Here is a 56039-nt window from a genome sequence, read left to right on the forward strand (position 1 = left end):
CGCACGCGTATGCGGCGACGACGCTGGCGTGGGTGGGTGATCCGGCGGCTGAGCAGGTGGCCCGGGATGTGATCACCGAGCTGGAGGAGGAGGGTGCACGTCCTCGGCGGATCGCGTCGGCGAAGCTCGACCTCGGGTTGGCGTTGCTGGCCGCCGAGAAGTCGGAGGAGGCGGCGGCCGAGGCGCGTGCGGCGATGCGGTCGGGGCGGATCGTGCCGTCGAACTGGTGGCGGGTGGTCGAGGTGATCGATGGCGTCGAACGCCAGGGCCTGCCGGAGGCCGGTGAGCTGCGCGAAGAGGCCGAGGCGAGCCACCCGGCGGTAGGCGCCTGATCGCCGTCCGCAGGTTTGCGGACGGCGGCACCGCCTCTGCGGACGGCCATCCACTCCACTTCTCGTGATCGCTCCATGACGATCGGATTAGCGACGGCGGGTGAGGCTGGATCCCGTGAGACGGACCGCTCTGCCCGTTGTCACACTCAGCGCGGCGCGGTGGAATCTGCGCCTCCCGCCGTGCGGTGGAACGCCGCTCCATCTTCGTGCAGGTCGGTGGCCTGCACCAGGTCGGAAGGGCCCCGGATCCCCGCGCCGGCAGCCACCGGAATCCCGTCAGGCCGACCGCACCGCGTCAGGCTGCGCCGAGGTGAGCCCCGCGGGCACCACGCCGGCGGGGACGGACGGTGAGGGCCGGAAGCAGGTCACCATCGGGGTCGACCTCAGGATCTGAGCTGCCAGGGTGACCATTGCACGGCGGCGGCGAAACCGCCGCGGCGGGCGTCGCGGGCGCCGGCTGCGGAGAGCGGACCCTCCTGGTCCGACTTGACGCCGACGCCGATCAGCCGGGTCTCGTAGAAGGATCCGCTCATGCCGCGCCGGACCCGTTCCCACAGGCCGCCCTCGACCAGGGCGGAGGCGTGGGCGCGCAGCATCTCCCCAAGCCGCGCCGGGTCCTCGTCGCAGTCGTCGCACGCGCACGTCGGGAGCGCCTCAGCCCACCAGCGGCCGCAGTGCAGGAGCAGGCCGGTGTCGGTGAACTGGATCGCCAGTGGCGCCGCCGTGGGCGTACGGGGAATGAGCCGGACGGTCCGCGCGAGCGCTTCGTCGAGCCCGAGCGGTTCCTTGGCCTCGCGGCGCTCCACCTGGTAGCGCTCGTTGAGGTCGTCCAGCAGGGTTTCGGCCGCCTCGTGCAGTCGGAGGAAGCGGTCCGGATCGGTGGCGTGCGGATGACCGTCCACCAGTGCAGTATGCCGCGCTCGGCCCGCGACACCCGGTGCTCCGGTGGATACGCCATTGTTCGTCAGGCGAAATCTCCGGCCTTGATCCCAGCGAGGAAACCGTGCCACTGCGCACGGTCGAGGCTGAGTGGCGCTCCGGCCCGGTCCTTGGAATCGCGCATCAGGAACCGGTCCCCGTCCGTTGCGACCTCGACACAGGCGCCGTTGGAGCATCGTTTGCTACGACGCCACTGCGGACCATTCGTCGTTTCGATCATTTTGTGCACCTCCGTCAGGGTTCGTATCCACGGTATGCGAACGAACCGGGCACGGAAGATGCCTCACGTGAGTGAAAGCGAAATGACGCCGCAAATCGCCTGAAAAGCGAGGAATGCGACGTCTGAAAGACCCTTAAATGGTTTATGCGATTATTCTTGACCTGCCCGTCCCGGCGCCTTTGCGGCGTGCGCGGGACGGGCGGTCCTGAGCTTTCACCTGACTGAACTCGGTGAGGCCGGAGGCCGTAGTGGGGGCCGAGCCTCGTATATCAGAGTCGTCAGAAACGGAACTCGCCCGCCGTGACACCCTCGACGAACGCGTCCCACTCGGCCTTCGTGAAGGTCAGAGCGCTGGCGTCCGGGTTCTTGGAGTCGCGGATCAGGTACTGGTCGTCGACCTTGGCAACCTCGACGCAGGTCGACGTACCGCAGCGGCTGCTCTTGCGCCACGCGGGCGTGTTCATGGATTCCATCAGGGACCTTCCATGGGTCGCCGGGCCCCTCGTTGGGCGCGGCCATTTGGCTATGCGTATGTGCTCGGAACAGTTGCGTGGTGGCCACGTTCCGAGGTTTGGGAAGCGCTGCCGCAGGCAAGCCGATCATGTCGTTCTCGAGTGCGGTGTGGTGCAGTCGTCGGGTCAGCAACAACTTGCCACCTCGCAGATTGCCTACCGGCTACCAGCGAGGTCGCGGATATCCTAGTACTGTCCTATCAGAACGACGGCGTCGAGGTGCCGATTTGGGTGACAAGCCCGGGTCACTCGTTAGGGAGGCGGTCATCACCGCTGGTCAGGCGGCTGCCAGGCCGTATCCCCACGCGGTTGGTCGACCGTCTTCCATGGCCCGGCGGAGCGCTCGGCCGACCTGGTTGAAGACCCGTACATCGGAGGAGGAATAGAGCACCACGGCGGTTCCGTGATACTGCGCGTGGAGCTCCCAGCGCCGGGGTTGCCGCCAGACGACCGCCACGGCGGGGCTGGCGACGGCGAGGAAGCCGAATACGTAGAGCGTCGGGTCGGCGAGCAGGGTCCAGGCCGCGGCCGAGGTGAACAGGATTCCGGCGGCGAGGTGCGGCGCGAACGATCGAACGCGCGCGGGGGTCTGGACCACACCGACATTGCGCAGATGCTGCACGGCGAAGTTCAGCGCGACGGGCGTCGTACGCCAAACGAACTGGTCATCGGTCACCACAGCGTCGGGGCCCTGGTAGTAGGTGCGTGTGCGCATGCGAACTCCCCTTCGCGGTTGCTTGCGAGGTGGGGGAGGCTGGGCCACCATTGGCGAAGAGACACTTCCCGCCTCGCGGTCGCGCTGACGCAGTGCAGTAACTGAGTGGCAGTAACTGAGTGGCAGTAACTGACGCGGTGCAGTAGAGGACGCAGTGCAGTAGAGGTGGACAACGGCACCCGTTTGCCGCCGGGTGCCGTTGTTTGGTCTCTCCCTCCAACTCCGCCCTTGTTGCTCTACAGCCAGTGAAGCACGCCACCATCCTGACCGCTACTCGTCAATTTGCCATGTAGCAGATGACGGAAACCTCGGGCCGGGCCCCGGGTGTGTCGGGGAGCATGGAGGGTGGCGTTTCGTCGCCGGAGACGCCGGGTAGGCCAACCGAGGATTCCGCGATGAACCTGCGCGATCGACGCAGGTGGGAGGGCGAAACCCGATGGAGAGCCGATTGAGCGTCGCCGGCCAGGCGGTGCAGCCCATCCTCGTGATGTTCCCGCTCGGGCTGTTCGCGATGGCCGTTTTATTCGATATCGCCGATTTGCTGGGTGGGCCTACCATCCTCGGCGCGTTGGCCTACTGGAACATCGTGGCGGGCCTGGTGACGGGTATCCTCGCGACCCTGGCCGGCGCGGTGGACGCGGCGATCGTGCGCCGCCCGCAGGACCGCCGGCTCGGCGTGCTCCGCACCCTGATCAACATGGGCGTGCTGGTGGTGTTCGCGGTGATCCTGATGGTCCGGGTGCGCGCTCAGGACCGGGTGGCCGGCGGCGGACTGTTCCTGGTCGAGCTGCTCGCCCTCGCTCTCGCGGGGTACGGATCGTGGTTCGCCGGCCGGCTGGCGAACGGCCACGCCCCCGCCTTCGCGCGCGCGGTCGCCGGCCAGCGCAACCTCTGAGCGGCTGGGAGATTCGGCCGGCGCACCTGCTGAACGGGCTCCCTGAAGATCCGGCCGGCGCAACCTCTGAGCGGCCCCGTGCGGGTTCAGCGCCGGCGGCCGGTGTTCCCGGTCTCCAGCGTGCGGATCTGGTCGCTGATGAAGTCGAGGGTCTCCTCCTCGGTGGCCGCCTCGTGCCACACCTTCTCGTACCGGGCGCGGTGCTTGGCGGCGGTGTCCCGGTCCTCGATCATCTCGTCGTTCAGGCCGGTCTCGCGGTACAGCACCTCGCCCTCGCCGAGCACCAGCAGGTCGAAGCTGGCGTTGTTGGTGAGCGAGGCGTCGAGCGAGAAGGGCACCATCCGGACCATGATGAGGTGCTCCTCGGCGAGCCGCCGGATCTCGCGCAGCTGCTCGGCGAAGACCGTTGGGCCGCCGATGCTCCGGCGCAGCACGCCCTCGTCGAACATGACGTAGACGCGGACCCGGTCGGCCTTGGTCCGGGTCAGCAGTGCCTCGCGGCGCCGGCGCCGGGCCTCGATGCGGAGCTCGCGCTGGCTCTCGTTGAGCTCGTCCTCGAAGCGGGTCATCAGCGCCTGCGAGTAGGCCGGCGTCTGGAGGGGGCCGGGGACGTAATAGATCGTGTACGACCGGATCTGCGTGGCCTCGTTCTCGTACTCGGTCAGCTTCCGGAGGGAGTCGGTCAGGTTCTCCCGGAACTCGGGAGTCTGGTACCAGGCGGTCTGCCGGGTCCGGGCGAGTCGCGCGTCGGCGATCAGCGACGTGGTCATCGCCTTGTCGCGGACGCCGAGGTAGTTCAGCAGGGGCCGCAGGTCGTTCGGAGAGATGCTGACGTCGCCGTTCTCAATCCGAATGACCTTGCTGAGCGACCACTCCATCTCCTCGGCGACCTGGGCCTGAGTGAGGTCTGCCAACTCGCGCGCCTCGCGGACTGCAAGCCGCACGCGTCGGCGCGCGACCGTGGGCGAGTCACCCTCAGCCATGTCTTTTCACCATCAGATCGTTGCTCGTACCTCGACGGACGGTGACCGCGAGGTTTCGGACATCCTATTACTGTCCTATCAGAACAGCCGCCGCAAGCACTAAGTCATGACAGCCGCACTGAGAGTGTGTCTGCGGCCGCGCCGGTGTGGAGTGTGGCGTCGGGAGGGGCGGAGTGAAATGGGGGTCGGACAACAAACGGCGCCCGGTTGCCGCCGGACGCCGTCACTGCTCCCCGCTACGCAAAAATCCGCCCGCGTAGCACTGGAACCAAGCTAAGCACGCTATCCGGCGATCCGCCACCAGACAGAGTGCCACGTTGCACCCTGCCTACCGGCGCGATGGCCGAACTGCCGTCGCGCCGGACCCAATTGTAACGGGCAAACTCGTTTCGGTTCTTTCCCGCGAGCCTTTCGGCCAGGGCGTACGCCCGCACGGTCAATAGTTCGCACCATGGCTGGAAAGCGGCATCACGCCGGTCGCAGACTTCCTCTACGAGGTTGTCGATCACGTCGGGGACCTCGGCGCCGGTCGACGTCTACAAGGGCCGGACGGCGCCCGCCGACCTTTCTGGGGGCAGCGACGGCCCCGGACCCTCCCCCGGTCCGGGGCCGTCGCGTTTCCGCAGTCTCGGCCGGCACGGTCTCGGCCGGCACGGTCCCGGCTGGTGCTCAGGGGCGCCTGACGCGGAGCGGGGGCACCCCTGAACGCCGGCCGGGACCGTCAGCGGGCGGCAGCGGAGGCGGCCCACTCCTCGTCGGCGGCCTTCTTCAACGCCATGCCGTGCTCGCCGTCGTAGGAGACCAGCTTGGGCAGGAGCGCGCCGAGCACGGCACAGCCCGCCACGCAGAAGACGCCACCCATCCAGATCGCGCCGGGAACGCCGAGCGAGGTCCGCGCCATCAGGCCGGAGCGGAGCTGACCGGTGAGCGGACCCGTCGTGTACGAGAGCATCTCGATGCCCGCGAGCCGGCCGCGCAGGTGATCGGGGATGGTCTGGTTCCAGAGGGTCATGCGGAAGATGCCCGAGATCATGTCCGCGGCGCCGGCGAACGCCAGGCAGAACAGGGTGAACCAGAGCGTGTGGGAGAGGCCCACACCGGTGATGCCGACACCCCAGAACGCCGCGGCGACCAGCACCATCAGGCCGTGCCGGTGTACCCGGGCGGTCCAGCCGGAGCCGAGGGTGGCCAGCAGGGAGCCGACGGCGGGTGCCGCGTAGAGCAGGCCGAGCACGCCGGCGCCGCCGAGGCGTTCGGCGAGGAACGGGTAGAGCGCGGAGGGCATGCCGAAGAACATCGCGTTGATGTCGACCAGGTACGTGCCGAGCAGTTCGGGGCGGGACTTGGCGTACCGGAGGCCGGTGACCACGCTGCTCAGCGAGGGCCGGTCGGCGGCCGGGGGCGGCGGGACCGCCTTGACCAGGGTGAGGCAGATCAGCGAGACGACGAAGGTGCCGAGGTCGATCGCGTACACCCAGGCGAGGTCGACGCTGGCGAGCAGGATGCCGGCCAGTGGCATGCCGAAGAGCTGGGCGAACTGGGCGCCGAGCGACTGCAGGGCCATGGTGGCCGGCAACTGCTCCGGCGTCACCAGGCGCGGGACCATCGCCTCCAGGGCCGGACGCTGCAGCCCGGCGATCGCCGCGGTGAGGAACGCGGCGATGTAGAGCAGCCAGAGGTGCGGCTCGGCGGAGAGCGAGTTGATCAGCAGCAGCCCGCAGACCAGGGCGAGCGCCAGCTCGCTGCCCCGGACCAGCAGCCGCCGGTCCAGGTAGTCGGCGAGCGCGCCACCGACGAACGCCATGATCAGCAGCGGGGCGAGCTCGCAGACGCCGAGCAGGCCGACCATGAGCGGGTCGTCGGTGAGCTTCGCGACCTGGTAGGGGATGGTGACGTAACTGATGAACGAACCGAAGCTGGTTACCACCCCGCCGGTGAAGACGAGCCGGAAGTCCCGGGACGTGCGCAGCGGGGTCAGGTCCAGGCTCAGGCGCTTGCGGGATGTCACAACGGGCCATCCTGCCGGATGTGAGCGGTTTCTCGCATCGCGATATGCGCCATGACCGGGCTACTTCATGACGAGCCTGCCGGTCTCCTGGAACGTCGCGAGATCGGCCAGCGCCTCCTCGATCACCAGCGAGCGGTCGCCGGGCATGGCGTCCAGCGCGAAGAAGCCGGCGTCCACGCTCTCGTCGGTCTGCCGGAGCAGCTCACCCTCCCAGGTGTGCACGATGAAGGACATCAGTACCTGCTGGTACGTGTGGCCGTACTGGTTGGTGTAGGTGATCGCGGTGTAGAACGCGTACGGCGTGAGCGAGGTGGCCGTGAGACCGGTCTCCTCCCAGAGCTCGCGTTTCGCGCACTCCTCCATGCTCTCGCCCAGCTCCATCGCGCCCGCCGGGATCGCCCAGCGGTGGTTGTCCGAGCGCTGGATCAGCAGGAGTCGCCGATCCTCGTCGAAGACCAGCGTCCGGGCGCCGACGAAGAAGATCGTGTCGACGTCGCCGATGCTCGCGCGCACCTTCCCCAGGTACGACTCCGCCCACGTCAGCCCCACCGGACCACCCCACCGCGAAGATCAGATTCATAGCCCATGGGCCGAGCGTAGTCACGCGGACTTCTTGGCGGCCTTCGCGGCGGTGACCTTCTTGGCCGGTGCCTTCTTCGCGGGAGCCTTCTTCGCGGGAGTCTTCGTGGCAGGGGCGGCGCGTGCGGTCTTCGCCGGGGCGGCCGCCTTTTGAGCGGGTGGGGGCTCGGACGGCGTACTGGAGGAATCTCGTGCTGAGCGTGCGCGTTCGACGGAGGCCTTGAGCGCCGCCATGAGATCGATGGCCGCGGGAGCGGCCTCCTCCGCCTCCTCGGGCTGGACCACCTCGCGACCCTCGACCTTGGCGTCGATGACCTCCTGGAGGGCGGCGCGGTAGTCGTCGGTGAAGTCGGCGGGCCGGAAGTCGGCGGCCATCGAGTCGATCAGGGAGCCGGCCATCGCGAGCTCGGCGGGGCGGGTCTCGATGTCGTCGTCGAGGAAACCGAATTCCGGGGTACGCACCTCGTCGGGCCAGAGCATGGTGTTGAGGACCAGCACGTCGTCGCGGACCCGTAGGGTGGCGAGCTGCTCACGCTGACGGATCGCGATCTTGACGACGGCCACCCGGTCGGCGTCCCGCAGGGCGTCGCGCAGCAGGATGTAGGGCTTCGCGGCCTGTCCCTCCGGTTCGAGGTAATAGGCCTTCGCGAAGAGGATCGGGTCGATTTGATCGGCCGGAACGAATTCGAGTACGTCGATCGCGCGTGAGGTGCTCAACGGCAGTTCCGCGAAATCCTCGTCCGTCAAGATCACCATTTCCCCGCCGCCGATGTCGTAGCCCTTGGCGATGTCGTCATAACTGACCACCTCGCCGTCGACGGCACAGGTGCGCTGATATTTGATCCGGCCGCCGTCGGTGCGATGCACCTGGTGGAAACGGATGTCCTTCTCCTCGGTGGCGGAATACAGCTTGACGGCGATCGACACCAGGCCGAACGAGACCGCGCCTTTCCAGATCGCACGCATGAAGATCCTTCATCCCGACGTCAGAGCCATCCTGATCAGGATGGCATCACTGAGACACCTGCGTAAGGTGAACGCTTTTGCCTATGGTGATCGAGTGCCGGGTGCACCCCTCTCCCCGATGCTCGCAACCGCGGGCGGGTTGCCGCTGGGCCCGGACTGGAGCTATGAGTTCAAGTGGGATGGCGTTCGGGTGCTGGCCCTTTTCGGTCCCTCGCCGGAGCTCTTCGCGCGCTCGGGTGCCGTGGTGACCGCCGCGTACCCGGAGATCGCCGACCTGCACCTGCCCGAGGGGACGCTGCTCGACGGCGAGATGGTGGTCTTCGACGCGGCCGGCCGGCCGTCGTTCACCGCGCTCGCCGAGCGCATGCATGTCCGCGATCGAACACGGGCCGCGCGACTCGCCGCGACGCTGCCCGCCACCTACCTGATCTTCGACCTGCTCTACCTCGACGGGATGGACTACACCGGGCTGCCCTATCTGGCCCGCCGGGAGCGACTGGAGGAGCTGGACCTGGCCGGGGAGCGCTGGATGGTGCCGCCCTCGTTCGGCGACGGTCCGGCGACCGCGGCCGCCGCCCGGGAGAACCGGCTCGAGGGCGTGATGGCGAAGCGCTCCGACTCGGTCTACCTGGCCGGGCGCCGCTCGCCGGACTGGGTCAAGATCAAGTTCGACCGGACCGGGGACTACGTGATCGGCGGCTGGCGTCCCGGTGCGCGCAAGCTGGGTGGGCTGCTGGTGGGCGTACCCACGCCCGAGGGGCTGGCCTTCCGCGGGCGGGTGGGTGGCGGGATCGGCGCCGTGACCGAGAAGGATCTGCTCTCGCGGCTGGCGCCGCTCGCCAGCGACGTCTCGCCGTTCGCGCCCGGAGCGGTGCCGCGCGAGGATTCCCGGGGAGCTTTCTGGGTACGCCCGGAACTGGTCGCCGAGATCAAATACGGAAACGAGACGCCGGACCGGAGACTGCGGTTCCCCCGATTCCTCCGGCTCCGCGACGACAAGCTGCCCTCGGAGTGCGCCGATGAAGCCGCTGCTGGTCACGATTGACGGCCGGGAGGTCCAGCTCTCCAATCTGGACAAAATGATGTTTCCGGACTTCTCCAAGGGCGAAATGATCGACTACTACACCCGGATCGCCCCGGTGTTGTTGCCTCATCTGCGCGACCGGGCGGTGACCCGGATCCGGTACCCCGACGGCGTCGACGGCGCGCACTTCTTCGAGAAGAACAGGCCCGGCGGAACCCCGTCCTGGGTACGCCTCGAGACGCTCCCGGTGCCGGGCTCCACGAGGAGCCGGGAGACCATCGACTTCGTGGTCGTCGACGAGCTGCCCACCCTGGTCTGGCTCGCGAACCTGGCTGCGATCGAGCTGCACACCCCGCAGTGGCGGATCGGCGCCGACCCGGACCTGCTGGTGGTGGACCTGGACCCGGGCGCGCCGGCTGGGCTGCGGGAGTGCTGCGCGGTGGCGGTGCTGATCCGGGAGCGCCTGGCGGCGGACGGCATCACCGCGTTCCCGAAGACCTCCGGGCGCAAGGGCATGCAGCTCTGCTGCCCGATCTCGGGCACCCAGGACGCCGAGGTGGTCTCCGGGTACGCCAAGCGGGTCGCCGAGGACCTGGCCACGATGGTGCCCGGCTCGATCACCGCGAAGATGGCGAAGCAGCTGCGCCCCGGCCGGGTCTTCATCGACTGGAGCCAGAACAGCGCCGCGAAGACGACGGTGACGCCGTACTCGCTGCGCGCCGGCCCGGTCCCGGCCGTGTCGACCCCGCTGACCTGGGACGAGACCGCGGCGATCGCGGTGGGGGAGGCGGAAGCGCGACAATTCGGTCCGGCGGAGGTGCTGGCGCGGGTGGCGGCCTCCGGCGATCTACTTTCTCACCTCATTTCCTCTGGACCGCCCGTTCCATGATCGATTAGCGTCCCGACGTGCGCTTCTCACGGGGGATCGTCACGGCGGTCCTGATTCCCTCGCTCCTGCTCGCTCCCGGCACCCCGGCCCTCGCCGACGACGCCGCCCTCCTCTCCACCACCGGCCTGACCGACGGTCAGCTGATCAGTTACCAGACGCTGTTCCATCCGGTCATCGCCGATGACGTCACGGCGGTGTGGACGATGATCGACGGTCATACGCGCAAGTACACCGGTGCGATCGCCCGATCGACCGGGGTTCAGATCATGTCGCTCGGGGTGCCGACCGACACCGACTTCGACGTCACCGTCCGGGCCTACGACGAGGCCGGGAACTACAGCGAGCTGAGCACTCCGGTGCACACCGACTTCATCTCACCCACCGCGACGGTCTCACCCGCGAGCAACGCGCTGGTGCACGGCGTCACCACGATCACCGCCTCGGACCTGCCGGACGATGTCGCCGCGGTGATCCTCCGTGACGGCGATACGGAGATCAGCCGGGCGACCTCGGCGCCCTGGGAGCTGAGCTGGGACACCGCCGTGGCGGCGACCGACGGCCGGGTGACGATCGATGTCGTCGACCGGGCCGGCCTCGACACCGCCTACAGCCGCTACTACGAGATCGACAATGCGGGTCCGGTGGTCTCCTTCCCCAACTGGAGAGACTCCTACGTCTTCTCGGACGGGACGCACGGGCTGTCCCGGCCGTCCTATCAGGATCAGTCGGGAGTGGACCACGTCGAGTGGTGGGTCGACGGCGCGTTGGTCTCCACCGACCGGACCGGCGGTTTCTCCTACGACTGGGGTGCGAAGAGCCGTACCGCGAACCTGGAGTTCCGCGGCTGGGACATCAACGGGTACGCCTCGACGCAGGACTTCACGGTGACGGTGGACGCCGACGCGCCGACGGTGACATCGTTGACGCCGGCGTCCGGCGCCCTGGTCCGTGGCGCCACCGTCAAGAGCCGCTTGACCGCCACGGACGTATCCTCCGTCCTCTCCATCGTCCCGCGTGGCACGGACAACTACGAGCTGGTGAGCCCGACCGCCACCGCCTGGTTCCCCGCGGGCGGTGACGGAAAGCTCACCATGACCTGGGACGTCTACGACGTCTTCATGCATCACGCGGTCGTGCGGCGCACGGTCGTGGTCGACAACACCAAGCCCAAGCTGACGACGACGGCATCGCGCCACGGGTCGAAGATCAAGGTGACGGCGTCGGCGAGCGACCGGAACGGCGTCGCCAAGGTGCAGCTGCTGGTCAACGGCAAGGTAGTCGCCACCGACACGAAGGCGGCCTACGCCTTCACCGTGAACGCCAAGAAGTACGGCAAGAAGTTCACGGTCAAGCTCCGCGCCTACGACAGGGCGGGCAACGTAACCACCTCGAAGGCGCGCACCTGGCGCCGCTGATCGTGGAAGGGATCATGGCCGAGGTGGCGGGCGCAGGGCTCGCATAGAGCGCTGCATGCTCGCCGCCCTGATCAGCTGGATGAACGTGCTCGGTGACAGGACGCGGCTGTGATCGCCCAGCCTGCCGTCCCGGTAGGCGGTGAGAAAGCCCTTGTCCCGTGTCACGCAGTAGACGTTCGCCAGCAGATCCGTCTGGCCGAGGTGCCGACAGGCGCCATAGACCTTTTCCATCTTCGTGGTCGAGGGGCGGATTGCCGTCCGGGAACGGGTTTCCCAGATCGCCGCCGGAGGACTGCCTGGTCAGATCGATGATCAAGTCATCGACAAGGGCTTGGGCGTGTTCGGCCGACCATCCCAGGCCGCGATATCCGGTGGCCGGATCCGGCGTTGTGGACTCCTGTGCCTTTCTTCGGACCACACTGTTGACGTGGGCACATGTCCATACCTCCAGCAGTTGGTCACCGGCGAAACGGCCGGACGTGCAGATGCCGATGGCGCGGAGAGAGTCGTGGGCCGGGTCCGTGGGATGCGGTACCGGGTCCCGTGCGAGCCGTGCGATTCGTGAGCGTAGAGCGTCCCAGGTGAACGGGGCGCCGAGAAGCTCGGCGGCATCGAGGTAGATGTTGCAATCGAAGAGAACGAGATGCCGCTGGGCCTCGGCCTTCTCCATCGCTCAGGCGTCCACGCGGGTCGCGTGCTCGCCGGGATCGAGGTTGGCGCCGCCCCAGCGCTCGTCGCCGACGTCTGCGGAATCGTCGTCGAGTGAGCGGAGGATCGCGTCGATGTCGACCGGGCCGGACGATGTCGGCTGGTGAAGGTGAACACCGACGGTGGCGAGGTCGGTCGCCGTCCGGCCGCCGAGGCGGCGATGTGCGCGGTAGAACCGCGCCATCGAGTCGGGGCTGATGACGTTGCTGCAGCCGGCCTCGGGTGGCAGGTCGCCTCGGGCCTCCTGCCAGGGCCGTTCCACGTGGGTCAGCACGCTCAGCTCCTCGCCGGACATCGACCCGTAGACGCTCAGGACGAGGTCGATCAGGTCCGAAGCGAGATCGTCGAGGTCGACTTCATCGACGTTCTGTGCGGCCGCGCGGCGGGTTGCCTGGCTCTTGCGGGTGCTCCACACGTCGTAGACGACCGGGCCGTCTCGCCACGCCTGGATCTCCTCCTCGAACAGGGGCTCGTCGGTGATGGCCAGATGCCAGGCCTGCACGTAGTAGAGGAGCTTCTGGAGGCTCATGGCATCGATCCAGGGCCCGGACCGCGCGATGATCACAGACGCGAGCTCGTCAGCCGTCACCACGTGATCACCCCTAACTCGTCCAGTGGTGCATATCCAGCATCCCACAGGATATGCGACCGCTTTCGAGAGCCATTCTAGTCGAACAAAAGTTCTAATTCACCGTTCGCGGGCTGTTTGGCATCCATGCCTCGACCTACCTTGCGGCGCAAGGTACTCTGCTTCGCATGGCAGATGTCGCGCATTTGGCCTCCGGCCTGAGACGCGGGACGCTCGAGTTCTGTGTGCTCGCCATGGTCGAGCGGGAGGACCGGTACGGCACCGAGATCGTGAGGCGGCTCGGGGAGGAGCGGAGTCTCGCGGCCTCCGAGGGCACCATCTATCCGCTGCTGTCGCGGTTGCGGCGGGGCGGTCTACTGGACAGCAAATGGGCCGAGTCGCCCAGCGGGCCGCCCCGGCGGTACTACAGCCTCACGCCGGACGGGCGGGCAGCGCTGGAGCAGTTCCGCACCGAGTGGGTCTCGTTTCGAGGGACCGTCGACCGCCTTGTGGGAACGGGTGAGGACGCATGAAGGCGAACCAGACCGACGTCGTCGGTGAGTACCTGCACGAGGTTGACCTGCGCCTGAGCGGGCTCCCTCTGCTGCAGAGGCGGGAGCTGCTCGCCGACCTGGCGGCGCACATCGCCTCCGAGCGGACCGAGCGCAACGTGCAGTCCGAAGGGGAGCTGCTGGAGATCCTGGAGCGGCTCGGCAGCCCCGAGGTGGTGGCCGCGGCGGCGTACGACGAGGCCGGCACCCGGCCACCGAGGCCGGCGCCGAAGCCGTCGCGCCGGACGACCTGGATCGTGGCCGCGGCGGCCGGCGGTGCGGTGCTGGTCGTCCTGATGTTCTGCGCGTTCTTCGCCTTCGCCGGCGGCAGCGAGACGCGGCCGGTGCCGGCCGAGGTCGCGACGGCGCCGGCCGAGGTGGGGTCGGCACCGGCCGAGGTGGCGCCGGTGCCGACCGTGACCGGCTAGTCGACCTGCGGGAGCGGCGGGCCGAGCACGTCGTCCGCGTCCACGATGGTGTACGCGTACCCCTGCTCGGCCAGGAACCGCTGCCGGTGCGCGGCGTACTCGGTGTCGATGGTGTCCCGGGAGACCACGGTGTAGAAGTGCGCCTGCCGTCCGTCGCCCTTGGGACGCAGCACCCGGCCGAGTCGCTGCGCCTCCTCCTGGCGGGAGCCGAAGGTGCCGGAGACCTGGATCGCCACCGCGGCCTCGGGCAGGTCGATGGAGAAGTTGCCGACCTTCGACAGCACCAGGGTGCGCAGCTCACCGGAGCGGAACGCGTCGAAGAGCCGCTCCCGCTCCTTGTTGGTGGTCGAGCCCTCGACGATCGGGGCGTCCAGGTATTCGCCCAGCGTGTGCAGCTGGTCGAGGAAGCCGCCGATCACCAGCACCTGCTCCTGCGGGTGCTTCTCGACCAGGGCCTTCACCACCGGGAGTTTGGTACGCGCGGTCGCCGCCATCCGGTACCGCTCCTCGGCCTCGGCGACCGCGTACGACATCCGCTCCGCCTCGGTGAGCGTGACCCGGACCTCGACGCACTCGGCCGGGGCGATCCAGCCCTGTGCCTCGATGTCCTTCCACGGGGCGTCGTACCGCTTCGGGCCGATCAGCGAGAAGACGTCGCCCTCGCGGCCGTCCTCGCGGACCAGCGTCGCGGTGAGGCCGAGCCGGCGCCGGGCCTGCAGGTCCGCGGTGAACCGGAAGATCGGGGCGGGAAGCAGGTGCACCTCGTCGTAGACGACCAGGCCCCAGTCGCGGGCGCCGAAGAGGTCGAGGTGGGTGAAGGCGCCGCCGCGCCGGGAGGTGAGCACCTGGTACGTCGCGATGGTGACCGGCCGGATCTCCTTGCGCTCGCCGCTGTACTCGCCGATCTCCTCCTCGGTCAGCGTCGTGCGGGCCAGCAGCTCCCGCTTCCACTGGCGCCCGGCCACCGTGTTGGTCACCAGGATCAGCGTGGTCGCCTTGGCGGTCGCCATCGCGGCCGCGCCGACCAGCGTCTTGCCCGCGCCGCAGGGGAGCACGACGACACCGGAGCCACCGGCCCAGAAGCCGTCGACCGCCTCCTGCTGGTACGACCGCAGCGTCCAGCCGTCCTCGGCCAGCGAGATCTCGTGTGCCTCGCCGTCGACGTAGCCGGCCAGGTCCTCGGCGGGCCAGCCGAGCTTGAGCAGGGCCTGCTTGAGACGTCCGCGCTCGGAGCCGTGCACCGCGATCGTCTCGTCGTCGATCTTCGCGCCGAGCATCCCGGCCAGCTTCTTCGACTTGGCGACCTCGATCAGCACGATCCGGTCGAGGCCGCGCAGGACCAGGCCGTGCACCGGGTCGTTCAGCAGCTGGAGACGGCCGTACCGGTCCATCGTCTCGGCGACGTCGACCAGCAGCGCGTGCGGGACCGGATAGCGCGAATACTTGATCAGGGAGTCGACCACGCTCTCCGCGTCGTGGCCGGCGGCCCGCGAGTTCCACAGGCCGAGTGGGGTCAGGCGGTACGTGTGCACGTGCTCGGGCGAGCGCTCCAGCTCCGCGAAGGGCGCGATCGCCATCCGGCAGGCCTTCGCGTCCGGGTGATCCACCTCCAGCAGGAGGGTCTTGTCCGATTGAACGATCAGTGGTCCGTTGCTCACCCGTTGTCCGCCCCTCACCCAGCAAAAGCCAACCATTCAGTTTGCCACGGATCCGCGTGCAACATTCCGGACGGCTTGCGCGTGTGTAGGTAGGGGTCGCGGCTCAACGGGGGGCAGCGACCCCATGATCATTCCTCGGTGACCGCCGCGGTGATCCGGTGCAGCGCGAAGGTGTGCAGGCTCTCGCCGCGCTCGTCCTCGGCTCGCAGGTATCCGGCGCTCAGCGAGACGGGGCGGACCAGCCGGGAGAGCGTGGCGCCGTGCGAGTCGACGTACCCCACCCAGACCCGCGTCTTGTCCCGGACCGCCTGCTGCAGCACCGCCATCGCCTGGCTGTGCTGCTGCACCGCGGTGAGCCCGGGCACCGCCTGGCCCTGCGCGGCGCGGACGGTGACCGGCGCCCGACGGGCCGCGCGGGTGGCGAGATCGCCGCGCCGCAGCTGCTCCACCACGCCGGCCAGGCGCGGGCCGAAGAGCTGCGGCGGCCCGGACGGCTCGGCGATCCGCGGTGTCCGGCTCGGCGCCCGGCGGGCCTTCGGCCTGCTCAGCACGGCCGCGCCGCCCGCGTCCTCGGCCACCGGGGCGAAGCCCGCCTCGCGCAGCGCGCCGAGCAGCCGGGCCACTGGCCGCGGGCTGACCAGCACGGTCGGCGCGATCCGGCGCAGTTCCAGGGTGCTCAGCCGCTTGTCCGCGACCACCTCGGCGAGCAGCGCCTCGTCGTCGCTGCGCAGGTAGGAGCCGGCCGATCCGCTGCGCAGACCGCCGTGCCGCCGTGCCGCGTCGTCGATCAGGTAGGTCAGGGTCTGCGGGACCGGCGTACGGGACCGGCGGCGGAAGAGGGTGTGCAGATCGTCGGCGCGATAGCCGACGTCCAGCGCGCGCCGCACGCTCGCCGGGGTGACCCGGAACACGCTCGCGCCGCCTGCCGACTCCGGCTCGGCGATCACGTCGAGTTCCGCGCCGAGCTCCGGCTCGGGTGGCCCGGGGACCACCACCGTCAGGTCGGCCTGCACCAGCACGTGGTCGACCGGCGCGGGCAGGAGGTGGTCCAGCGCGCGCACGGCGTCCGCCGGCGCGTCCTCCGGGTGCAGGCCGAGCGGGTCGCTGTCGTTCTCCGCGGGATCGTTCAAGAGCAGGTTCGCGTACGACGTCAGCGCGCTCAGCCCGGTGACCCCCAGCAGCGCGGCACCCGTGAAGGCGTCCCGGTGTACGGCCTCCCGGCCACGCGCGCGCCGGGGCGCCTGCCAGGCCAGCAGCCCGAGCAGGTCGTCGACGGCGGGCGCCGAGCCGGGCGGCAGACCGGTCAGCGCGTCCAGGGCCTCCCGGCGGGCCTGCGGCGCACCGGCCCGCTCGGCGTCGGGGGAGAGCGCGTTGATCGGGCGGTCCCGCTCGTCCCGGGCACCGACCAGTCCGGGCTGGCGGGTCATGGTCAGCCAGGTACGGGCCAGGGTCGCCCAGCGGCGGGCCACGCCGGTCGCCCGCCACAGGTCGTACGCGCCGGTGGGGAGGAACACGTCCTGGGCGCCGCCGGCGGTGCGGGCGGCGTTCACCTCGGACTCGCCGAGCAGGCCGGCCGCGTACGCGACCTCGACCAGCAGCGCGGCGCCCGGCTCGTCGAGGCCGGCGGCCCGGGAGAGGCGCTTGAGGTCACGGACGCCCAGACCGCCGGTACGCAGCACCGGAGCCGGCTCGGCCGCCAGCGCCTCGAGGATCGCCTCGGTGGCCCGGACCGCCTCCATGGTCTGCCCGGCACCGGCCGAGTCGATCGCCTTGACGTCCCGGACCGCCGCGTCGGGCCGCGGCGGGAACGGGCGCAGCACACCCAGCGGCCCGCTCTCCCGGCGCAGCAGCAGGCCCACCTCGCGGGGCAGTTCGACCAGCTCGCCGTCGGCGCGCGGCGCCCGGCCGGCCTCCGAGATCGGCACCAGGATGTGCTGCTCGACCAGCCAGCGGATCGGCTCGGCGGTCGGTGCCTCCGACCGGCCGGACCCCGCGGCCGGGTCTCGTGGGGCCGTCGCCGGGTCACGCTGGAGGGCGGGCCGGCGCAGCGAGCCGACCGGCGGGCCGGCGGCGAGGCGGTCCAGCACGGCGCGGGCGCCCGGCGGGGCGGCGAGCACCGTGCGGCGCAGCCTCGCCCCGTCGGCGCAGAGCGTGGCGGCCCGGGGGTCCAGGTAGTCGGCGGGGCGGCCCAGACCGGCCGGGTACGGCGAGGTGACCTCGTCGACGGCGCCGACGACCTGCAGCGCCTCCGGCGGGCCGTGCAGCAGGAACCGCACCCGGAGGCGGTCCACCGCCACCCGTACGTCGTCCGGGTCCACCCCGGTGGCCAGCTCCAGGATGGCGTCGACCGAGGTCAGGGCGGTGTCAGCGGCCCGGGTGACCCGGGCGGCGTCCAGGATCAGCAGGGTGAACTCGTCCAGCCCGTCCAGGCAGCGGCTGACCGAGCCACGCGACTGTGCGCGTACGGCGAGAGCGGAGATGTCGGCGGGCACCGGAACGACGAGGTCGGGGCGCAGCTGGAGGAGCGCGCCGAGCGCCTCGTCGGGGAGCGACCGGAGTTGATCCGCAAATGTGGTGGCCATCGTCTTCAACGCTAACGTTCATGGGACGATGGTGACGGGTCCGGGCGTGGCCGGATCTTGATTGCGAGGAGGACCGAACGTGGCGTCGAAGGCCAGCACCGCGGGCACCGCCGTTCCGACGACGGAGGGCAAGGTTCGTGGCGTGGACATGAAGGGTCAGATCCACGTCTCCGAGTTGATCTCCGACCGGGCCGCCGCCCCGTCGCCCTTCGGCGACGACCAGACCTTCCCGCTGCCGATCGACCGGATCACGTACATCCCGCTCAGCAACCAGTGAGTGGCGCGGTCGGCTTCGACCTGGACATGACCCTGGTCGATTCGCGGCCGGGCATCCGCGCGGCGTATCGGGAGCTCACCGCCCGGACCGGCGTCTTCGTCGACGCCGACCTGGCGGTCTCCCGGCTCGGGCCGCCGCTGCGGACCGAGTTGGGCGAGTGGTTTCCGCCGGCGGACGTGGAGGCCGCGGTCACCACCTACCGGGGGCTTTACCCGGATTACGCGATCACCCCTTCAGTGCCAACTCCCGGTGCGCTCGAGGCGCTGAGCGCCGTCCGCGCGGCGGGCCTGCGGGTGGTCGTGGTCACCTCGAAGCTGGGCCGTCTGGCCCGTCTACACCTCGATCATCTGAGCATGCGCGCCGATGAACTGGCCGGTGACCTCTTCGCGGAGGGCAAGGCATCCGCGCTGGTGGAGCACGGTGTGCGGTATTACGTGGGCGACCACACGGCGGACATGGTGGCGGCGCGTACGGCCGGGATCCCCGGTATCGGCGTGGCCACCGGACCGTGCTCGGAGGCGGAGCTGCGGGAGGCCGGAGCGGCATATCTGCTGCCCGATCTGACCGGGTTCCCGGCACTGCTCGGCGAGATTGCAGTTGGGTCTTCGCCCGCGGCTGGATAGCCTATCCGTGAGCAGTTGTGTCCATTGAGTGAAGTTGAGGTCAGCGGTGCCCACGGGTCGAGTGAAGTGGTACGACGCGACGAAGGGATTCGGGTTCGTCACCAGCGATGAGGGCGGTGACGTCTTCCTGCCCAAGGGCGCTCTGCCGGCGGGAGTCACCGAGCTGAAGACGGGCCAGCGGATCGAGTTCGGCGTGGTGGACAGCCGCAAGGGCGCGCAGGCGCTCGGAGTGAAGTTGCTGGACGCGCCGCCGTCCCTGGTGCAGCGGGACGCCGAGGCGCGCCGCCGCCCGGCGGAGGAGCTGGCCAGCATGATCGAGGACATGATCAAGGTGCTGGAGAGCCAGGTGCAGCCGGCCCTCCAGCGTGGGCGCTACCCCGAGAAGAAGACCTCACTGAAGATCGCGCAGCTCGTGCACGCGGTCGCCCGCGAATTCGAGATCTGAGCTGCCCGGGTTCCGAAATACGGGCTAGACGAACGACGGCACCGCAGGCGTCAATCCCGCCGCCGCCGCGCGTCCCAGGAGGGCGTCGGCGGCGGCGAGTCCGTCTCTGCCCAGCTCAAGGGTGAACTCGTTGACGTAGAGCTCGATGTGCTGCTTCACCACCGCGGGCTCCATCTCCTGCGCGTTGGCGAGGATGAACTCCTGGCTGGCGGCGGGATTCAGCCAGCCGTACCGCAGCGACTCGCGGACCCACCCGGTGGCGGCGGCCGGGTCGACCGTGCCCTTCTTCGCCAGGATCGCGCCGAGCGGGATGGGCAGGCCGGTGTCCGACTCCCACCACTCGCCGAGGTCGACCAGGGCGGTCAGCCCATACCTCGGATAGGTGAACCGGGCCTCGTGGATGACCAGGCCGGCGTCGTACGTGCCGTCGGCGACGCCCGGCATGATCTGGTGGAACGGGACCACCTCGATCCTCGCCGGCCGCTGGCCCTCGGCCCAGAGGCGGAAGAGCAGGTAGGCGGTCGTTCGGTCGCCCGGCACCGCGACGGTCGCGCCGTTCAGGTCCGACCGGCCCTCGCGGGTGAGCACCAGCGGACCGCAGCCCCGGCCCAGCGCACCGCCGCAGTGCAGCAGCTCGTAATCGTCGAGCAGCCAGGGCAGCGCCGCGTAGCTCACCTTGACCAGGTCGAACTCGCCGCGCTCGGCCGCGGTGTTGGTGACGTCGACGTCCGCGAAGGTCAGGTCGACCGGAGGAGCGCCGGGGACCAGGCCGTGGATCAGGGCGTGGAAGACGAAGGTGTCGTTGGGGCAGGGGGAGACCGCGAGGGAGAGCGCCACGTTCCTCACGCTAGTCCCGCCCGGGGCCGTCCGCCCGGTCCGGCGGCTGTCTGGCTGTTCACATCGCCGTTCACAGGAAAATATTCATCTTCACCTCTGGTTTAACGGTGACCTGCGCCTCATACTCCGTTTTGTTGGATCATGTGATCGACCAAGGGGGTGTGCGTGCCGTCTCCGCTGGTGAAACCATCCAAGCTCGTCGCGGGCGTCCTGGTGCTGGGACTCGTCGGCGGGCTCTCCGCTCCGGCCGAGGCCGCGGACACCTGGACTCCCGCCTATGACCTGGAGGGATCGTGCGTCACCCTCCAGGCGTACAACGGCTCCACCTCGCTCGGCTACGTCTTCAAAGACTCGGTCGGGTACGGCTTCACCAGCACGGCGTCGAAGGCGGAGCCGTTCCGCTTCGAGGCCACCCAGCTCGGGCGCTACCTGCTGCGCGACGGTGACGGGGCGCCGCCCTACCAGAGCACGCTGGGCTGGGTGTGGGCCGGCGACTCGTACGGCGACCGTGCCGACTGGACGGTCAGCGTGAACGGTTCCGGTCAGTACAGGTTCGTCTCGACGGCCACCGGGCAGCAGATGGGCTCGTACTGGGGTGGGCTCGGTGCGGGTAGCGCGACGATGGCGCTGACCGCGACGACCGGGTGCGCCGCGGTGCCGGACATCGCGACCGGGGTCAGCGGGACTCCCGCCGCGGGCGTGGACGCCAGCGGGAACCTGGTCGGCTGGATCGACGCACACGCGCACGTCACCGCGGCCGAGGCGTTCGGCGGGTCGATGCACTGCGGTGACCCGTACGCCAGCGGTGGGGTGGAAGTGGCCCTGAAGGGCTGTGCCTCGCACGCGACGCTCGGCTGGGGCGCGCTGCTGGAGGCGATCATCGCGGGCACCGACCCGATCAACTCCTCCGAGCAGGGCTGGCCGACCTTCACCGACTGGCCGCAAACGGACACGATGCTGCACGAGGCGTCGTACTTCAGGAGCCTGGAACGGACCTGGATGTCCGGCCAGCGGGTGCTGAACGTGCTGCTGGTGGCGAACCGGGTGATCTGTGACCTGACGCTGGAGCACACCTCCTGCGACGAGATGGACCAGATCCGGGCGCAGGCCGCCTACCTGTACAAGATGCAGGACTACATCGACGCCCGCAGCGGTGGACCAGGCAAGGGCTTCTTCCGGCTGGCCACCACGCCGGAGCAGGTGCGCGCCATCGCCGCCCAGGGCAAGCTCGCCGTCACCATCGGCGTGGAGAACTCGGAGATCTTCGGCTGCCGCGAGATCAACGACGTGCCGCAGTGCACCACCGCGGACATCGACGCCGGGCTCGACGAGCTGCAGAGCTTCGGGGTGAGCGGGTTCTACCCGGTGCACAAGTTCGACAACGCGTTCGGCGGCACCCGCTTCGACGAGGGCGTCACCGGTGCGGCGATCAATGTCGGTCAGCTGCTCTCCAGTGGACACTGGTGGCAGGCGACCAGCTGCGAGGGGCCGTCCGACAATGAGCAGCCGCTGGTCAGCGATGACCTGGCGAAGCTGCTGGAGCTCGGCGTCTCGCTGCCGGCCGGCACCATCCTCCCGGTCTACCCGAGCGGCAAGATCTGCAACATCCGCGGGCTCACCACGCTCGGTAAGTACCTGATCCAGCAGATGATGGACCGGGGCATGATCATCCACATCGACCACATGGGCGTGAAAACCGCGTCCGCCGTGCTCGACATGGCCGAGGCGGCGAACTACGCGGGTGTCACCTCGGTGCACACCTGGGCGGACCGCACCCTGGTCAACCGGGTCCTCGGCCTCGGCGGCTTCGTCGCCAGCTACGCCTTCGCCGCCACCGACGACGGCTCCGGCACCCCGACCTTCCTGGACGAGTGGCGGGCCAACACGGCCCTCGCCAACGGCTCGAAGATCACCGGGTACGGGGTCGGCACCGACGTGAACGGGCTGGGTCCCCAGGCTGCCCCGCGCCTGACCGCCGGATCCAGCCCGCTCACCTACCCCTTCACCGCGACCAACGGCACCACGGTGAACAAGCAGGTCTGGGGCACCCGCACCTTCGACCTGAACACCGACGGCGTCGCCCAGTACGGCCTCTACGCCGACTGGGTCACCGACCTGGTCAACCAGGCCGGCTCGGACAAGGCGACCCTGAAGAAGCAGCTGCTCAACGGGGCCGAGGCGTACGTCGAGATGTGGGAGAAAGCCCGCTCATGACCGTGACCGCCGTTCCGGTCCGGCGGGGCTGGATCACCGCGTACGTCCTGGCCATGGTCGGTGTCGCCGCCGGCTGGTTCGGGCCGATCCAGATCCTGCTGCCGGAACAGGCGGCCCGGCTCGCCGGTACGGACGGCAAGGAGGCGCTCCTCGCGCTGGTCACCGCGGTCGGCGCGGCCGCGTCGATGGTGTCCAACCCGCTCTGGGGCGCCCTCTCCGACCGGCTGCGGTCCCGGCGGCTGATCTTCATCGCCGGGACCGTGATCGGCGTGGCCGGCCTGCTGGTCCTCGCCGCCGCCGGCTCCACCGGGGTCATGGTGATCGGTTGGGTACTGGTCCAGACCGGTCTCAACGGTCCGCTCGCCGCGCTCGCCGCGCTGATCGGCGACCGGGTTCCGGAACAGCAGCGCGGTACGGTCGGCGCGCTCTTCGGCGTCGCCCAGATCATCGGCGTCGTCCTCGGCACCGCGCTGGCCGTCGCCGTCGGGCAGGGCACACCCGGGTACCTCGCGGTGGCGGTGGCCGTACCCCTGTTGGGTCTCGCCCTTCTGCTGATCAATCGGGAACCGGCGCTGGACCGGCAGGCCGAACGGGAACGGATCCAGTGGCGGGTGCTGCTGCGGCCCGGCGCCCAGTTCGCCTGGGCCTGGGCGATGCGCTTCCTGCTCAACCTCTCCAACGCGCTGGTGCTGGTCTACCTCTACTACTACCTCTCGGACGAGGTGGGCGTGACCGACGCCGCGACCTGGGTGCTGGTGGTGACCGTGGTCAACGTGGTCTTCGCCGGGATCGCGGGCGCGACGGGCGGCGTGCTCTCCGACCGCCGGGGGAAGCGGAAGATCTTCGTGGCCGTCGGCGCGGTGGTGATGACCGCCGGCACCGTCCTGATGGCCCTGTTCCCGGTGGTCCCCGTGGTACTGGCCGCCTCGGTGCTGGTCGGGGTGGGCTGGGGTGCGTACGTGGCGGTGGACATGGCCGTCATGACACACGTGCTGCCGGACGCCGAGACCCGGGCCACCATGCTCGGCGTCGCGAACGTGGCCGGAACCCTGCCGCAGCTGCTCGCGCCGGTGCTCGCCGCGCCGATCGTCACCGGGCTCGGCGGCTACCCGGCCCTGTACCTCGTCACCTCGGCCGCGGCGCTCCTCGCCCTGGTCTGCCTGCCCCGTCTGCGGGCACTGCCGTGATGCACTTCTGAAAGGAAGACCTGATGCAGTTCCCTCCCGGATTCCGGTTCGGAATGGCGACGTCCGCCTATCAGATCGAAGGTGCCGCCGACCTCGACGGCAAGGGCCCGAGCATCTGGGACACCTTCGCCGCACAACCCGGCCGGATCCGTAACGGCGCGGACGGCCGGGTCGCCATCGATCACTATCACCGGTACGCCGAGGACGTGGCGCACATCGCCGCGTCGGGGGTACAGGACTACCGGTTCTCCTTCTCCTGGCCTCGGGTGATGCCCGGCGGCGCGACGGTGAACCCGGCCGGGCTCGACTTCTACGACCGTCTGGTGGACGCGCTGCTCGCGGCCGGGGTGCGCCCGGTGCCCACGCTCTACCACTGGGATCTCCCGCAGGAACTGGAGGACCGCGGCGGCTGGCTCAACCGGGACACCGCGCATCGCCTCGCCGACTACGCCAGTGCCCTCGCGGTCCGTCTCGGCGACCGGATCCACGACTGGATCACCCTCAACGAGATGAACGTCCACACCCTTTACGGGTACGGGCTCGCCGACCATGCTCCGGCTCGCGGACTCGGGCTGGCGGCCCTTCCGGCGGCGCATCATCAGCTGCTCGCCCACGGACTGGCGGTTCAGGTTCTGCGTACGCACGGTGCGACCTCGGTGGGCATCGCCAACCAGCACTTCCCGGTCGCGGCGGCCAGCGAGGACCCGGAGGACCAGATGGCCGCCGAGATCTTCCGGACGCTGACCAACTGGACGTTCTCCGACCCGATCCTGCTCGGCGAGTACCCCGACGAGATGATCCGCGCCGGTGTCGGCACCGAGGACGCTCAACTGGACCGGGACCTGGAGCTGATCGGCGCCCGGCTGGACTTCTACGGCGTCAACTTCTACGAGCCGACGGCGATCGAGGCGCCCAAGGCAGGCAAGGACTACTCGGGCGTCCTCGAGGTCGACATCCCGGAGGGCCTGCCGTTCTCGCCGGTCCCGGTGAAGAGCGACGAGCGCACCGACTTCGGGTGGGCGATCGTGCCGGGCGCGCTGACCGAGATCCTGACCAGCCTCAAGGACCGCTATCCGCACCTCCCCCCGGTGATCATCACGGAGAACGGTGCCTCGTTCCACGACGCCGCCCCCGGCCCCGACGGCAGGGTCCACGACCCGCGGCGGATCGCGTACCTCGACGCCCACCTGCACGCCGTCCAGGACGCGATCGAGGCCGGCGTACGGGTGGACGGCTACTACGTCTGGTCGGCCTTCGACAACCTGGAGTGGGCGGCGGGGTATGACGAGCGCTTCGGCCTGATCCACGTGGACTTCGAGACCCAGCACCGTACCCGCAAAGACTCCTGGTACTGGTACCGCGACCTGATCGCCGCCCAGTCCAGGCCCGCGTAGACCATCCACCACCCACAAAGAGGCGCGGGGCGGTAGAGCGGCAACCCACGGCCGTCTCCACCGCCCCGCGCCGCCATTTCGGCCGCTCGCGTCGTCCCGCGCCGCCATTTCGGCCGCTCGCGTCGTCCCGCGTGCCGCCAAGATCCACGTTGGTTTTTGATCTTCGATTGGATGGGGTGCGGGTCGGGGGGCGGTCCGAGGTCACGATCATGCTCTGTGGGGGCGGCCTCGACGTCCAGCCGCTGGTTTTGGCTGGCGATCCGGGGTGCCTCGGGCCGGTCGGCTGGTGGTCAGGGGTGTCTCGGGCGCTCCGAGTGACCCGTGAACGCCAGCCGCGCCGGGAAAGCTGGCGCTCACGGGTCTCTCCAGCCCGCCGACACACCCCTGAGCACCAGCCACCAAGATCCAACCCGTAGTTGATCATGAAATGTTGATCAAGTCCGGCCAGTCGGGGCCCACCCCGACCGGGGGAAACCCCCATCCCTCACGGAACAGTGGCAGAAAACGGCGATCTTGGCCCGGGGCCCTGTGGACAAACCCCGGCTGTGGATAACCCCCGACCCGGGCCATGACCGAGAACGCTCATCCCGCGACCCCCGCTGGTGGCGATCCCGCCGGAATTGACCGGCGAGGTCCGGGGGTGTCTTCGGGGGTGGGTCAGGGGGCGCGGAGCTGGTTGACGAAGTTGTCGGCGCGGCGGGCCAGGCGTTCGGCGCGGCCCTCCTCGGCCCAGCCGTCGACCAGGCTCAGCAGGGTGCTGCCCTCGACCAGGATGATGAAATCGTCGATGACCGAGGCATCCTCGACGTCGGGGCGGAGCTCGTGCAGGTCGCGGGCCTCGCGTAGACAGGTCTGCAAGTGTTCGCGGATCTCCCGGTGGGACTGGCGGCGCGACGCGGCCAGGCGGGGATGGGAGAGGGCGGCCCCGGCGAAGGCGACGTTCACGTGGGCGTCGGCGGCGCGCTCCTCGTCGATCGGGAGGACCGAGTCGAGGGCGGCGCGGAGACCGGCCAGGCCGAAGAGGTCGCCGCCGATCTGGAAGGCGCGCTCGACGATCCGGTCGTAGACGGCCTGCTGCGCGGCGATCAGTATGTCGTCCTTGCCGCCGAGGAAGTGTGCCAGGACGCTGAGCGAGCAACCCGCCTCGTCGGCGATCGCCCGGGTCGTGGTGCCTTCGACGCCCCGGGCCCGGACCACCCGCCAGGTCGCCGACAGCAGTTCGGCCCTGCGGACATCGTGGTCGACCAGCCTCGGCACGTTTCCCAGCCTACCGAGCGCCATCGATAGCCCCGCCATGGCGCCAGGTAGTGCGCCCCTTCCGGATAAATAACGCGATATTTCGGGCACCTAGGAGGGGTGCCGGGGGAGAGCGAGAGGCAGGAGCCGAAAAGAGAACACAGGAGTCGCACAGGGAGCGCAGGAGAGGGCATGGAGCGCAGGAGGGGCAGGAGCGCGGGAGGGGCGGAAACGCGGGGAGAGCGAGGGAGGGGGCGGTGGGGAGGGGCGTCAGGGAGCGACGGGGGTGGGGGCGGCCAGGTGGCGCAGGCGGCGGGCCAAGGGGATGGTGGCCAGGACGCCGAGGACCGGGATGAAGAAGGCGAACTGGAGGCCGATCGGGGAGGAGAGGGCGCCCAGCAGGACCGCGCCGACCAGGGCGCCGCCGTAGTTGAACAGGTTGACCCGGGCGATGACCTCGTCGCTGCTGGCTGCGGCGAACTCGCCGGCGGCGCTGAAGGCCAGCGGGACCAGGACACCGACGCCGATGCCGGCGATGGCGAAACCGGCTACGGCCGCGCCGGTGGAGGGGATCGCCGAGACCAGGAGGCAGCCGGCGCCGGAGACCGCGAGGGAGCCCAGGGCCATCGGGAGGCGGCCGGCGCGCGGCACCACGTGGTCGGCGACCAGGCGGCTGACCAGCACCGTCGCCTGGTAGGCGGCGTAGCCCAGCGGGGCCACCGAGGACGCGGCGGCGAGGGAGTCCTCCAGGTAGACCGTGCTCCACGTGCTCACGGCCGAGTCGACCAGGAACGCCGTGAAGATGAGCATGCCGCAGACCCAGATCACCCGGCGGACGGCGACGCCGGTCTCGTGGTGGACCACGTGGGAGCGTTCGGTGCGGCCCGGCTCGAAGGCGTGGAAGCCGGCCAGCGCGACCAGGACCGCGAAGGCGCCCGCGGTGCCGACGGCGGTGGCCGCGCCCGCGCCGCTGGCCAGTGAGCCGGACATCAGCAGGGCGGCGGCGATCGCGGCGGCGGTGTACGCGGCGAAGAGTCGGCTCATCACGCTGCGACCGAGCCGGGCCTGTACCAGGACACCCTGCATGCTGAGTGAGGCGTCCACGGTGCCCAGGCCGACGCCGTAGATCAGCAGGATCGCGGTGAACAGGGCGTTAGGGGTGTAGAACGTGGTGCACGCCAGGCCCGCGCCGACCAGCAGCAGGCCGGTGGTCAGGGCGTACCGGCTGCCCCAGCGGGCGGCGACCTGCTCGGCGAGGACCGAACCGCCGGCCGCGGCGACGCAGACCAGCAGGAGGATCGCGGAGACGAACGCGTCGCTCAGGCCCTGGCGGTCCTTGAACGCGGGGAGCGCGGTGACGACCGCGGCGTACCCCAGCCCCTGTGCCGCATATCCGGCGCCGATCAGCCGCGCGCGTGAACCCGGGCTCACCTCAGACATCATGCCTCGCTCTCGGCGGCGCAGGGCGGCGAAAGGGCGGCCACCGGTGTGCTGAAAAACCGGTCACCGAGATGGTGACCGGCCCACATCAATGGTCGTCAGCGCAGCATGCCGGTCGCGGTCGGTAAGGGCAACATCTTCTCTGTAAAAGAATTCACGTTAACCGTGACAGGGCTTCACCGGCGGTCCGCAGCGCGGCGAACGCCTCGGCCAGGCGCCAGGCCGAGCGGTCGCGCGGGCCGATCGCGTTGGAGATCGTGCGCAGCTCGGCGAAGGGCAGACCGAACGTGGACGCGGCCGTCGCGACGCCGTAGCCCTCCATCGCCTCGGCGGCCGCCTCCGGGAAACGGGTGGCCAGCGCGGCGGCGGTCGCGGCGGTGCCGGTCACCGTGCTCAGCGTCAGCACGTCGCCGGTCACCGCCGTGGGCAACGCCGCGCGCAGCGCCTTGACCAGCACCGGGTCGGACTCCAGCACGCTCGTGCCGAAGCCCAGCTCCTCGATCGGCAGGAAGCCCTCCGGCGACTCGGCGCCCAGGTCGGCGGCGATGCTGCGGGTGCCGAGCACGGTGCCGCCCACCTCGGCGCGTCCCACGAAGCCGCCCGCGATCCCGGCGCTGAGCACCGCGCGGTGGTCACCCCGGGCGAGTAGCCGCGCGGTGCCGACCGCGGCCGCCGCCGGGCCGACACCCACGGCCTCCACCGAGGCCAGCTCCGGGTCGATCGCACCGCGGAGGGCGTCGGCCTCGGCGTTCACCGCGGTCACGATCAGGATCTTCCGGTACGCCGTCATGAGCCCTCGCCGTTCTCGGGATCCGCCGCGGAGGACGGGCGATAGACGTGGTAGCCGGGCGGCGCTCCCGAGGGCGGGGTGCGTTCGGCCGCGCTGGTCCTGCGCTCCGCCGCGGGCCGGGTGCCGGTGGAGTCGGGCCGGGTGCCACCGGAGTCGGGCCGGGTGCCACCGGAGTCGGGGCGGGTGCCGCCGGAGACGGGGAGGTCCGCGGGCTTCGCCTTGCCGGAGCGCTTGCCGCCGGGCTTGGTGTCGGGGCGGGTGTCGGGCTTCGGGGGGTGCGCGTCGCGGTCGGTCGAGGGCTTCTCCCGGCGGCGGCCGCCCCACCAGGCGCGGCGGGCCGTCTCCTCGGGCCTGGTGGGCTCCGCGACCAGCGTGGGGTCGCCGGAGCCGCGCTGCGTGGGGTCGCCGGAGCCGCGCTGGGTGAGGTTGCCGGAGCCGGGCTGGATGGGGTCGCCGGAGGCGCGCTGGGTGGGGGTGTTCGGGATCCGGCGGCCGGGGACCGTGGGTGCGGCGGGCCAGGGGTCGATCGGGTCCTCGAAGAGGATGTCGTCGACGTCGGGGGACTGGCGACCGGAGCCGCGTGAACGGGGTGGCCCGCCGGAGGCGCCGATGGTGGCGTCACCTTTTGAGGGGGTGTGCGCAGCGGCGGGCGTACTGGAGGAAAGGGGTTGATCTTCAGGGTCTGGATCTTCGGCGCCACGGCCGTTGAGGCGGTCGCCGCGGGTGCGGGAGGCGGCCCAGGTGGCGAAGGCGGCGGCCATGACGGCGAGGAGGGCGGCGCCGCCGATGCCGAGGCGGCCGGCGAGCGGGACCAGGCCGAGGCCGCCACCGGTCACCCAGGCCAGCATGAGCACCGTCTCGGAGTGGGCGAAAGCGGTCGCCCGGAGACGTTCCGGCACGCGTTCCTGGATGCTCGCGTCGACCGCCAGCTTGGCGATGCCGCTGAAGATCGCGGTGAGCAGGGCGAGGAGGGTGACGGTCGCGAGGTTGAAGAAGACCGCGGTGAGGATCGCGGCGAGAGCGGTGGTCACCAGGCCGCCGGACTGCAGTGCGAGCGGGCGGCGGATGCGCAGGCCGGTGCCGGCCGCGGTGGAGAGGAAGGTGCCGAGGCCGAGCGCGGCGCCGACCACGCCGACCGCCGTGCCGCGGCCGACCTGGAGTCCGAGGAGCCCGGTGTCCAGGCCGCCACCCATGATCGAAAACGTCAGGAAGAGCAGCAGGAAGCCGTAGAGCAGGCGGAGCGCGGAGCTGCCGGCGAGCGCGGCGAGCACCAGGCGGCCGGAGAGCGGGCGGTCCGAGCCACGGCCCAGGCCGAGCACGGTGCGCCAGGCGCGGGGCATCGCCTCGGGCGGGTCGGAGTCGGCGCGCGGCGGCAGGCGCAGCGAGACGACCATGCCGACCAGGAAGATGATCGTGGCGACCCGCAGCGGCCACTGTGGGCCGAACTTGAACGCGAGCAGCCCGATCGGGGCGACCAGCGCGCCGGCGAAGGTGCCGTAGACGCTGGCCCGCGCGCCCACCTGGGACAGTCCGACGCCGGACGGCAGCAGCCGGGGCACGGCGGCGGAGCGGGCCACGCCGTACGCCCGGGAGAGCGCGAGTATGCCGAACGCGGCCGGGTAGAGGCCCCAGCCGAGCAGGTTGTCGGCCATCACGTAGGCGAGGAAGGCCCGGCCCAGCATGGTGACGGCGAGCGCGTACCGGCGCCCGTGGCGGAAATGGTCGAGCAGCGGGCCGACGACCGGGGCGAGGAGCGCGAACGGCACCATCGTGATCAGCAGATAGAGCCCGACCTGGCTGCGCGCCTCGCCGAGCGGGACGCTGAAGACCGTGCCGGCCAGGCCGATGGCGATCAGGGCGTCACCCGCGCAGGAGACGGCGTGCAGGTCGAACAGGCGGATCATGCCGACTTCGTTCGCGGCGCCACGCGCCCGTGCGGAACCGACCCGGCGGGTGGCCCAGGCACTGCCACGCACCGAGCCGCGCACCACGAGGCGGATCGCCTTGATCCCGGTGCCGACGGTGCGTCCGAGGGTGGGAAGCAACGGCATGACAACCATCCTGACGGATACCTACGACAGTCGTCTCAGTCCGACACAGGTTGTTCCGAGCGCGAGGATATGGGGAGTCGTTGTGGCGTTCGTCGACCGGTAGGCAACAATGGGCGGGTGACCTCCAGGACCACCTCTCGCGCCGCCCGACTCGACCAGGTCTGTGCCGATGCCGTCGGGGTGGCACGCGGTGCGATCACCGATGTGGACCCGGAAGACATCGGCGAGCACCTTGAAGCAATCGCCGAGGGCGACCGGGTCGTCACTCACTTCTTCGAGAGCCATCTCGACGGATACCGGGGGTGGCGCTGGGCCGTCACCGTGACCCGGGTCCCCCGCAGCCGGCACGTCACGGTCTGCGAGACCGTGCTGCTGCCCGGGCCGGACGCTCTGCTCGCCCCCGGCTGGGTGCCGTGGAACGAGCGGGTGCAGCCGGGCGACCTGGGCGTCGGCGACCTGATGCCGACCGCGCCGGACGACGACCGGTTGGCGCCGGGCTACGTGCTCAGCGACGACGCCGCGGTCGAGGACGTCTCCTGGGAGCTCGGTCTGGGCCGTCCCCGGGTGATGTCCCAGGAGGGCCGGATGGAGACCGCTCAGCGGTGGTATGACGGCGACTCCGGCCCCGAGGCGCCGATCTCGACGGCGGCGCCGCGCAACGCCCGCTGCGGGACGTGCGGGTTCTACCTGCCGCTCGCGGGTTCGATGCGGCGGATGTTCGGCGTCTGCGGGAACCTGTACGCGCCGGACGACGCGCGTGCGGTGAGCGCGGATCACGGGTGCGGGGCGCACTCCGAGGCACTGCTGGCCACGGCGGAGCAGCCGGTCGAGGAGCTGCCGACGGTGTACGACGACAGCGAGGTCGAGGCCGTCGCGGTGAGTCGTGGGCACGGGTCGGTGGAGGCCGGCGAGCCGGGCGAGGACTACGGGCACAGCTGAGGTCCCGCGCGGCTTACGGCGTGACCCGGAACTCCGGGTGGCTGAGCGCTCGGCGCTGACGGCGATGACGGTCGTGCACGATCATCGTGGTCAGGCCGGGTATGCCGAGCAGTAGCCCGGACAGGCACGTCTCGGTCCAGAGCGCGGGCGCGCCCGCGACGGCGCAGACGATCAGCCCGATTGCGAACGCGACGATGCCGCCGATCGCGAACGGGACCATCGGCGGGTCGAGCGGTTCCGGGCGCGGCTTGGTGCCGATCAACGGCGGCGCCGGCTGGTAGCCGGGGGCGACCGGATCGGTCAGCGGTTCGTCAGCCCGGGTCGCGGGAGACAGGTCACTCACTCCGACAGGGTAAGGCCATTACGGAACGTCCCGGCGAAGGACGTGAGAGTTGTAACATCACTCCGCTTTTGCCGAGGTCAGTCGCGTCTGACACCATGCGCGCGTCGTTATATGTGCCAGCTGCGAAGGGTCAGCATGTCCACTCCCGCCGCATTAGATCGCTTTTTCGAGATAACCGCGCGTGGCTCAACGGTGAGTCGCGAGATTCGTGGCGGTTTCGTCACGTTCTTCACGATGGCGTACATCGTCGTCCTCAACCCGTTGATCCTCGCCGGTGGCGCCGACGCGAAGGGCGCCCACCTGCCCATCGCCGCGCTCGCCGCCGGCACCGCGCTGGTCGCCGGCGTAATGACGATTCTGATGGGCGTGGTGGCCCGCTTCCCGCTGGCACTCGCCTCCGGCCTGGGTGTGAACGCGCTGGTCGCGTACGAGATCGCCCCGCAGATGACCTGGGCCGACGCGATGGGCCTGGTGGTGATCGAGGGTCTGCTGATCGGTCTCCTGGTGCTCACCGGGCTGCGTACCGCGGTGTTCAAGGCGGTGCCGACCCAGCTCAAGACCGCGATCGGGGTGGGCATCGGCCTGTTCCTGATGATCATCGGGCTGGTCGACTCCGGCTTCGTCCGCCGTGTGCCGGACGCCTCCGGCACCACCGTCCCGGTCGAGCTCGGCCTCGGCGGCAAGCTGCTCACCTGGCCGACCCTGGTCTTCGCGATCGGCCTGCTGCTCACGCTGGTGCTCTTCGTCCGCAAGGTGAAGGGCGCGATCCTGATCGGCATCCTCGGCACCACGGTGCTGGCGATCATCGTGGAGGCGGTCGCGCACCCCGGTGACTGGTCGCTGAACGTGCCGAAGATGCCGGAGAAGGTGGTCAGTACCCCGGACCTCTCGCTGCTCGGCCACTTCAACGTGCTCGGCTCGTGGCAGCACGCCGGCTGGCTGGTCGTGCTGATGTTCATCTTCACCCTGCTGGTGGCGGACTTCTTCGACACCATGGGCACCATGGTCGCGGTCGGCCAGGAGGGCGAGATGCTCGACGGGGAGGGGATGCCGCCGCGGACGCGGGAGATCCTGCTCGTCGACTCGATCGCGGCGGCGGCCGGCGGTGCGGCCAGTGTCTCCAGCAACACGTCGTACGTGGAGAGCGCGTCGGGTGTCGGCGAGGGGGCGCGTACCGGCGTGGCGAACCTGGTCACCGGCGGGCTGTTCCTGCTGGCCATGTTCCTCACCCCGCTGGTGCAGGTGGTGCCCTTCGAGGCGGCGTCGACCGCGCTCGTGGTGGTCGGCTTCCTGATGATGACCGCGGTCCGGCAGATCGACTGGACGGACTACACCATCGCGGTGCCGGCGTTCCTCACGGTCACGCTGATGCCGTTCACGTACTCGATCTCCAATGGCATCGGGGCCGGGATCGTCTCGTACGTGGTGCTGAAGGCGGCCACCGGTAAGGCACGGGAGATCCACCCGATCCTCTACGGTGTGGCTGTCCTGTTCGTCCTGTACTTCGCCCGGGGTCCCCTGGAATCCTGGGTGCTCTGAGCTTGAGGTTCTCAGCGGCCGTCACCGGGAGTACGCGAGCCCGGTGACGGCTGTCATACATGTCAAGAATGTCGTTAGCCATGCTCATTAGCTAGGCTAAGGATCGTGATGGAGCGGGTGATGACGACGGAGCGAACAGCGGCGGAGCCGCTGGCCAAGACGCTGCGCGAGGCGATCATCCGGTTCAGCCGGCGAGTGCGGCAGGCCCGTCCGGTCGGAGACCTGACGTTCAGTCAGCTCTCCGCGCTGACCAGCCTTCAGCTGCACGGCGCGCTGACGCCGCGGGAGCTCGCCGACGTGGAACGCGTCCAGCCGCCGACGATGACCAAGATCGTCGGAAAGCTGGAGGAGCGCGGGCTCGTGGCGCGTACACCCCACCCCACCGACGGGCGCCAGGTCATCCTGGCCGCCACCCAGGAGGGCCGGGATGTGTACTCGCTGAACGAGCGGCTCCGGAACGAGTGGCTGGCCGGCCAACTGGACCGGCTGACCCCCGAGGAACGGGACATCCTGGCGCGCGCTGCGGAGATCATGCAGCGGGTCGCACGGGGCTGACCCGGCGTTTTCCTCAAGCCCGCCGCGGTCGTTCCGCTTCGTCACACGACGATGACGCGTACGACGAAGCGAGGGGGCGGCACCGCATGCGCGCAGTGCTCAATTCGACATTCCGATCCCTGGGAGTCCGGAACTACCGCCTCTTCGCCGTCGGCCAGCTGATCAAGCTGATCGGGGTGTGGACGATGTTCACCGCCCAGGACTGGCTGGTCCTGGAGCTGTCGGGTAACTCGCCCGGAGCGCTCGGTCTGGTCACCGCCCTGCAGTTCGTCCCGGTGATGCTGCTGACGCTCTACAGCGGCCGTCTCGCCGACCGGTACGACAAGCGGAAGCTCCTGGTCGTGGCGAACGCCGTCTTCGCCGTCTTCGCGGTGGCCTTCGCGATCCTGGTCGCCTCCGGCATCGTCGAGCTCTGGCACGTCTTCGTCTTCGCGGTGCTGTTCGGCATCGCCAACGCGGTCGAGACCCCGGTCCGGCAGGCGTTCGTCTCCGAGCTCGTCGAGTTGCCGCTGCTCCCGAACGCCCTCGCCCTCTCCGCGGCGACCTTCAACACCGCCCGGATCGGTGGGCCCGCCCTCGCCGGCGTGCTTCTCTCCGTCATCAGCACCCGCTACGTCTTCCTCACGGTCACCGTTCTGGCGATCGCTCCGGTCTTCACGTACGTCCGGATGAGCACCGCCGACCTGTACGGATCCAAGCGCAAGCGCGGCGGCGACGCCCGGGTGCTGGACGGGCTCAAGTACGTCGGGAAGCGCACCGACCTGCTGCTGCCGATCTGCCTGATGGCCGTGGTCGGCATGATCGGGTTCAACTTCCCGGTCACCCTGGCCGCCCTCGCGAAGATCGACTTCAACGCCGGCGCGTCGTCGTTCGGCCTGCTCACCACGGCTCTGGCCGTCGGCTCGCTGATCGGGGCGCTGGCCGGGAGCATGCGGCGCAGCCGGCCCGGGGCGTACCTGGTGATCGGTTCGGTCTTCGGTTTCGCGGTCTTCGAGTTCGCCGTCGGCTTCGCGCCGTCCTTCCTGACCGCGGCGCTGCTGCTGGTGCCGACCGGGTTCTTCTCGATCTTCCTGGCCCAGGCCGCCAACCACCGGGTGCAGATGGGCGTCGACCCGGAGTACCGGGGACGGGTGATGTCGCTCTACGTCCTTGTGTTCCTCGGCACAACGCCGATCGGGGCATCCCTGGCAGGCTGGTGGGGCGAGCGTTTCGGAGTAGCGTCGAGTCTCTGGGGTGCCGGGATCGTCTGCGTCGTGGCGGCGGTGGTGGCTCTCGTGTGGCAGCTGCGCTCGAGTGGCGACCGGCTACGGGTCGAGATGCTGCCCCGGCCGCGGATGCACCTGCTCTCCGCTCCCGCTCCGGATTCTTCTCCAGAGCCGGAGTCGGCTTCCTCGGTGGCGGCACGTGCCGAGCAGCTCACCGCGGTGGTTCCGGGGCAGGCCGAGCCGATCGAGCGCCCGGCCGCAAGGGTTTGACCCGCGTGCCACTCGACCGGGTGGCTTTAAGGAACCTGGCAAGTAGGTAGTTGGCAGATCAGGTCCGCCGAATGGGTGTATGTGAGTCGGCTGTTTCGGGCTTACGTTCGAATGCGTGGCGATTGCACAGCTGGTTGTGCTCTCTGCGGCCCTGGTGACGCTGGTGGCGTTGCGGTGGGCCGCCGCTGCGGTGCGGCGGCCTGCGCCCCGCCGTCCCGCCGGTTCGGGTCATCTGCTCCGGCGCGTGTCCACCCCGAGTCGCGGGCGACGACGCCCGCCGGCCCCCACCCGGGCACCTCGGCGTGGATCCGGTCCGGGAGGCTGGGCCCGGCGTCCCTCCCCGCAGGGACGTGAGACACAGGCACGCGACTACCGGCGGCTCGACCGTGAGCTGCCGGAGGTCGACGTGACCACGAAGATGGAGGCGCTGCCCCCGCCCTCGATCGAGCAGCTCGTCCTCGACCTGCGGCGGCTCGCGCGCCAGCGGCGGCACGGCCTGGGCCGGCACTCCGAGGTGATGATGGCCGAGCTGCTCCGGGCGTACGATGCTCGGCTCCGCCTCGCCTGCCGGGCCCTCGGGGTGGACGAGCATCTGCAGCCGCTGCAGGGGATGGACCTGGAGATCGAGCGTCTCCGGGTCGAGGACAGCCTGGAGGCCGCCGGCCTGCCCTTCCGTCAGGAGTGACTGGCCTTTCTCGGTCGTGCCTTTCTTGACCGGGCCTTTCTCGATCGCGCGTTTCTCGATCGGGCCTTTCTTGATCGGGTTGCCGGGCCGTTTGCCGGCCGGTTTCCGTCGGCCGGTCTTCGGCTGGCCGGCGCGGGCGGCGGGTTCAGCAAGCCGCCACGGGAGGCGGCGTGCCGGTGGTCTACTGCTCAGGGAGAGCACTTCTCAGCGGGTGAGGACCACATGATCATTGAGGGTGACCGGCTGTCCGCCGAGCGGGAGAAGCTGGCCTCGCGCCGCGCCGCCCAGGCCCGGGACACCGCACGGAGCACGATGTCGCTCGGGCTGACCGGTAACGCCGGCGCCACGACACCCCGCTCGGCGATCCCCATCCTGCGCTGTCACGAGCTGGCCCGGACGATCAACTTCTACGGGCTGCTCGGCTTCCGCGCGGTCACCATGCCGGGGTATGCGGTCCTGCACGCGGGCAACGTCGAACTCCATGTCTCGGAGACCACCGACTACGTTCCGGGCGGCTGCCTGATCCATGTCGGGGATGTCCGGGCGGTCTGGCACGAGCTCAACGGGCATGGGCTCGCGGCGCTGGGCTCGATCGAGCAGGAGTTCGGCCAGATCGGCTTCACCGTCCTGGACCCCGACGAGAATCAGGTCCGCATCACCGGCCCGATGCCCTGACTGGCCGTTTTTTCGTGATTAATCCGTATTGAATCGGTGGTGGCGGGCGGCGTCTGTGCACGCGCGCGCTGCCTGGGCGCGTACCCCTGCGGTGTGAGGCGAGCGGATGGTGTGGCTCTGCGGTGGGTGACGCGTCCTGCGGTGTGAGGCGAGCGGATGGTGTGGCTCTGCGGTGGGTGACGCGTCCTATCGCGTGAGGCGGGTGTATTCGCCGTCCGCGCTGCTGACCAGGGAGAAGCCGGTGACCTGCCACGGTGGGCCGGTGTAGCCGGAGAGGGCGGTCAGCAGACGCCGGTCGAAGCGGCGGTAGGAGAGCGTCAGGTGGGGGCGGAAGGGGCGGGCGTCGAGCGGGAAGCCGGCCTCGGTCAGGGACTGCCGCACCGATGAGTGCAGCGCGGTCAGGGCCACCACGTCGCCGGAGAGACCGGTCCAGATCACCTCGCCGAAGCGGCCGCCGCCGGTCAGGCGCAGGGAGAACGGGGCGGGGGGCGGTACGTCGTCCAGCGCGCGGATGACCTCGGGCACGCGGTCGTCGTCGACCTCGCCGAGGAACGCGAGCGTGACGTGCCACTTCTCCGGTGCGGTGTGCCGGACCCCGGAGGGCAGGGCGCCGCGCAGATCGTCGAGCGCCTCCCCGGTCGGGAAGGCGGCGACGAAGAGACGCGTCAGGAGGACTCGCGGGCCGCGGGGCCGCCGCCGAAGAGGACGTCGTCCCAGCTGGGGAGGCGCTTGCGAGGCTTGTTCTCCTCGGTGGACTCGGAGCCGGCCTGGGTGGACTGGCCGACCGTGCGCCGGGGGCGCAGCACCGCCAGCGACGGGACGGCCGGGACCTCCTTGGGGAGGTCGGAGTCGTCGTCGAAAGCCGAACCGGAACCGCCGCCGAGCAGGGCGGCGGCGCCACCGCCGACCGGGCGCCGGGCGGCCGGGGAGACCGGCTCCAGGCCGCGGCCGGACGAGCCCTCCAACGGGCGGTCGAGCGAGGCGAGCAGGGCGTCGCGGCCGGCGCGGATCGGGTCACGGCCGGGACGGGCCGGGGAGATCGGGCGGGCCGGCGCGTCCGCGGCGGGCAGGCCGTGGCCGCCGCGCGAAGGCTCCCGGACCGGGCCGGGCAGGCCGTGGCCGCCGCGCTCGGGAACCGGGTCCTGGCCGAGGATCTGGGTGGGGCGCTCGGCGCACAGATATTGCGCCATGTCGTCGTGCGGCGCGACCACCTGGCGACCCTTGTCGAGGTCCCAGATGGCCTGGGCGGTGGCCTTGCCGGACGGCCAGGTCGCGACGATCCGCCAGGTGCCGTCGTCCTTGCGGAACGCGTCCCAGGAGATCTTCTCGGTGTCGATGCCGTGCTGGGCCAGGCGGCTGTCGACCACCTCGGAGAGCGGCTGACCGGAATCGGACGTCTTCAGGCGGGTGCGCCGCGCGTGCTGTGCCAGCATGGCGCGCTCCTGCAGCACCGGGCCCGCGTAGCGCAGGACGCGGTCGACCGGCACGTTGGCGATCCGGGCGACGTCTTCGGCGGACTCGCCGGAGCGGATCCGAGCCTGGATGTCGCGGGGTGAGAGCGAGGGCGCTGCCGACTCGGAGGGGGCGATCAGGGCGACCGCCGTCCCCGCGGGCGTGGGGCCCTCGGTCAGGACACCGGCCACGCGGTCGTCGATGGGGAGAGCCAGTAGGCGGCCCACCTCGTCGGCGAGCACGAGGGCATGTCCGTCCTCCGAGAGGGCGACGAAGCGTACCGGCCGCATGCGTTGCCTCCGTCCCGTCGCGTTGGCCTGTGTTCCCGAGAGTCAGTCACCCGGGCGCGTTTCGGAACACGGTACGCGCCCTGGTCCCCCGATGGGGGTAAGCCACGCCGTCAAAGTGGCTGACCAGCGGAGATGATCTTCATCCTTTTCCGCGATCATCTGCCATTCAAACCCTTTATTCCTATGCGTAGTTCTTCCGGTACGCAATGAGGCGCGTCACCGGCTGGTTCTCCGGGGTGTGTCCGTGGGGGTCGAGACACCCCGGAGAACCAGCCAAGGCGGTGGGACGCGTTACGGCACTGCGGCGGCACGGGCCTTGCGAAGCCGCTCGGTGCCGCCTTTTGAGCGCGGCGGGAGAGGCGACGGCGTACTCAGGAAAGCTTTTCTACGACGTAGTCGATGCAGGTGGTGAGAGCGGTCACGTCGGCCGGGTCGACCGTCGGGTAGAGAGCGACACGGAGCTGGTTGCGGCCCAGCTTGCGGTACGGCTCGGTGTCCACCACATCGTTGGCACGGAGCACCTTGGCGATCGTCGCCGCGTCCACGCCCTCGGCGAAGTCGATGGTGGCCACGGCGGCCGAGCGCAGCGCCGGATCGGTGACGAACGGCTCGGCGAACGACGACCGGTCGGCCCAGCCGTAGATCGCGGCGGCACTCTCCGCGCTCCGCTTGACCGCCCAGGAGAGGCCGCCCTGCGCGTTCATCCAGTCCACCTGCTCGGCGGCGAGGAAGACCGTGGCCAGCGCCGGGGTGTTGTACGTCTGCTCCAGGCGGGACTGCTCAATAGCGGTCACCAGGTCGAGGAACTGCGGGATGTACCGCTTGCTCGCCTTGATCTCGTAGGCCCGCTCGATCGCGGCCGGGGAGAAGAGCGCCAGCCAGATGCCGCCGTCCGAGCCGAGCGCCTTCTGCGGTGCGAGGTAGTAGACGTCGGTCTCGTTCAGGTCCACGTCGAGGCTGCCGCCGCCCGAGGTGGCGTCGGTGAGCAGGAGCGACCCGGGGTCGGCACCGGCCACCCGGCGGACCGGCACGGCCACACCGGTGGAGGTCTCGTTCTGCACGGTGGCGTAGACGTCCACGCCGGCCTCGGCGGTCAGGTACGACGCCTGGCCACCCGGCGCGCGGTGCACGGTCGGCTCGCCGAGGAACGGCGCGTCGGTCACGGCCTGGACGAACTTGGCGCCGAACTCGCCGAACTCGGCGAACTGCGCCTTCTCCCGGACCAGGCCGAACGTGGCGACCTCCCAGAACGCGCTGGTGCCGCCGTTGGAGAGGATCACCTCGTAGCCGTCCGGGGCCGAGAAGAACTCGGCGAGGCCTCGACGGAGCCGCGCGACCTGATCCTTCACCGTCTTCTGCCGGTGGGAGGTGCCCATGAAGGTGCGGGAGACGGCGGAGAGGGCCTCGACACCCTCGGGGCGGACCTTGCTGGGGCCCGAGCCGAAACGGCCGTCTACGGGTTTGATGTCGTCGGGGATCCGGATGTCAGCCACGGTCACACATTATGCGGGAGCTGGGACCAGCCCTCGACCTCCGACGGCTTACGCGGGCCGGCGCCCACGTAGCGGTTGCTCGGGCGCATGATCCGGCCGTGCTTCTTCTGCTCCAGGATGTGCGCGCTCCAGCCGGCCACCCGGGCGCAGGTCAGCATCGAGGTGAACATGTGTGCGGGGACCTCGGCGAAGTCGAGCACCACGGCGGACCAGAACTCCGCGTTGGTCATCAGCACCTGGTCGGGCTTGCGGGCACGGAGCTCGGCCTCGCCGGCCCGCTCCAGCGCCTCGGCGATCTCCAGCCGGGGCGCACCCACCTCGCGCGCGATCCGGCGCAGGACCTTGGCCCGCGGGTCCTCGGACTTGTAGACGCGGTGACCGAAACCCATCAACCGTTCGCCCCGGTCGAGGACGCTCTTCACATACCCCTCGGCGTCGCCGGAGCGCTCCACCGCCTCGATCATGTGCAGCACCCGGGAGGGCGCGCCGCCGTGCAGCGGGCCGGAGAGGGCGCCGATGCCGGAGGAGATGCAGGCCGCGGCGTCGGCGCCGGTGGAGGCGACCACCCGGGTGGTGAAGGTGGAGGCGTTCAGCCCGTGCTCGGCCGCGGTGATGAAGTACGCGTCGACGGCCTTGACGTGCCGCGGGTCCGGGTCACCGCGCCAGCGGCGCATGAACCGCTCCACGATGGTCTCCGCCTTGTCGATGTCCTTCTGCGGGACGGCCGGCAGACCCAGCCCGCGGGCCGCCTGGGCGACGAAGGAGAGCGCGGTCACCGAGACCCGGGCCAGGTCGCGCCGGGCCTGCTCGTCGGTGATGTCGAGCAGCGGGGAGAGCCCCCAGTACGGCGCGAGCATGGCCACCGCGGACTGCACGTCGGTCCGGATGTCGCCGGAGTGCACCGGCACCGGGAACGGCTCGGCGGGTGGCAGGCCCGGGCCGAACTTGCCGTCCACCAGCAGGCCCCAGACGTCACCGTAGGAGACCTGGCCGATCAGATCCTCGATGTCGACGCCGCGGTACCGCAGCGCGCCACCCGCCCGGTCGGGCTCGGCGATCTCGGTCTCGAACGCGATGACGCCCTCGAGGCCCGGCTTGAAGTCGGACACGGCACTCCCCTGGGAGACGTGAGCTGCGGTGAGTGATTCATCCTGCCTCCCGGGTGACGGCCCGGTCGACCCGCGGCGATTGTGCTCTCGATGACACCCATCCTGGTTCACGCGGCGGATCATGTTATTTGTTTGAGCGTCTTGTCGTCAGGAGAGTTCGTGCCCGCCGATCCACCCTCACCCGCCGGGATGCGCCGGGACTACACCGCACAGGGGCCGCTGCTCGCGCTCGCCGAGGAGTGGACCGACCAGTTCGCGGCGTGGTTCGCGGACGCGCTCGCCTTCGGGTTGCCCGAGCCGAACGCGATGATCGTGGCCACCGCGTCCGGTGACGGGGTTCCGTCCGCGCGTACCGTTCTTCTCAAGGGATATGACAGCTCCGGTTTCGTATTTTTCACGAATTATCAGTCGAAAAAGGGTGCGGAGCTTGCGGAGAATCCGTACGCCTCGCTCGTCTTCCCCTGGTTTCCCATGCAGCGGCAGGTGATCGTCGCCGGGGCGGTGTCCCGGGTCTCGCGGGCGGAGACGGAGGAGTACTTCGCGTCGCGGCCCCGCGGATCGCAGTTGGGCGCGTGGGCGAGCCCGCAGTCGTCGGTGGTGCCGTCGCGTGCCGCGGTGGACGACAGCTTTTCGGATTTTGTGGATAAATTTCCGGATTCGTCTTCAGTGCCCGCTCCGCCCCACTGGGGGGGATTCCGGGTCGTGCCGACGACGATCGAGTTCTGGCAGGGCCGGACCAGCCGCCTGCACGACCGGCTGCGGTACCGCCTCTCCTCCCCCGGTCTCTCTCCTTCCGGCCTCGTTTCTTCCGGCCTTGTTTCTCCCGGTGAGTGGATCGTGGAGCGCCTGGCCCCGTGAGCGTCTCGTGGATGATCGACACCAAGCCGCTGAACGTCACCACCTTCCGGCGGATGTGGATCGGGACCGGCGCCTCGTACTTCGGCTTCCAGTTCACCTCGGTCGCGGTGCCGGTGCAGATGTACGCGATCACCCAGTCGACCACCTGGGTCGGCCTGCTCGGCGTGGCCGCGCTGGTCCCCCTGCTGATCTTCGGTCTCTGGGGCGGCGCGATCGCCGACGTCGTGGACCGCCGCCGCCTCCTGCTCTTCAGCTCGGCCCTGACGTGGGTGGTCACCCTCGGTCTGCTGGCGCAGGCCGCTTCGGGGGTACGGTCCCCGCACCTTCTGCTCCTGCTGACCGCGATCCAGGCGGTCGGCTTCGCGATCAGCTCGCCGGCCCGTCAGTCCATCGTTCCCCGGATCGTGCCGGCCGAGATGGTCCCGGCGGCGAACACGCTGACGTTCACCACCTCCACCGCGGGCGGCGTGCTCGGTCCACTCGCGGCCGGTCTGGTGATGGGCCTCTGGTCGACCGGGACCGGGGTCACGGTGGCGTACGCGGTGGACGCGCTGCTCTTCACGGTCTCGTTCTGGGCCACCTGGCGGTTGCCGCCGATCCCGCCGGTACTGCTCGCGGCGGACGAGGAACGGCCGTCGGCCGGTCTGCGCGGTATCGCGGAAGGGCTGCGGTTCCTGGTCACCCAGCCGGTGCTGCTGCTCTCCTTCGGCGTCGACCTGATCGCGATGATCTTCGCGATGCCCCGGGCGCTCTTCCCGGCGGTGGCCGCGGACCGGTTCCACGACCCGTCGGCGGTCGGCTGGCTCTACAGCGCGATCGCGATCGGTTCGATGCTGGGCGGCCTCACCTCCGGCTGGGTCAGCCGGGTCCGGCGCCAGGGTGTCGCCCTGATCGGTGCGGTGGTCGGCTGGGGTGTGGCGATCGGCCTCTCCGGGCTCGCCCCGCACCTCTGGATCATGGTTGTCGCGCTCGCCTTCGCGGGCGCCGCCGACCTGGTCAGCTCGGTCTACCGGCAGTCGATCATGCAGACCTTCGCGCCGGACCGGCTGCGCGGCCGCCTGCAGGGCGTCTTCACCGTGGTGGTGGCCGGCGGTCCCCGTCTGGGTGATCTACGAGCCGGTGCCACGGCCGACCTGACCGGCGTCACCGGCTCCTGGGTCGGCGGCGGGTTCGTCGCCGCCGGGCTGGGCCTGGTGCTGGCGTTCAGCTCACCGGCGCTTCTCCGATACCAGCCTGACCAGGAAGCCGTCGGGGACCGATAGTGTCGCGGGTATGAACTCAGACACCGCCGCGAAATCCGGGGTCCAGTGGTCGATCGAGGCGGACGGTCGCCGAGCCGTCCTGGCCGAGGTCGGTGGCACGTTACGTGGCTTCTCGTCGGAGGGACGGGAACTGCTCGACGGCTTCGGCCCGGACGAGATCGCCCCCGGCGCGGCGGGTCAGATCCTGGCGCCCTGGCCGAACCGCATCCGGGACGGGCGGTACGACTTCGAGGGCGTGACGTACCAGCTGGCGCTCACCGAGCCGGCCCGGAACAACGCCATCCACGGGCTGGTCAACTGGGTGCGCTGGCGGGCCACCGAGCAGTCCGCCTCGGCGATCACCCTGGAGTACGACCTGCCCGCCCAGGTGGGGTACCCGTGGTCGCTGACGCTGCGGACCCGCTGGTCGGTCTCGGCGGACGGGCTGCGGTGCGTGCAGGAGGTCGTCAACAGCAGCGACGCCAACGCGCCGTGGGGGTACTCCGTACACCCGTACCTGCGGCTGCCCGGTGTCCCGGTGGACGACACCGTGCTGCGGGTGCCGGCCAAGACCCGGATCGTGGCCGACGCCCGCCTGCTCCCGGTCGCCGCCGTCAAGATCGCCGGGACCGAACACGACTACAGCGAGCCCCGGCGGATCGGCGAGGCGGTGCTGGACACCACGTTCGGCGACATCGACTTCGGCGCCGACGGGATCACCACGGTCACCCTGGCGGACCCGGGCTCGGGCGCCTCGATCGACGTCTGGGCGGACGACAAGTTCAAGTACTGGCAGGTCTTCTCCGGCGACACCCTGCACGGCGAGCGGCACCGCCGGTCCGTCGCTGTCGAGCCGATGACCTGCCCGCCGGACGCGTACCGCTCCGGGCGTGACCTGATCGTGCTCGCTCCGGGCGAGACCTGGACGACGGCGTGGGGTATCCGCGCCTGATGGAGTTCGACGAGGTGATCCGCCGGCGGCGGATGGTCCGGGGGTACGACCCGGACCGGCCCGTTCCCCCCGATCTGGTCGACAAGATCGTTCGGCACGGGTTGCGGGCGCCGTCGGCGGGTTTCTCGCAGGGCTGGAGCTTCCTGGTCCTGACCGACCCGTCCGATCGTTCCCTGTTCTGGTCGGTGACCGCGCCGTCGTCCGCACCTTCCTCGCCGTCCTCGCAGCCCTCCTCGCCTCCCGTGTCGCCCTCCTCGCCCTCCTCGCCTCCCGTATCGCCCTCCTCGCCTGCCGGTTCCTGGATCGCTCGGATGAGTACCGCGCCGTTGATCGTGGTGGCTCTGTCGAACAAATCGGCTTATATCGAGCGATATGCGGAATCGGACAAGGGCTGGGACGACCGGGACGAGTCGCGCTGGCCGGTGCCGTACTGGCACATCGACACCGGGTTCGCCGCGCTACTGATGCACCTGACCGCCGTGAACGAGGGCCTGGCCTCGTGTTTCATCGGGCTGCCGGCCGATCGGACCACGGCGTTCCGGGACGCCTTCGGGGTGCCCGGGGAGTTCACCCCGGTCGGCGTGCTCACGGTCGGCTATCGGGGTCCCGACAAGAGGTCACCGTCACTGAGGCGCGGTCATCGCCCGGTGGACGAGGTGGTGCATCATGGCCGGTGGGCTACGGCCGTAACGCCGTCGCCGCCCCGCGAGGGCTGACCGGCCCGCGGCTACGCTGGGGCATGCGGAGGACCGACTCACACCGAAAGGGGCAGCCGCCGTGATCTTCAAAGCGGTCCGGGACGGAGCCCCGTACCCCGATCACCACACCACGCTGAAGGCGTGGGCGGAGATCCCGCCTCGGCCGATCCGGCTCGCCGACCTGATCACCACCAAGCGGGAGCTGGCACTCGACAAGCTGCTCGCCGAGGACTCGACGTTCTACGGCGATCTCTTCCCGCACGTGGTGGAGTATCACGGCGCTCTGTATCTGGAGGACGGCCTGCACCGGGCACTGCGCGCGGCACTGCAGCAGCGGAACCAGATCCACGCCCGGGTGCTCGTGGTGGGGGACTGACCCGGGGTTCACTGGGGCTCAAGCCGGTCGGCTCTCATGCCGGCCGGCTTTGTTCTGTCCCGGCTTCATCACGGGTCGGTGTCGCCGGGCCCAGCGGATGCGAATTGTCGTACCCCCTCCGTACCGTTGGGTCATGGCCAACTCACCCGATGTCGAGGAACCGACGACGGAGTACCCGGCCGTGTCCGATGAGGCCGCGCCGGTCGTTCTTCCAGAGCACAAGCCGAGCTTCTTCGCCCGGCTACTCATCTTCGTCGGCTTCGTCTTCGCACTGATCGTCGCGTCCTGTCTCGGGCTGCGGGCGATGAACGTGCTGCCCACGTTCGACAACCCGTTCGCCGAGCAGACCACCGACCGCAGTCAGCCGGTGCTGCTGCAGTCCATGCGCGACCTGCATCGGTACGTCGCCGCCGACGGCACCTTCCAGGTCATCGTCGACCTGCAGCAGAACAAGGACAACATCCCCGACTTCCTGATCAACCGGCGGATCCTCTTCGTCGGCACGGGCACCGTCGAGGAGTATGTCGACTTCTCCGCCCTGGACGGCGACGCCCTCAAGGTCGACAACGAGAAGATGACCATCGAGCTCACCCTGCCCGCGCCGGAGCAGTCCGCCGCCGCGCTCGACATGGCGAAGAGCGAGGTGGTCGAGGAGGACCGCGGCCTGCTGACGGCGATCGGCGACGCTTTCCGGAGCGACACCGACAAGCAACAGCGGGTGTACGCCGAGGCCCAGCAGAAGATCACCGAGGCGGCCAAGTCCAGCGGGCTGGACGAGCGGGCCAGGCAGAACACCCAGTTGATGCTGCAGAGCCTGTTCGCCCGGCTGGGCTACACGACGGTGACGGTCACTTTCGCCAGCCCGTAACCCGCAGTTCCACCCGGCCGGGTCCGACAGCGGTTCGTCACCGCGGTCGGCCCCGGCCGTCTTGCCGCCTGGAGCGCTCGCCCCGCTCGGAGAGCCCGGCTCGTCCGCCCTGCCCGTCCCGCCCTGCCCGCCCGGCTCGTCCGCCCTGCGCGCCTCGCTCACCCTGCTCGCCCCGCCCTGCTCGCCCCGCCCTGCTCGCCCGTCCTGCTCGCCCCGCTCGGCTTGCCCGGAGAGTCCGGCTTGTCCGCCTCGCTCAGCTCGCTCGGAGTGCCTGGTTTGCCCGGATTGTTTGCCTCGCCTGGCTCGCTGGGGCGGGTGGCGTGGTGTGGTCCGGTGTGGTTGGCCGGGGTGCCTGGTGATTCTTGTGTGTGGAGAGGGGTCGGGCCGGCCAGGGGAGTGGCCGGCCCGAGGGGGTGGAGGGGGAGGCTTGGGTGGTGGGGTTACTCGCTGGGGATCAGGGCCCAGAGGATCAAGTAGGCGATGAACTGGGGGCCGGGGAGGAGGCAGGAGAGGATGAACAGCAGGCGGACCATGCCGGCGGAGAGGCCGTAGCGGCGGGCCAGGCCGGAGCAGACGCCGGCGATCATGCGGCTGTCGCGGGGGCGGGTGAGAGTGCGGGTCTTGAGGGGGCTCACGGTCATCCACTCCTTTGCGGTGGCCGGGACGCTGTGTCCCAGCCACTTCGACGGTAAGCACGGGAGCGGGGCCGTCCCTCGGTCCAGAGGTGGAGACGGGGGGCCGTGCTCCCGTAAGGGTGACCCGTACCCGGAAGCCCTTCGCTGTTAACCTGTAGCCGATTTGCGGGGGCTCCCACCTGCGGTTCGGGCTTTTCTGATGAGACAAGCGGTGATGATCCGGTGACGCTGGCCATCCTTTATGCCTGCGCCGACGAGCACGATCCTTCCATCGCGCCGGGGAGCCCGGATGAGGCGAAGGTCCCGGGGCCGGAGGTTCCGGCGGCGAAAGCCGCGGACGGGGCGAATCCGGAGGTAGCGGAACCGGATCGTGCGGCGGAGTCCGGTGCGGGGCTTGGCGCGGAACCCGGTGCGGAACCCGGCGCAGGACCCGTTGCGGGGCTCAGCGCGGGGGACGCAGGCTGGCTGGCCTACGACCTCGCGGCGGCGTTGCGTGCGGCCGGGGCGACCGCTGTGGACCGGGTCGTCGTCGGGGAGGACCTCGGGGCGTGGCTGAAAGAGACCGCCCGGCGGGCCCGTAACGCGAACGTGCCGCTGCTGCTCTGTGCGGATGATCTCGTCGCGCACCACAGTCTCCTGTGGATGCTGGCGACCGATCCGGGCGGGCGCAGTGCCGTTCTGGTCGCCCCGGACGAGCACGGCGACCTCCACGAGGAGCGAGGGCGCGTGACCGCCGCCGGAATGGGCACGGCCGGGGGCGTGAGCGCGGCCGCGAGTGTGGCCGCGGGTGTGGGCGCGGCCGGTGATGCCGGCGTGGACGCGGGAGCCGCCCGGGGTGCTGGGGCGGCCGGGAGCGTCGGCGGGGGTGCCGGGGCGGGGACGTTGCGGTATCTCGGGGCGATGTGTCTGGCACCGGCGGATCTGCCGCTGCTGGAGAAGGTTGCGGAGCGGCCGGATCTGCTGGCGGCGTTGCTGGAGGAGGGGCTGGTACCGGTCGCGCTGCGGGTGCGGCTGCTGCACGCGGAGCGGGTGCGGGACAGTGCGCAGCTCGCGGCGGCGCGGGAGCGGCTCGCGGCGATCGACGAGGACGCGGCGCGGCTCCGGCTGGCGGTCAAGGAGCAGGACGACTTCTTCACCACGTACGCGGTCAGCACCTGGTCGCCGTACGTCACCAAGCTCGCCGCCCGGCTGAGCCTGAGCCCCACCGCGGTGACCGGGCTGTCGGTGCTCTTCGCCGGCGCGGCGGCGCTGCTGTTCTGGCAGGCCTCGGCGTTCGCCATGGTCGGCGGCGCGGTGCTGCTCTACCTCGGCTTCGTGCTGGACTGCGTGGACGGGCAGCTGGCCCGGTACACCCGGCGGTTCGACGCGTTCGGCGGGTGGCTCGACACGATGGCGGACCGGGCCAAGGAGTACCTGGTCTACGCGGGGCTGGCGGCGGGTGCGGATCGGCTCGGGCTCGAGTATGCGTGGCCGTTAGCGATCACCGCGATCACCCTGCAGACGGTGCGGCACATGACCGACACCTGGTATGGCGCCCTGCACGACGAGGCGGCGGCCCGGCCCCGGCCGCAGGTGGCCGGCGGGGTCGGCGCCCGGCTCACCGCGGTGTCCCGGATGGCGCAGAGCCGCCGTGGGTCGGCCGTCTACTGGGGCAAGCGGATCGTGGTCTTCCCGATCGGCGAGCGCTGGGCGTTGATCTCGGTCGTGGCCGCGGTCGCGGGTGGGCGGGCGGCGCTGACCGCGGCCGTCGGGTTCGGGGTGCTGGCGATGCTGTACACGCTGACGCTCAGGTCGTTGCGCGCCCGCTCGATGCGGGTCGGTGTGCTGAACACTGTGGACACCGCTCGGCACCGGGATGACGGGGTGCTGGCCCGGTTCGGGTTGGGCCGGGCCGGAATGGATCACCCACTGATCGTCACGGCGGTCGTTGTGGCGTACGCGATGGGCGGTGTGATCTCGGCGGAACCGCTGCTGACCGGCATGCTGGCGGGCGGCATCCCGGCGGTGCTCGCGGCGGGCATGACCGCGCGGGCCCGGCACGATCGCGCGCTGGACTGGCTGGTGCCGGCGGCGCTGCGTGCGGTGGAATACCTCTTCGTGATCATGGCAGGTCTGGTCGGTGCGGTGGCCCCGCCGGTGGTGTTCCTGCTGCTGCTCGTGCTGGCGCTGCGGCACTACGACCTGACCGCGCGGATGGAGAAGGGCGCGCCGGCGACCGGGGCGAAGCGGGCGGTACTGGGCTGGGAGGGCCGGACCGTGCTGCTGCTGGCCGCGACGCTGGCGGGCTGGGCGACGGCCGGGATGGTCACCCTGATCGTGTTGATCTCGGGTGTGTTCCTGGTCACTGCGGCGGGGGACTGGCGGGCCACCCGCAAGCGCTGAGGCCTCCCGGGTGACCTGACAAAGTCACCCGGCGAAATGTCGCATGTTGCTGGGAACGAGCACACAACGCCCACGCCGCCGTCAGAACTTAAGATCTCCGTAATCGATTGATCACTATCTGCGAATGGCACGTTCGTCCGATGGCAAACCTCCGGGCGTGCTCGCAGAGTTAGCACCCGATTGCCGGCCGTCGTGGGACCGGGATCACAATCGACTGCGGGAGGTTGACGGTGTCCACCGTCGCGCTCAAGGACGTCACCAAGGTCTGGCCGGACGGCACGATGGCCGTCGACCGCGTCTCGCTCGAGGTACGCGACGGCGAGTTCATGGTCCTGCTCGGCCCCTCGGGCTGTGGCAAGTCGACCGTGCTCCGCATGATCGCCGGGCTGGAGGACCCCACCCAGGGTGAGATCCTGCTCAACGGTGAGCCGGTGCTGGACCTGCCGCCCCGTGACCGCAGCATCGCCATGGTCTTTCAGGACTTCGCGCTCTATCCGCACATGAGCGTGGCCGACAACATCGGCTTCCCGTTGAAGCTCTCCGGCGTCGAGCCGGGCCCGCGGCAGGAGCGGATCGGCGCGGTGGCCGGTGCGCTCGGCATCGGCGAGGTGCTCGGCCGGCGGCCCAGTCAGCTCTCCGGTGGCCAGCGGCAGCGGGTGGCGATGGGCCGGGCCATGGTTCGGCGACCAGGGATCTTCCTGATGGACGAGCCTCTCTCCAACCTGGACAGCGGGTTGCGTGCCGAACTGCGGGCCGAGATCACCAGCATGACCCGCGAGCTCGGCGTGACGACCATGTACGTCACCCACGACCAGGCCGAGGCGCTGACCATGGCGGACCGGGTGGCGATCATGCGCCGGGGCATCCTGCAGGACCTCGGCACGCCGACCGAGGTCTACCGACGCCCCGCCACGCTCTACGTCGCCGCCTTCCTCGGCTCGCCCCGGATGAACCTGCTGGAGGCCCAGGTCTACGTGCACCTGGACCGGTACGTCGCGCTCAACTTCGGCGAGCAGACGCTCTACCTGCCCTGGTCCGATCCCCGATCGCGGGCGGTCGCGCGGTACCACGGCGAGCGGATCGTGGTCGGCGTCCGGGCCGAGGCGCTCACCCCGGTGACCCCGGAGACGCCCGGTGCGGTCCTGCACGGCCGGATCCGGTACCTGGAGCACCACGGGCACGAGTCGCTGGCCTACCTGGACGTGGGGGCGACCGCGATCGTGGTGGACGAGATAGCCGGCGCCACGCCCGGCCGGCAGCCCGGTTCGGGCGCGCTCAAGAAGCTGGTGCAGCGCCTCTCCCGGCCGGCCGCCGAGGCGGCGCCGGAGCCGGGCGGTCAGGTGAGCCTGCTCAACGATCCGGGCCGGCATCACCGCAAACCGGCCGAGCTTTCGGTACGCCTGGCCCCGTACCCTGCGGTTTCGCACGGACACCCGCTCTCGGTGGCGGTGCAGATGGACTCGGTGCACTTCTTCGACGAGCGGGGGGACCGGATCGATGTCGGGTGGCGTTGAGCGGGGGCCGGTGAACGGCGGGCGCCACTTACGGGCGGGATCACGGATGCCTCCCGCCACTGGACGGCCACAGCGCGTAGGCTGCACCACGGTGGAGGACAGGATCGGCCAGAGTGTGCGTTCGGCTCCCATTGGTGAGCCGAGGGTCGATGACGCCCTCAAAACCATGAGCCCCATCCTGCTCGACCGCACCTTCGGTCACGACGACATCACCGTGCTGCGGCACGAGACGGCCCGGCTCCTGCCGCCGGTCGGCCTCTCCGGTGATCGTCTCTCGGGCTACGTGCTGGCGGTCAACGAGGTGATCACCAACGTCATCCTGCATGCCGGCGGGCACGGCCGTTTCCTCCTGAAGGTCGAGGACGGCTCGGTCTGGTGCGTGGTCACCGACTCGGGTCCGGGCATCCCCGACGGGCGCCGGGACGGCACGGTCGTCCCCGGTACGGACGAGGTCGGGGGACGCGGGCTGTGGTTGGCGCACCAGTTGTGCGACGAGGTCACCACGGCCACCGGGCCCATCGGCACCTCGATCGGGCTCCGGATGATCTTGAAGATTGGCACGCCGGAAAGCTGAAACAGCAGGTCGAACACGCTGTGAAACACCGCGGAAATGTGAACCGGGGCTTCCGCTCTCGTTCTCCTTGCCGTCCGACTACATTGGTCGAGTGCTCGGACTTCCTTCGCAGGTGACCGCATGCCTCTTCGATCTCGACGGGGTACTGACACAGACCGCTCTGGTGCACAGTGCCGCGTGGAAACAAACGTTCGACGAGTTTCTGCAAACGTGGTCAGAACACCATGACCAGCCCTTTATGCCGTTCGATTCCGGCGCCGACTATCACAAGTACGTCGACGGACGGCAGCGCGCCGACGGAGTACGCACGTTTCTCACCTCACGGGGTATCACCCTTCCTGAGGGCACGCCGGACGACGGCCCCGACCAGGAGACCGTCAACGGCGTCGGCAACCGCAAGAACATCCTCGTCCTGCAGAAGATCAAGGAGGGCGCGGTCCAGGTCTACCCGGGATCGGTGGAGTACCTGAAGGCCGCGAAGGAGGCCGGTCTCCGGCGCGCCGTCGTCTCGGCGAGCGCCAACTGCAAAGACGTCCTGGAGGCGGCCGGCATCGCCGACCTCCTGGAGGCCCGCGTGGACGGGGTCGTCGCCCGCGAGCTCGGCTTGCCCGGCAAGCCCGCTCCGGACACGTTCCTCCGCGGGGCCGAACTGCTCGGCCTCCCCCCGGAGAGCTGCGCGGTGTTCGAAGACGCCCAGGCCGGCGTGGCCGCCGGACGTGCCGGTGGCTTCGGCATCGTGATCGGGGTGGATCGCGTGGGCCAGGCGGAGGAGCTGCGTGCGCACGGCGCCGACGTCGTGGTCACCGACCTCGCCGAGTTGCTCGAGCACTAACCATTGACATTGTTGTCACGAGAGGCACGACCGTGATCCGTGAACGGGCCTACCCCGTTGACCCCTGGCACATCCGGGAGACCCGGCTCGATCTGGACCTGCTGGCCCAGTCCGAGTCGGTGTTCGCTCTCTCGAACGGCCACATCGGGATACGGGGCAACCTGGACGAGGGCGAGCCGCACGGCCTGCCCGGCACCTACCTGAACTCGTTCTACGAGTTGCGCCCGATGCCGCACGCGGAGGCCGGCTACGGCTTCCCCGAGTCCGGCCAGACCATGGTCAACGTCACCAACGCCAAGCTCATGCGGCTGCTCGTCAACGACGAGCCGTTCGACGTGCGGTACGGCGAGCTCCGCTCCCACGAGCGCACCCTGGACATGCGTGCCGGCACGCTGGAACGGGTCGTCGAGTGGGTCTCGCCCTCCGGGCAGGGCATCCGGGTGCGCACGATCCGCCTGGTCTCCTTCACCCAGCGAGCCGTCGTCGCGATCCTCTACGAGGTCGAGCCGCTGGACACCGCGGCCCGGCTGATCCTGCAGTCCGAGCTGGTGGCGAACGAGCAGCTGCCGCCGCAGAGCAAGGACCCGCGGGTGGCGGCGGTGCTGGACCGCCCGCTGCAGGCCGAGGAGATGCTCGAACAGCCCACCGGCGGCATCCTCGTGCACCACACCAAGGCCAGCGACCTGCGGATGGCCGCGGCGATGGAGCACCTGGTCGAGACGCCCGGCCGGCACGCCATCACCACCGAGGGGCACCCCGACTGGCTGCGGACCACGGTCGCCTGCCGTCTCGAGGCGGGGCAGAAGTTGCGCGTGGTGAAGCTGGCGGCGTACGGCTGGTCCAGCATGCGCTCGCTGCCCGCCCTGCGCGACCAGGTCGGCGCCGCACTGGCCAGCGCCCGGCTGGACGGCTGGGAGGGGCTGGTCCAGCAGCAGCAGGAGTACCTGGATGCGTTCTGGGACCACTCCGACGTCCGCGTCGACGGTGACCCGGAGGTGCAGCAGGCGGTCCGCTTCGGCCTCTTCCACACCCTGCAGGCGGGGGCCAGGGCCGAGCAGCGCCCGATCGGCTCCAAGGGCCTCACCGGGCCGGGGTACGACGGTCACACGTTCTGGGACTCCGAGACCTTCGTGCTGCCCGCACTGACGTACACGCAGCCCTCCGCGGCGGCGGACGTGCTGCGCTGGCGGCACTCCACGCTGGACCTGGCCCGGGAGCGGGCGCAGACGCTCGGCCTCCAGGGCGCCGCCTTCCCGTGGCGGACCATCCGCGGCCAGGAGTGCTCCGGTTACTGGCCGGCCGGCACCGCGGGCTTCCACATCGGCGCCGACATCGCCGACGCGGTCCGGCGGTACGTCCAGGCCACCGGCGACTACGACTTCGAGCGTGAGGTCGGCCTGGAGCTGCTGGTCGAGACCGCACGGCTGTGGCGCTCGCTGGGGCACCACGACCGGCACGGGCGCTTCCACATCGACGGCGTCACCGGCCCGGACGAGTACACCGCGGTGGTCAACGACAACGTCTACACCAACCTGATGGCCCAGCAGAACCTGCTGGCCGCGGTGGACGCCTGCAAGCGCCACCCGGACCTGGCCCGCACGTTCGGGGTGAACGACGAGGAGGCCGCCTCCTGGCGGGACGCGGCGGCTGCCGTGCACATCCCGTACGACAAGGAGCTCGGCGTCCACCAGCAGTGCGAGGGCTTCACCCGCCTGCAGGAGTGGGACTTCGAGGGCACGCCGCCCGAGGGCTACCCACTCCTGCTGAACTTCCCGTACTTCGACCTGTACCGCAAGCAGGTGGTCAAGCAGGCCGACCTGGTCATGGCGATGTACATCCGGGGTGACGCCTTCACGCCGGAGGAGAAGGCGCGCAACTTCGCGTACTACGACGCCCGGACCGTGCGGGACTCGTCGCTGTCGGCCTGCATCCAGGCGGTGATGGCGGCCGAGACCGGGCACCTCGAGCTGGCCCACGACTACCTGGGCGAGGCCGCCCTGATGGACCTGCACGACCTGCACCAGAACGCCCGTGACGGCGTCCACGTGGCGTCGCTGGCGGGTTCCTGGATCGCGCTGGTCGCCGGCCTCGGCGGCATGCGCGACTTCCAGGGGCAGCTCTCGTTCGCGCCGCGGCTGCCCAGCCGGATCAACAACCTGGAGTTCTCGCTGCTCTGGCGGGGTCTGCGGCTGCGGGTGAACGTGACCGCCGACGAGGTCACCTACTCGCTGCGCAACGGCGGGGGGTCGGCCCGGCTCACGCTGCTGCACCACGGCAAGGAGCTGGAGGTGACCCAGGTGCGGCCGGTCACCATGGCCATCCCGCCGGCGGCGCCGGTCGGCCCCGCGCCGTCTCAGCCGGCGGGCCGCGCCCCGGTGCGCCGGAACACCAGCAGCTGATCTTCCCGGTACGCACGAAGGCCCCCGACCGCAGTGGCCGGGGGCCTTTCGTATCGGTGCTCGGTACTTCCTAGAGCAGCGAGACGTGCACGTGGTCGGTGTGGTCGCTCACACCGTGGTACGCGTGCCAGGTCCCGGTCGCCGGGAACCAGATCTGCTTGTACCAGATCACGTAGTAGATGCCGAGCCGGTCGGCGTTGCGCACGAGGAACGCGGTGAGGTCGTTGCCGTACCGCATCATGTCGTTGTTGTGCGCCGACGAGAAGCCGCTCTTCTGCAGTGACCAGTCACACGCCCGGCCCTTGGGGTGCTCGAACGGGCCGCCGTCCCGGTGACAACCGACGAAGCGGTTGAATCCGGCCTTCTTCACCTCCTGGTAGAGGTGCAGCGTCCGCTTGGTGATGCAGCCGTTGGTGGTCGGGTCGTTCTGGGTGCACGACTCGGCGGAGAAGCCGCCGCTGGCGTTGCGCGGCGCCGGATCCGCGACCTTGGAGACCGCGTCGACCATGCCCTGCGTGATGGTCTTGTTGATCCCGGTGTCACCGCCGAGCAGGGCCACCTGCTTGTCGGCCGACGTCTTCTGCTGCTTCTGCACGGCGAGCTGCTGCTGCTCGGTCTTGAGCTCGGCGTCGAGCGCGGTCTTCGCCGTGGTGATCTCGGTGAGCGCCGTGTTCAGCTCGTGCAGCTTCTGGTCGTGCAGCTTGTTGATCTCTTCGAGGGAGATCGCCTTGTTCAGGAAGTCCTGGGACGAGTCGCTGCCGAGCAGGAAGCCGACCGCGCTCAGGTTGCCGGTCTGGTACTGCTGCTTGGCGATCGCGTTGACCTCGGGCACCAGGGCGTCCCGGCGCTTCTCCGCGTCCGAGATCTTGGTGGCCAGCGTCTTCTGCGCCTTCTGCGATTTCGTCACCGCGGCCTTGGCGTTCACGTACCGCCGGTTGGTCGCTTCGAGCTGGTCGGAGAGGAGGTCGGGCTGTTCCTCCTCGTCCTCCTCGGAACTGGTGGAGGAGCTGGCGCTCGGTGCGGCGCTCGCCGGTGCGGAGGGTGCCACCAGGAACGCGGTCGCCACGAGCGGCGCCAGGGCCAATATCAGCCACCGGCGGGGACGTGCGGTCATCAACAATCCTTCCTTGTCACCGCCGACCGGGTTAGCTGACGGGTTCGGGACGGAAGAGATCCCTACCGCGCGAGGCGGATTCACCCCAGTGACCTGGGTCCCCGGCTCGCCCTTGCGGGGCGATTGGGCGGTGGCCTGCCGGCAACTCGGGGGCGGTGCCGTCCGGGCAGGACCGGCGAAGAGTTTACCCGAGATATCGCCATCCATGACGACCGAAGAAATGGCTAAAATCGTTACCGGTCAACGACTTTCCGTAGTTAGGTGACGTCATGTGATTGCCCTGTCGCCATGCGTACGAGAACTGTCGATTCCTCGATCGAGTGGGTATGGTCGGTTCGGTTCCCACCCGGGGACCGCCGCCTAATCGCCCGAGTGGGCGAGCCGGGGAACCATTTCTTCCGGGGTGAATCCGCCACGTGCGGTAGGGATTTCCTTCGTCCCGAACCCGTCAGCTAACCCGGCCGGCGGCCGACGGAAGGAAATGGCCTGTGCAGTCAGTACCTGCGCGGCGACGGTGGGTGGCGATCTTCGCTCTCCTCCTTGCCGCATGCGGGGTGACCGGTATAGCGACGCCG

Annotated in this window: 53 protein-coding genes, 1 pseudogene and 2 riboswitches (1 of these 56 running past the window's edge); of the genes and pseudogenes, 31 read left to right on the top strand and 23 right to left on the bottom strand. The window is 70.1% G+C overall.

Annotated features, from left to right (window positions below):
* A pseudogene (locus tag AB0M08_RS26805) lies at positions 1-332 on the top strand (transcriptional regulator); the annotation flags it as partial.
* 383 nt (positions 333-715) lie between these two features.
* Here the strand turns inward: AB0M08_RS26805 and AB0M08_RS26810 are convergent.
* The 4 genes from AB0M08_RS26810 to AB0M08_RS26825 form a co-directional block, all read right to left on the bottom strand.
* Positions 716-1234 carry a DUF6226 family protein gene (locus AB0M08_RS26810; protein WP_364498617.1) on the bottom strand — a complete coding sequence of 173 codons (519 nt, stop codon included), beginning with the start codon at positions 1232-1234 and terminating at the stop codon, positions 716-718.
* Between the two features lie 62 nt (positions 1235-1296).
* A complete protein-coding gene (locus AB0M08_RS26815; protein WP_364498619.1) occupies positions 1297-1491 on the bottom strand; it encodes a DUF397 domain-containing protein in 195 nt (64 codons plus the stop codon).
* Positions 1492-1769: 278 nt separating this feature from the next.
* Positions 1770-1964, bottom strand: a complete 195-nt coding sequence (locus tag AB0M08_RS26820) for a DUF397 domain-containing protein (RefSeq protein WP_364498622.1) — start codon at positions 1962-1964, stop codon at positions 1770-1772.
* 316 nt (positions 1965-2280) lie between these two features.
* Positions 2281-2718, bottom strand: coding sequence for a DUF6232 family protein (locus tag AB0M08_RS26825; RefSeq protein WP_364498624.1), 438 nt, complete (start codon positions 2716-2718; stop codon positions 2281-2283).
* Positions 2719-3166: 448 nt separating this feature from the next.
* Between AB0M08_RS26825 and AB0M08_RS26830 the strand changes: the two genes are divergently transcribed.
* A complete protein-coding gene (locus AB0M08_RS26830) occupies positions 3167-3613 on the top strand; it encodes a DUF2231 domain-containing protein (RefSeq protein ID WP_364498627.1) in 447 nt (148 codons plus the stop codon).
* An 86-nt stretch (positions 3614-3699) separates the two neighbouring features.
* On the opposite strand, the gene AB0M08_RS26835 is transcribed toward AB0M08_RS26830, so the two are convergent.
* The 4 genes from AB0M08_RS26835 to AB0M08_RS26850 all read right to left on the bottom strand — a co-directional run bounded on the left by AB0M08_RS26835 (position 3700) and on the right by AB0M08_RS26850 (position 8149).
* On the bottom strand, positions 3700-4596 hold the full coding sequence (locus tag AB0M08_RS26835) for a helix-turn-helix transcriptional regulator (RefSeq protein ID WP_364498628.1): 897 nt from the start codon (positions 4594-4596) through the stop codon (positions 3700-3702).
* Between the two features lie 721 nt (positions 4597-5317).
* Positions 5318-6604 (bottom strand): MFS transporter, encoded by a 1287-nt coding sequence (locus tag AB0M08_RS26840; protein WP_364498631.1) that lies wholly within the window; start codon positions 6602-6604, stop codon positions 5318-5320.
* A gap of 60 nt (positions 6605-6664) precedes the next feature.
* Positions 6665-7153 carry an NUDIX domain-containing protein gene (locus AB0M08_RS26845; RefSeq protein ID WP_364498634.1) on the bottom strand — a complete coding sequence of 163 codons (489 nt, stop codon included), beginning with the start codon at positions 7151-7153 and terminating at the stop codon, positions 6665-6667.
* A 51-nt stretch (positions 7154-7204) separates the two neighbouring features.
* Positions 7205-8149, bottom strand: coding sequence for a Ku protein (locus AB0M08_RS26850; protein WP_364498637.1), 945 nt, complete (start codon positions 8147-8149; stop codon positions 7205-7207).
* Positions 8150-8243: 94 nt separating this feature from the next.
* Here AB0M08_RS26850 and AB0M08_RS26855 point away from each other — a divergent pair, with 94 nt between their 5' ends.
* Genes AB0M08_RS26855 through AB0M08_RS26865 form a run of 3 tightly spaced genes read left to right on the top strand, consistent with a single transcriptional unit; the run spans position 8244 to position 11477 of the window.
* Positions 8244-9194, top strand: coding sequence for a DNA ligase (locus AB0M08_RS26855; RefSeq protein ID WP_364498639.1), 951 nt, complete (start codon positions 8244-8246; stop codon positions 9192-9194).
* Positions 9169-10062: a non-homologous end-joining DNA ligase gene (ligD, locus tag AB0M08_RS26860; RefSeq protein ID WP_364498642.1), complete on the top strand. Its 894-nt coding sequence runs from the start codon at positions 9169-9171 to the stop codon at positions 10060-10062. The genes AB0M08_RS26855 and ligD overlap by 26 nt, the downstream gene beginning before the upstream one ends.
* Positions 10063-10079: 17 nt before the next feature.
* Positions 10080-11477 carry an Ig-like domain-containing protein gene (locus tag AB0M08_RS26865; RefSeq protein WP_364498645.1) on the top strand — a complete coding sequence of 466 codons (1398 nt, stop codon included), beginning with the start codon at positions 10080-10082 and terminating at the stop codon, positions 11475-11477.
* A gap of 673 nt (positions 11478-12150) precedes the next feature.
* On the opposite strand, the gene AB0M08_RS26870 is transcribed toward AB0M08_RS26865, so the two are convergent.
* Positions 12151-12714: a type II toxin-antitoxin system antitoxin SocA domain-containing protein gene (locus AB0M08_RS26870; RefSeq protein ID WP_364498648.1), complete on the bottom strand. Its 564-nt coding sequence runs from the start codon at positions 12712-12714 to the stop codon at positions 12151-12153.
* A 227-nt stretch (positions 12715-12941) separates the two neighbouring features.
* On the opposite strand from AB0M08_RS26870, the gene AB0M08_RS26875 reads away from it, so the two are divergent.
* Together AB0M08_RS26875 and AB0M08_RS26880 are read left to right on the top strand one after the other, a co-directional pair.
* Positions 12942-13286 carry a PadR family transcriptional regulator gene (locus AB0M08_RS26875; protein ID WP_364498651.1) on the top strand — a complete coding sequence of 115 codons (345 nt, stop codon included), beginning with the start codon at positions 12942-12944 and terminating at the stop codon, positions 13284-13286.
* Positions 13283-13732: a hypothetical protein gene (locus AB0M08_RS26880; RefSeq protein ID WP_364498653.1), complete on the top strand. Its 450-nt coding sequence runs from the start codon at positions 13283-13285 to the stop codon at positions 13730-13732. The genes AB0M08_RS26875 and AB0M08_RS26880 overlap by 4 nt, the downstream gene beginning before the upstream one ends.
* On the opposite strand, the gene AB0M08_RS26885 is transcribed toward AB0M08_RS26880, so the two are convergent.
* Together AB0M08_RS26885 and AB0M08_RS26890 are read right to left on the bottom strand one after the other, a co-directional pair.
* Positions 13729-15390, bottom strand: coding sequence for a DNA repair helicase XPB (locus AB0M08_RS26885; RefSeq protein WP_364498656.1), 1662 nt, complete (start codon positions 15388-15390; stop codon positions 13729-13731). The genes AB0M08_RS26880 and AB0M08_RS26885 overlap by 4 nt on opposite strands.
* A 128-nt stretch (positions 15391-15518) precedes the next feature.
* Positions 15519-17972 (bottom strand): helicase-associated domain-containing protein, encoded by a 2454-nt coding sequence (locus tag AB0M08_RS26890; RefSeq protein ID WP_364498659.1) that lies wholly within the window; start codon positions 17970-17972, stop codon positions 15519-15521.
* A 79-nt stretch (positions 17973-18051) separates the two neighbouring features.
* On the opposite strand from AB0M08_RS26890, the gene AB0M08_RS26895 reads away from it, so the two are divergent.
* Genes AB0M08_RS26895 through AB0M08_RS26905 form a run of 3 tightly spaced genes read left to right on the top strand, consistent with a single transcriptional unit; the run spans position 18052 to position 19317 of the window.
* The gene (locus AB0M08_RS26895; RefSeq protein WP_364498661.1) at positions 18052-18249 is read left to right on the top strand and encodes a hypothetical protein; all 198 of its coding nucleotides are present in this window, start codon (positions 18052-18054) and stop codon (positions 18247-18249) included.
* A complete protein-coding gene (locus tag AB0M08_RS26900; RefSeq protein ID WP_364498664.1) occupies positions 18246-18872 on the top strand; it encodes a haloacid dehalogenase-like hydrolase in 627 nt (208 codons plus the stop codon). Before AB0M08_RS26895 ends, AB0M08_RS26900 begins: the two co-directional genes overlap by 4 nt.
* Before the next feature lie 46 nt (positions 18873-18918).
* Positions 18919-19317: a cold-shock protein gene (locus tag AB0M08_RS26905; RefSeq protein ID WP_364498666.1), complete on the top strand. Its 399-nt coding sequence runs from the start codon at positions 18919-18921 to the stop codon at positions 19315-19317.
* Between the two features lie 24 nt (positions 19318-19341).
* Here AB0M08_RS26905 and AB0M08_RS26910 read toward each other — a convergent pair whose 3' ends face one another.
* Complete coding sequence (locus tag AB0M08_RS26910) at positions 19342-20154, bottom strand: 1,4-dihydroxy-6-naphthoate synthase (protein ID WP_364498669.1); 813 nt, start codon at positions 20152-20154, stop codon at positions 19342-19344.
* 180 nt (positions 20155-20334) lie between these two features.
* On the opposite strand from AB0M08_RS26910, the gene AB0M08_RS26915 reads away from it, so the two are divergent.
* Genes AB0M08_RS26915 through AB0M08_RS26925 form a run of 3 tightly spaced genes read left to right on the top strand, consistent with a single transcriptional unit; the run spans position 20335 to position 24949 of the window.
* Positions 20335-22368 (top strand): hypothetical protein, encoded by a 2034-nt coding sequence (locus tag AB0M08_RS26915; RefSeq protein ID WP_364498672.1) that lies wholly within the window; start codon positions 20335-20337, stop codon positions 22366-22368.
* A complete protein-coding gene (locus AB0M08_RS26920; protein ID WP_364498675.1) occupies positions 22365-23555 on the top strand; it encodes an MFS transporter in 1191 nt (396 codons plus the stop codon). Before AB0M08_RS26915 ends, AB0M08_RS26920 begins: the two co-directional genes overlap by 4 nt.
* A 23-nt stretch (positions 23556-23578) precedes the next feature.
* Positions 23579-24949 (top strand): GH1 family beta-glucosidase, encoded by a 1371-nt coding sequence (locus AB0M08_RS26925; RefSeq protein ID WP_364498678.1) that lies wholly within the window; start codon positions 23579-23581, stop codon positions 24947-24949.
* 657 nt (positions 24950-25606) lie between these two features.
* On the opposite strand, the gene AB0M08_RS26930 is transcribed toward AB0M08_RS26925, so the two are convergent.
* From AB0M08_RS26930 to AB0M08_RS26945, 4 genes are all read right to left on the bottom strand, one after another.
* The gene (locus AB0M08_RS26930; protein ID WP_364498681.1) at positions 25607-26206 is read right to left on the bottom strand and encodes a TetR/AcrR family transcriptional regulator; all 600 of its coding nucleotides are present in this window, start codon (positions 26204-26206) and stop codon (positions 25607-25609) included.
* Positions 26207-26455: 249 nt separating this feature from the next.
* The gene (locus AB0M08_RS26935; RefSeq protein WP_364498907.1) at positions 26456-27625 is read right to left on the bottom strand and encodes an MFS transporter; all 1170 of its coding nucleotides are present in this window, start codon (positions 27623-27625) and stop codon (positions 26456-26458) included.
* Positions 27626-27779: 154 nt separating this feature from the next.
* Positions 27780-28415, bottom strand: coding sequence for a futalosine hydrolase (locus AB0M08_RS26940; RefSeq protein WP_364498683.1), 636 nt, complete (start codon positions 28413-28415; stop codon positions 27780-27782).
* Positions 28412-30475 carry an MFS transporter gene (locus AB0M08_RS26945; RefSeq protein ID WP_364498685.1) on the bottom strand — a complete coding sequence of 688 codons (2064 nt, stop codon included), beginning with the start codon at positions 30473-30475 and terminating at the stop codon, positions 28412-28414. Before AB0M08_RS26945 ends, AB0M08_RS26940 begins: the two co-directional genes overlap by 4 nt.
* A 60-nt stretch (positions 30476-30535) precedes the next feature.
* Between AB0M08_RS26945 and AB0M08_RS26950 the strand changes: the two genes are divergently transcribed.
* Positions 30536-31405: a DUF3027 domain-containing protein gene (locus tag AB0M08_RS26950; RefSeq protein ID WP_364498687.1), complete on the top strand. Its 870-nt coding sequence runs from the start codon at positions 30536-30538 to the stop codon at positions 31403-31405.
* A gap of 13 nt (positions 31406-31418) precedes the next feature.
* On the opposite strand, the gene AB0M08_RS26955 is transcribed toward AB0M08_RS26950, so the two are convergent.
* A complete protein-coding gene (locus AB0M08_RS26955; protein ID WP_364498910.1) occupies positions 31419-31625 on the bottom strand; it encodes a DUF2530 domain-containing protein in 207 nt (68 codons plus the stop codon).
* 234 nt (positions 31626-31859) lie between these two features.
* Here AB0M08_RS26955 and AB0M08_RS26960 point away from each other — a divergent pair, with 234 nt between their 5' ends.
* The 5 genes from AB0M08_RS26960 (at position 31860) to AB0M08_RS26980 (ending at position 36677) form a co-directional block, all read left to right on the top strand.
* Entirely contained in the window at positions 31860-33287 is a 1428-nt protein-coding gene (locus AB0M08_RS26960; RefSeq protein ID WP_364498690.1) for an NCS2 family permease, read from the top strand.
* A 120-nt stretch (positions 33288-33407) separates the two neighbouring features.
* Complete coding sequence (locus AB0M08_RS26965) at positions 33408-33842, top strand: MarR family transcriptional regulator (protein WP_364498693.1); 435 nt, start codon at positions 33408-33410, stop codon at positions 33840-33842.
* An 86-nt stretch (positions 33843-33928) separates the two neighbouring features.
* Positions 33929-35317: an MFS transporter gene (locus tag AB0M08_RS26970; RefSeq protein ID WP_364498696.1), complete on the top strand. Its 1389-nt coding sequence runs from the start codon at positions 33929-33931 to the stop codon at positions 35315-35317.
* Between the two features lie 406 nt (positions 35318-35723).
* Positions 35724-36002, top strand: a complete 279-nt coding sequence (locus AB0M08_RS26975; RefSeq protein WP_364498699.1) for a hypothetical protein — start codon at positions 35724-35726, stop codon at positions 36000-36002.
* Positions 36003-36224: 222 nt separating this feature from the next.
* Positions 36225-36677 (top strand): hypothetical protein, encoded by a 453-nt coding sequence (locus AB0M08_RS26980; RefSeq protein ID WP_364498702.1) that lies wholly within the window; start codon positions 36225-36227, stop codon positions 36675-36677.
* Between the two features lie 186 nt (positions 36678-36863).
* On the opposite strand, the gene thpR is transcribed toward AB0M08_RS26980, so the two are convergent.
* The 4 genes from thpR to AB0M08_RS27000 all read right to left on the bottom strand — a co-directional run bounded on the left by thpR (position 36864) and on the right by AB0M08_RS27000 (position 41021).
* Positions 36864-37394, bottom strand: a complete 531-nt coding sequence (gene thpR / locus AB0M08_RS26985) for an RNA 2',3'-cyclic phosphodiesterase (protein ID WP_364498913.1) — start codon at positions 37392-37394, stop codon at positions 36864-36866.
* Positions 37343-38419 (bottom strand): septation protein SepH, encoded by a 1077-nt coding sequence (gene sepH, locus AB0M08_RS26990; RefSeq protein WP_364498705.1) that lies wholly within the window; start codon positions 38417-38419, stop codon positions 37343-37345. Before sepH ends, thpR begins: the two co-directional genes overlap by 52 nt.
* Before the next feature lie 371 nt (positions 38420-38790).
* Positions 38791-39912 (bottom strand): phosphoserine transaminase, encoded by a 1122-nt coding sequence (serC, locus tag AB0M08_RS26995; RefSeq protein ID WP_364498708.1) that lies wholly within the window; start codon positions 39910-39912, stop codon positions 38791-38793.
* 2 nt (positions 39913-39914) lie between these two features.
* Complete coding sequence (locus AB0M08_RS27000; RefSeq protein ID WP_364498710.1) at positions 39915-41021, bottom strand: citrate synthase 2; 1107 nt, start codon at positions 41019-41021, stop codon at positions 39915-39917.
* A gap of 189 nt (positions 41022-41210) precedes the next feature.
* Here AB0M08_RS27000 and pdxH point away from each other — a divergent pair, with 189 nt between their 5' ends.
* From pdxH to AB0M08_RS27030, 6 genes are all read left to right on the top strand, one after another.
* A complete protein-coding gene (gene pdxH / locus AB0M08_RS27005; RefSeq protein WP_364498916.1) occupies positions 41211-41879 on the top strand; it encodes a pyridoxamine 5'-phosphate oxidase in 669 nt (222 codons plus the stop codon).
* Between the two features lie 11 nt (positions 41880-41890).
* Positions 41891-43141, top strand: a complete 1251-nt coding sequence (locus AB0M08_RS27010) for an MFS transporter (protein ID WP_364498712.1) — start codon at positions 41891-41893, stop codon at positions 43139-43141.
* A 10-nt stretch (positions 43142-43151) separates the two neighbouring features.
* On the top strand, positions 43152-44072 hold the full coding sequence (locus AB0M08_RS27015; RefSeq protein WP_364498714.1) for an aldose 1-epimerase family protein: 921 nt from the start codon (positions 43152-43154) through the stop codon (positions 44070-44072).
* On the top strand, positions 44072-44788 hold the full coding sequence (locus AB0M08_RS27020) for a nitroreductase family protein (RefSeq protein WP_364498919.1): 717 nt from the start codon (positions 44072-44074) through the stop codon (positions 44786-44788). The genes AB0M08_RS27015 and AB0M08_RS27020 overlap by 1 nt, the downstream gene beginning before the upstream one ends.
* Before the next feature lie 61 nt (positions 44789-44849).
* The gene (locus tag AB0M08_RS27025; protein ID WP_364498717.1) at positions 44850-45146 is read left to right on the top strand and encodes a type II toxin-antitoxin system VapB family antitoxin; all 297 of its coding nucleotides are present in this window, start codon (positions 44850-44852) and stop codon (positions 45144-45146) included.
* A gap of 133 nt (positions 45147-45279) precedes the next feature.
* Positions 45280-46014 carry a DUF4230 domain-containing protein gene (locus AB0M08_RS27030; protein WP_364498719.1) on the top strand — a complete coding sequence of 245 codons (735 nt, stop codon included), beginning with the start codon at positions 45280-45282 and terminating at the stop codon, positions 46012-46014.
* Between the two features lie 440 nt (positions 46015-46454).
* On the opposite strand, the gene AB0M08_RS27035 is transcribed toward AB0M08_RS27030, so the two are convergent.
* Complete coding sequence (locus tag AB0M08_RS27035; RefSeq protein WP_364498721.1) at positions 46455-46655, bottom strand: PspC domain-containing protein; 201 nt, start codon at positions 46653-46655, stop codon at positions 46455-46457.
* 216 nt (positions 46656-46871) lie between these two features.
* Between AB0M08_RS27035 and AB0M08_RS27040 the strand changes: the two genes are divergently transcribed.
* From AB0M08_RS27040 to AB0M08_RS27060, 5 genes are all read left to right on the top strand, one after another.
* The gene (locus AB0M08_RS27040; RefSeq protein WP_364498724.1) at positions 46872-49031 is read left to right on the top strand and encodes a DUF5941 domain-containing protein; all 2160 of its coding nucleotides are present in this window, start codon (positions 46872-46874) and stop codon (positions 49029-49031) included.
* Positions 49032-49261: 230 nt separating this feature from the next.
* Complete coding sequence (locus AB0M08_RS27045; RefSeq protein ID WP_364498727.1) at positions 49262-50545, top strand: ABC transporter ATP-binding protein; 1284 nt, start codon at positions 49262-49264, stop codon at positions 50543-50545.
* 166 nt (positions 50546-50711) lie between these two features.
* Positions 50712-51119 carry an ATP-binding protein gene (locus AB0M08_RS27050; protein ID WP_364498730.1) on the top strand — a complete coding sequence of 136 codons (408 nt, stop codon included), beginning with the start codon at positions 50712-50714 and terminating at the stop codon, positions 51117-51119.
* Positions 51120-51210: 91 nt separating this feature from the next.
* Positions 51211-51951: a beta-phosphoglucomutase family hydrolase gene (locus AB0M08_RS27055; protein WP_364498921.1), complete on the top strand. Its 741-nt coding sequence runs from the start codon at positions 51211-51213 to the stop codon at positions 51949-51951.
* A 32-nt stretch (positions 51952-51983) separates the two neighbouring features.
* Positions 51984-54350 (top strand): glycoside hydrolase family 65 protein, encoded by a 2367-nt coding sequence (locus AB0M08_RS27060; RefSeq protein ID WP_364498733.1) that lies wholly within the window; start codon positions 51984-51986, stop codon positions 54348-54350.
* 70 nt (positions 54351-54420) lie between these two features.
* On the opposite strand, the gene AB0M08_RS27065 is transcribed toward AB0M08_RS27060, so the two are convergent.
* Positions 54421-55464, bottom strand: coding sequence for a hypothetical protein (locus AB0M08_RS27065; protein ID WP_364498736.1), 1044 nt, complete (start codon positions 55462-55464; stop codon positions 54421-54423).
* Positions 55465-55467: 3 nt separating this feature from the next.
* Positions 55468-55604: riboswitch (cyclic di-AMP (ydaO/yuaA leader) on the bottom strand.
* Positions 55605-55811: 207 nt separating this feature from the next.
* A riboswitch (cyclic di-AMP (ydaO/yuaA leader) is annotated at positions 55812-55947 on the top strand.
* Positions 55948-56018: 71 nt separating this feature from the next.
* On the opposite strand from AB0M08_RS27065, the gene AB0M08_RS27070 reads away from it, so the two are divergent.
* On the top strand, positions 56019-56039 hold the start of the coding sequence (locus AB0M08_RS27070) for a hypothetical protein (RefSeq protein WP_364498739.1). 948 nt of this gene lie beyond the right edge of the window; the window shows 21 of its 969 coding nt (coding positions 1-21); its start codon is at positions 56019-56021; the stop codon falls past the right edge of the window.

The sequence above is a fragment of the Actinoplanes sp. NPDC051851 genome, assembly GCF_040681165.1.
Taxonomy (GTDB): Bacteria; Actinomycetota; Actinomycetes; order Mycobacteriales; family Micromonosporaceae; genus Actinoplanes.

What these genes read in the sequence shown, in the direction of transcription:
- AB0M08_RS26815 (WP_364498619.1), bottom strand. Translation starts at nt 1,491, where the DNA reads ATGATCGAAACGACGAATGGTCCGCAGTGGCGTCGTAGCAAACGATGC.
- AB0M08_RS26820 (WP_364498622.1), bottom strand. Translation starts at nt 1,964, where the DNA reads ATGGAATCCATGAACACGCCCGCGTGGCGCAAGAGCAGCCGCTGCGGT.
- AB0M08_RS26825 (WP_364498624.1), bottom strand. Translation starts at nt 2,718, where the DNA reads ATGCGCACACGCACCTACTACCAGGGCCCCGACGCTGTGGTGACCGAT.
- AB0M08_RS26835 (WP_364498628.1), bottom strand. Translation starts at nt 4,596, where the DNA reads ATGGCTGAGGGTGACTCGCCCACGGTCGCGCGCCGACGCGTGCGGCTT.
- AB0M08_RS26850 (WP_364498637.1), bottom strand. Translation starts at nt 8,149, where the DNA reads ATGCGTGCGATCTGGAAAGGCGCGGTCTCGTTCGGCCTGGTGTCGATC.
- ligD (WP_364498642.1), top strand. Translation starts at nt 9,169, where the DNA reads ATGAAGCCGCTGCTGGTCACGATTGACGGCCGGGAGGTCCAGCTCTCC.
- AB0M08_RS26870 (WP_364498648.1), bottom strand. Translation starts at nt 12,714, where the DNA reads ATGAGCCTCCAGAAGCTCCTCTACTACGTGCAGGCCTGGCATCTGGCC.
- AB0M08_RS26875 (WP_364498651.1), top strand. Translation starts at nt 12,942, where the DNA reads ATGGCAGATGTCGCGCATTTGGCCTCCGGCCTGAGACGCGGGACGCTC.
- AB0M08_RS26880 (WP_364498653.1), top strand. Translation starts at nt 13,283, where the DNA reads ATGAAGGCGAACCAGACCGACGTCGTCGGTGAGTACCTGCACGAGGTT.
- AB0M08_RS26890 (WP_364498659.1), bottom strand. Translation starts at nt 17,972, where the DNA reads ATGGCCACCACATTTGCGGATCAACTCCGGTCGCTCCCCGACGAGGCG.
- AB0M08_RS26920 (WP_364498675.1), top strand. Translation starts at nt 22,365, where the DNA reads ATGACCGTGACCGCCGTTCCGGTCCGGCGGGGCTGGATCACCGCGTAC.
- AB0M08_RS26925 (WP_364498678.1), top strand. Translation starts at nt 23,579, where the DNA reads ATGCAGTTCCCTCCCGGATTCCGGTTCGGAATGGCGACGTCCGCCTAT.
- AB0M08_RS26935 (WP_364498907.1), bottom strand. Translation starts at nt 27,625, where the DNA reads ATGTCTGAGGTGAGCCCGGGTTCACGCGCGCGGCTGATCGGCGCCGGA.
- AB0M08_RS26940 (WP_364498683.1), bottom strand. Translation starts at nt 28,415, where the DNA reads ATGACGGCGTACCGGAAGATCCTGATCGTGACCGCGGTGAACGCCGAG.
- AB0M08_RS26945 (WP_364498685.1), bottom strand. Translation starts at nt 30,475, where the DNA reads ATGGTTGTCATGCCGTTGCTTCCCACCCTCGGACGCACCGTCGGCACC.
- AB0M08_RS26950 (WP_364498687.1), top strand. Translation starts at nt 30,536, where the DNA reads ATGGGGAGTCGTTGTGGCGTTCGTCGACCGGTAGGCAACAATGGGCGG.
- AB0M08_RS26955 (WP_364498910.1), bottom strand. Translation starts at nt 31,625, where the DNA reads ATGGTCCCGTTCGCGATCGGCGGCATCGTCGCGTTCGCAATCGGGCTG.
- AB0M08_RS26960 (WP_364498690.1), top strand. Translation starts at nt 31,860, where the DNA reads ATGTGCCAGCTGCGAAGGGTCAGCATGTCCACTCCCGCCGCATTAGAT.
- AB0M08_RS26965 (WP_364498693.1), top strand. Translation starts at nt 33,408, where the DNA reads ATGACGACGGAGCGAACAGCGGCGGAGCCGCTGGCCAAGACGCTGCGC.
- AB0M08_RS26970 (WP_364498696.1), top strand. Translation starts at nt 33,929, where the DNA reads ATGCGCGCAGTGCTCAATTCGACATTCCGATCCCTGGGAGTCCGGAAC.
- AB0M08_RS26980 (WP_364498702.1), top strand. Translation starts at nt 36,225, where the DNA reads ATGATCATTGAGGGTGACCGGCTGTCCGCCGAGCGGGAGAAGCTGGCC.
- sepH (WP_364498705.1), bottom strand. Translation starts at nt 38,419, where the DNA reads ATGCGGCCGGTACGCTTCGTCGCCCTCTCGGAGGACGGACATGCCCTC.
- pdxH (WP_364498916.1), top strand. Translation starts at nt 41,211, where the DNA reads ATGCGCCGGGACTACACCGCACAGGGGCCGCTGCTCGCGCTCGCCGAG.
- AB0M08_RS27010 (WP_364498712.1), top strand. Translation starts at nt 41,891, where the DNA reads ATGATCGACACCAAGCCGCTGAACGTCACCACCTTCCGGCGGATGTGG.
- AB0M08_RS27015 (WP_364498714.1), top strand. Translation starts at nt 43,152, where the DNA reads ATGAACTCAGACACCGCCGCGAAATCCGGGGTCCAGTGGTCGATCGAG.
- AB0M08_RS27020 (WP_364498919.1), top strand. Translation starts at nt 44,072, where the DNA reads ATGGAGTTCGACGAGGTGATCCGCCGGCGGCGGATGGTCCGGGGGTAC.
- AB0M08_RS27030 (WP_364498719.1), top strand. Translation starts at nt 45,280, where the DNA reads ATGGCCAACTCACCCGATGTCGAGGAACCGACGACGGAGTACCCGGCC.
- AB0M08_RS27035 (WP_364498721.1), bottom strand. Translation starts at nt 46,655, where the DNA reads ATGACCGTGAGCCCCCTCAAGACCCGCACTCTCACCCGCCCCCGCGAC.
- AB0M08_RS27050 (WP_364498730.1), top strand. Translation starts at nt 50,712, where the DNA reads ATGAGCCCCATCCTGCTCGACCGCACCTTCGGTCACGACGACATCACC.
- AB0M08_RS27065 (WP_364498736.1), bottom strand. Translation starts at nt 55,464, where the DNA reads ATGACCGCACGTCCCCGCCGGTGGCTGATATTGGCCCTGGCGCCGCTC.